This window comes from Cupriavidus sp. H19C3 (genome assembly GCF_049393815.1).
Classification (GTDB): domain Bacteria; phylum Pseudomonadota; class Gammaproteobacteria; order Burkholderiales; family Burkholderiaceae; genus Cupriavidus.
This window is the reverse complement of the sequence record NZ_CP184986.1, coordinates 171,869-226,885: the sequence shown is the minus strand read 5'-3', so window position 1 is coordinate 226,885 and position 55,017 is coordinate 171,869. Positions and strand designations below refer to the sequence as shown.

55 protein-coding genes and 1 pseudogene (2 of these 56 only partly in view) are annotated in these 55,017 nt (G+C 68.1%); 28 read left to right on the top strand and 28 right to left on the bottom strand.

What is annotated here, in order from left to right; genetic code table 11:
• Both DFLDMN_RS20540 and DFLDMN_RS20535 read left to right on the top strand, forming a co-directional pair.
• Positions 1–715 carry the 3' portion of an FAD-dependent oxidoreductase gene (locus DFLDMN_RS20540; protein ID WP_423199720.1) on the top strand. Its footprint begins 482 nt before the window's first position, so the window shows 715 of its 1,197 coding nt (coding positions 483–1,197); its start codon lies beyond the left edge, outside the window; the stop codon is at positions 713–715.
• A 179-nt stretch (positions 716–894) separates the two neighbouring features.
• Positions 895–1,914 (top strand): helix-turn-helix transcriptional regulator, encoded by a 1,020-nt coding sequence (locus DFLDMN_RS20535; protein WP_423199719.1) that lies wholly within the window; start codon positions 895–897, stop codon positions 1,912–1,914.
• Between the two features lie 81 nt (positions 1,915–1,995).
• Here the strand turns inward: DFLDMN_RS20535 and boxA are convergent, their stop codons facing one another.
• The 4 genes from boxA to DFLDMN_RS20515 all read right to left on the bottom strand — a co-directional run bounded on the left by boxA (position 1,996) and on the right by DFLDMN_RS20515 (position 7,293).
• Positions 1,996–3,291 carry a benzoyl-CoA 2,3-epoxidase subunit BoxA gene (boxA, locus tag DFLDMN_RS20530; protein ID WP_423199718.1) on the bottom strand — a complete coding sequence of 432 codons (1,296 nt, stop codon included), beginning with the start codon at positions 3,289–3,291 and terminating at the stop codon, positions 1,996–1,998.
• A 102-nt stretch (positions 3,292–3,393) separates the two neighbouring features.
• Entirely contained in the window at positions 3,394–4,821 is a 1,428-nt protein-coding gene (gene boxB, locus DFLDMN_RS20525) for a benzoyl-CoA 2,3-epoxidase subunit BoxB (RefSeq protein WP_423199717.1), read from the bottom strand.
• 38 nt (positions 4,822–4,859) lie between these two features.
• Positions 4,860–6,518 carry a 2,3-epoxybenzoyl-CoA dihydrolase gene (gene boxC, locus DFLDMN_RS20520; protein WP_423199716.1) on the bottom strand — a complete coding sequence of 553 codons (1,659 nt, stop codon included), beginning with the start codon at positions 6,516–6,518 and terminating at the stop codon, positions 4,860–4,862.
• Positions 6,519–6,870: 352 nt separating this feature from the next.
• Complete coding sequence (locus DFLDMN_RS20515) at positions 6,871–7,293, bottom strand: helix-turn-helix domain-containing protein (protein ID WP_423199715.1); 423 nt, start codon at positions 7,291–7,293, stop codon at positions 6,871–6,873.
• A gap of 88 nt (positions 7,294–7,381) precedes the next feature.
• On the opposite strand from DFLDMN_RS20515, the gene DFLDMN_RS20510 reads away from it, so the two are divergent.
• The 3 genes from DFLDMN_RS20510 to DFLDMN_RS20500 all read left to right on the top strand — a co-directional run bounded on the left by DFLDMN_RS20510 (position 7,382) and on the right by DFLDMN_RS20500 (position 8,795).
• Complete coding sequence (locus DFLDMN_RS20510) at positions 7,382–7,879, top strand: DUF2938 domain-containing protein (RefSeq protein ID WP_423199714.1); 498 nt, start codon at positions 7,382–7,384, stop codon at positions 7,877–7,879.
• Positions 7,880–7,953: 74 nt separating this feature from the next.
• Positions 7,954–8,562, top strand: a complete 609-nt coding sequence (locus DFLDMN_RS20505) for a flavodoxin family protein (protein ID WP_423199713.1) — start codon at positions 7,954–7,956, stop codon at positions 8,560–8,562.
• 2 nt (positions 8,563–8,564) lie between these two features.
• Positions 8,565–8,795, top strand: a complete 231-nt coding sequence (locus DFLDMN_RS20500) for a DUF2798 domain-containing protein (RefSeq protein ID WP_423199712.1) — start codon at positions 8,565–8,567, stop codon at positions 8,793–8,795.
• Positions 8,796–8,822: 27 nt separating this feature from the next.
• Here DFLDMN_RS20500 and DFLDMN_RS20495 read toward each other — a convergent pair whose 3' ends face one another.
• Positions 8,823–9,476, bottom strand: coding sequence for a phosphoribosyltransferase (locus DFLDMN_RS20495; protein WP_423199711.1), 654 nt, complete (start codon positions 9,474–9,476; stop codon positions 8,823–8,825).
• Positions 9,477–9,548: 72 nt separating this feature from the next.
• Positions 9,549–10,067, bottom strand: a complete 519-nt coding sequence (locus DFLDMN_RS20490) for a hypothetical protein (RefSeq protein ID WP_423199710.1) — start codon at positions 10,065–10,067, stop codon at positions 9,549–9,551.
• Positions 10,068–10,455: 388 nt separating this feature from the next.
• Here DFLDMN_RS20490 and DFLDMN_RS20485 point away from each other — a divergent pair, with 388 nt between their 5' ends.
• The 7 genes from DFLDMN_RS20485 (at position 10,456) to DFLDMN_RS20455 (ending at position 20,028) form a co-directional block, all read left to right on the top strand.
• Positions 10,456–13,278, top strand: a complete 2,823-nt coding sequence (locus DFLDMN_RS20485) for a magnesium-translocating P-type ATPase (RefSeq protein ID WP_423199709.1) — start codon at positions 10,456–10,458, stop codon at positions 13,276–13,278.
• Positions 13,279–13,297: 19 nt separating this feature from the next.
• Positions 13,298–13,942 (top strand): BON domain-containing protein, encoded by a 645-nt coding sequence (locus DFLDMN_RS20480; RefSeq protein ID WP_423199708.1) that lies wholly within the window; start codon positions 13,298–13,300, stop codon positions 13,940–13,942.
• Between the two features lie 6 nt (positions 13,943–13,948).
• The gene (locus tag DFLDMN_RS20475) at positions 13,949–14,770 is read left to right on the top strand and encodes a universal stress protein (RefSeq protein WP_423199707.1); all 822 of its coding nucleotides are present in this window, start codon (positions 13,949–13,951) and stop codon (positions 14,768–14,770) included.
• A 533-nt stretch (positions 14,771–15,303) separates the two neighbouring features.
• Positions 15,304–15,816, top strand: a complete 513-nt coding sequence (locus DFLDMN_RS20470) for a lecithin retinol acyltransferase family protein (protein WP_423199706.1) — start codon at positions 15,304–15,306, stop codon at positions 15,814–15,816.
• A gap of 100 nt (positions 15,817–15,916) precedes the next feature.
• Entirely contained in the window at positions 15,917–17,806 is a 1,890-nt protein-coding gene (gene ftsH, locus DFLDMN_RS20465; RefSeq protein ID WP_423199705.1) for an ATP-dependent zinc metalloprotease FtsH, read from the top strand.
• 89 nt (positions 17,807–17,895) lie between these two features.
• Complete coding sequence (locus DFLDMN_RS20460; protein WP_423199704.1) at positions 17,896–18,450, top strand: hypothetical protein; 555 nt, start codon at positions 17,896–17,898, stop codon at positions 18,448–18,450.
• A gap of 36 nt (positions 18,451–18,486) precedes the next feature.
• Complete coding sequence (locus tag DFLDMN_RS20455; RefSeq protein WP_423199703.1) at positions 18,487–20,028, top strand: thymidine phosphorylase family protein; 1,542 nt, start codon at positions 18,487–18,489, stop codon at positions 20,026–20,028.
• A 98-nt stretch (positions 20,029–20,126) separates the two neighbouring features.
• Here DFLDMN_RS20455 and DFLDMN_RS20450 read toward each other — a convergent pair whose 3' ends face one another.
• From DFLDMN_RS20450 to DFLDMN_RS20425, 6 genes are all read right to left on the bottom strand, one after another.
• The gene (locus DFLDMN_RS20450; protein WP_423199702.1) at positions 20,127–21,494 is read right to left on the bottom strand and encodes an MBL fold metallo-hydrolase RNA specificity domain-containing protein; all 1,368 of its coding nucleotides are present in this window, start codon (positions 21,492–21,494) and stop codon (positions 20,127–20,129) included.
• A gap of 35 nt (positions 21,495–21,529) precedes the next feature.
• The gene (locus tag DFLDMN_RS20445; protein WP_423199701.1) at positions 21,530–22,183 is read right to left on the bottom strand and encodes a BON domain-containing protein; all 654 of its coding nucleotides are present in this window, start codon (positions 22,181–22,183) and stop codon (positions 21,530–21,532) included.
• 55 nt (positions 22,184–22,238) lie between these two features.
• Complete coding sequence (locus DFLDMN_RS20440) at positions 22,239–22,703, bottom strand: cyclic nucleotide-binding/CBS domain-containing protein (protein WP_423199700.1); 465 nt, start codon at positions 22,701–22,703, stop codon at positions 22,239–22,241.
• Positions 22,704–22,828: 125 nt separating this feature from the next.
• Positions 22,829–23,338: a universal stress protein gene (locus DFLDMN_RS20435; protein WP_423199699.1), complete on the bottom strand. Its 510-nt coding sequence runs from the start codon at positions 23,336–23,338 to the stop codon at positions 22,829–22,831.
• A 16-nt stretch (positions 23,339–23,354) separates the two neighbouring features.
• Complete coding sequence (locus DFLDMN_RS20430; RefSeq protein ID WP_423199698.1) at positions 23,355–23,633, bottom strand: DUF1488 domain-containing protein; 279 nt, start codon at positions 23,631–23,633, stop codon at positions 23,355–23,357.
• A 122-nt stretch (positions 23,634–23,755) separates the two neighbouring features.
• Positions 23,756–24,214 (bottom strand): universal stress protein, encoded by a 459-nt coding sequence (locus DFLDMN_RS20425; protein ID WP_423199697.1) that lies wholly within the window; start codon positions 24,212–24,214, stop codon positions 23,756–23,758.
• Between the two features lie 154 nt (positions 24,215–24,368).
• Between DFLDMN_RS20425 and DFLDMN_RS20420 the strand changes: the two genes are divergently transcribed.
• The gene (locus DFLDMN_RS20420) at positions 24,369–24,668 is read left to right on the top strand and encodes a hypothetical protein (RefSeq protein WP_423199696.1); all 300 of its coding nucleotides are present in this window, start codon (positions 24,369–24,371) and stop codon (positions 24,666–24,668) included.
• 98 nt (positions 24,669–24,766) lie between these two features.
• Here DFLDMN_RS20420 and DFLDMN_RS20415 read toward each other — a convergent pair whose 3' ends face one another.
• The 3 genes from DFLDMN_RS20415 to DFLDMN_RS20405 all read right to left on the bottom strand — a co-directional run bounded on the left by DFLDMN_RS20415 (position 24,767) and on the right by DFLDMN_RS20405 (position 27,198).
• Positions 24,767–25,603 carry a universal stress protein gene (locus DFLDMN_RS20415; RefSeq protein WP_423199695.1) on the bottom strand — a complete coding sequence of 279 codons (837 nt, stop codon included), beginning with the start codon at positions 25,601–25,603 and terminating at the stop codon, positions 24,767–24,769.
• Between the two features lie 69 nt (positions 25,604–25,672).
• Positions 25,673–26,746, bottom strand: a complete 1,074-nt coding sequence (locus DFLDMN_RS20410; protein WP_423199694.1) for an NAD(P)-dependent alcohol dehydrogenase — start codon at positions 26,744–26,746, stop codon at positions 25,673–25,675.
• Entirely contained in the window at positions 26,743–27,198 is a 456-nt protein-coding gene (locus DFLDMN_RS20405) for a universal stress protein (RefSeq protein WP_423199693.1), read from the bottom strand. The genes DFLDMN_RS20410 and DFLDMN_RS20405 overlap by 4 nt, the downstream gene beginning before the upstream one ends.
• A 117-nt stretch (positions 27,199–27,315) precedes the next feature.
• On the opposite strand from DFLDMN_RS20405, the pseudogene DFLDMN_RS20400 reads away from it, so the two are divergent.
• Positions 27,316–28,614, top strand: a pseudogene (locus DFLDMN_RS20400) (hypothetical protein); the annotation flags it as partial.
• Between the two features lie 62 nt (positions 28,615–28,676).
• On the opposite strand, the gene DFLDMN_RS20395 reads toward DFLDMN_RS20400, so the two are convergent.
• The 3 genes from DFLDMN_RS20395 to DFLDMN_RS20385 form a co-directional block, all read right to left on the bottom strand.
• Positions 28,677–30,413, bottom strand: coding sequence for a PHA/PHB synthase family protein (locus DFLDMN_RS20395; RefSeq protein ID WP_423199692.1), 1,737 nt, complete (start codon positions 30,411–30,413; stop codon positions 28,677–28,679).
• Positions 30,410–31,156, bottom strand: coding sequence for an acetoacetyl-CoA reductase (phbB, locus tag DFLDMN_RS20390; RefSeq protein WP_423199691.1), 747 nt, complete (start codon positions 31,154–31,156; stop codon positions 30,410–30,412). Before phbB ends, DFLDMN_RS20395 begins: the two co-directional genes overlap by 4 nt.
• 67 nt (positions 31,157–31,223) lie before the next feature.
• On the bottom strand, positions 31,224–33,875 hold the full coding sequence (locus tag DFLDMN_RS20385; protein WP_423199690.1) for a bifunctional acetate--CoA ligase family protein/GNAT family N-acetyltransferase: 2,652 nt from the start codon (positions 33,873–33,875) through the stop codon (positions 31,224–31,226).
• Between the two features lie 163 nt (positions 33,876–34,038).
• On the opposite strand from DFLDMN_RS20385, the gene DFLDMN_RS20380 reads away from it, so the two are divergent.
• Positions 34,039–34,461, top strand: coding sequence for an Hsp20/alpha crystallin family protein (locus DFLDMN_RS20380; protein WP_423199689.1), 423 nt, complete (start codon positions 34,039–34,041; stop codon positions 34,459–34,461).
• Positions 34,462–34,654: 193 nt separating this feature from the next.
• On the opposite strand, the gene DFLDMN_RS20375 is transcribed toward DFLDMN_RS20380, so the two are convergent.
• Together DFLDMN_RS20375 and DFLDMN_RS20370 are read right to left on the bottom strand one after the other, a co-directional pair.
• Positions 34,655–35,404 (bottom strand): helix-turn-helix domain-containing protein, encoded by a 750-nt coding sequence (locus DFLDMN_RS20375; RefSeq protein ID WP_423199688.1) that lies wholly within the window; start codon positions 35,402–35,404, stop codon positions 34,655–34,657.
• Positions 35,405–35,749: 345 nt separating this feature from the next.
• The gene (locus tag DFLDMN_RS20370; protein WP_423200521.1) at positions 35,750–36,742 is read right to left on the bottom strand and encodes a zinc-dependent alcohol dehydrogenase family protein; all 993 of its coding nucleotides are present in this window, start codon (positions 36,740–36,742) and stop codon (positions 35,750–35,752) included.
• Positions 36,743–36,935: 193 nt separating this feature from the next.
• Between DFLDMN_RS20370 and DFLDMN_RS20365 the strand changes: the two genes are divergently transcribed.
• Together DFLDMN_RS20365 and DFLDMN_RS20360 are read left to right on the top strand one after the other, a co-directional pair.
• Positions 36,936–37,877: a universal stress protein gene (locus DFLDMN_RS20365; RefSeq protein ID WP_423199687.1), complete on the top strand. Its 942-nt coding sequence runs from the start codon at positions 36,936–36,938 to the stop codon at positions 37,875–37,877.
• An 18-nt stretch (positions 37,878–37,895) separates the two neighbouring features.
• Positions 37,896–38,780 carry a universal stress protein gene (locus DFLDMN_RS20360; RefSeq protein ID WP_423199686.1) on the top strand — a complete coding sequence of 295 codons (885 nt, stop codon included), beginning with the start codon at positions 37,896–37,898 and terminating at the stop codon, positions 38,778–38,780.
• A gap of 161 nt (positions 38,781–38,941) precedes the next feature.
• Here the strand turns inward: DFLDMN_RS20360 and DFLDMN_RS20355 are convergent, their stop codons facing one another.
• Positions 38,942–39,793, bottom strand: a complete 852-nt coding sequence (locus tag DFLDMN_RS20355) for a universal stress protein (RefSeq protein ID WP_423199685.1) — start codon at positions 39,791–39,793, stop codon at positions 38,942–38,944.
• A gap of 308 nt (positions 39,794–40,101) precedes the next feature.
• Here DFLDMN_RS20355 and DFLDMN_RS20350 point away from each other — a divergent pair, with 308 nt between their 5' ends.
• Positions 40,102–40,566 (top strand): universal stress protein, encoded by a 465-nt coding sequence (locus DFLDMN_RS20350; protein WP_423199684.1) that lies wholly within the window; start codon positions 40,102–40,104, stop codon positions 40,564–40,566.
• 7 nt (positions 40,567–40,573) lie between these two features.
• Here the strand turns inward: DFLDMN_RS20350 and DFLDMN_RS20345 are convergent, their stop codons facing one another.
• Entirely contained in the window at positions 40,574–41,221 is a 648-nt protein-coding gene (locus DFLDMN_RS20345; RefSeq protein ID WP_423199683.1) for a response regulator, read from the bottom strand.
• Complete coding sequence (locus DFLDMN_RS20340) at positions 41,218–42,354, bottom strand: PAS domain-containing sensor histidine kinase (protein ID WP_423199682.1); 1,137 nt, start codon at positions 42,352–42,354, stop codon at positions 41,218–41,220. The genes DFLDMN_RS20345 and DFLDMN_RS20340 overlap by 4 nt, the downstream gene beginning before the upstream one ends.
• A 182-nt stretch (positions 42,355–42,536) precedes the next feature.
• Here DFLDMN_RS20340 and DFLDMN_RS20335 point away from each other — a divergent pair, with 182 nt between their 5' ends.
• From DFLDMN_RS20335 to DFLDMN_RS20305, 7 genes are all read left to right on the top strand, one after another.
• The gene (locus tag DFLDMN_RS20335; protein WP_423199681.1) at positions 42,537–43,061 is read left to right on the top strand and encodes a hypothetical protein; all 525 of its coding nucleotides are present in this window, start codon (positions 42,537–42,539) and stop codon (positions 43,059–43,061) included.
• A gap of 859 nt (positions 43,062–43,920) precedes the next feature.
• Complete coding sequence (locus tag DFLDMN_RS20330) at positions 43,921–44,889, top strand: CobW family GTP-binding protein (RefSeq protein WP_423199680.1); 969 nt, start codon at positions 43,921–43,923, stop codon at positions 44,887–44,889.
• A gap of 105 nt (positions 44,890–44,994) precedes the next feature.
• Entirely contained in the window at positions 44,995–45,744 is a 750-nt protein-coding gene (gene nthB, locus DFLDMN_RS20325) for a nitrile hydratase subunit beta (RefSeq protein WP_423199679.1), read from the top strand.
• 8 nt (positions 45,745–45,752) lie between these two features.
• Positions 45,753–46,421 carry a nitrile hydratase subunit alpha gene (nthA, locus tag DFLDMN_RS20320; protein ID WP_423199678.1) on the top strand — a complete coding sequence of 223 codons (669 nt, stop codon included), beginning with the start codon at positions 45,753–45,755 and terminating at the stop codon, positions 46,419–46,421.
• An 18-nt stretch (positions 46,422–46,439) separates the two neighbouring features.
• Positions 46,440–46,811 carry a nitrile hydratase accessory protein gene (locus DFLDMN_RS20315; protein WP_423199677.1) on the top strand — a complete coding sequence of 124 codons (372 nt, stop codon included), beginning with the start codon at positions 46,440–46,442 and terminating at the stop codon, positions 46,809–46,811.
• A 266-nt stretch (positions 46,812–47,077) separates the two neighbouring features.
• Positions 47,078–48,205: a HoxN/HupN/NixA family nickel/cobalt transporter gene (locus DFLDMN_RS20310; RefSeq protein ID WP_423199676.1), complete on the top strand. Its 1,128-nt coding sequence runs from the start codon at positions 47,078–47,080 to the stop codon at positions 48,203–48,205.
• Positions 48,206–48,207: 2 nt separating this feature from the next.
• The gene (locus tag DFLDMN_RS20305) at positions 48,208–49,200 is read left to right on the top strand and encodes a GlxA family transcriptional regulator (RefSeq protein WP_423199675.1); all 993 of its coding nucleotides are present in this window, start codon (positions 48,208–48,210) and stop codon (positions 49,198–49,200) included.
• 134 nt (positions 49,201–49,334) lie between these two features.
• Here DFLDMN_RS20305 and DFLDMN_RS20300 read toward each other — a convergent pair whose 3' ends face one another.
• Complete coding sequence (locus tag DFLDMN_RS20300) at positions 49,335–49,838, bottom strand: GFA family protein (protein WP_423199674.1); 504 nt, start codon at positions 49,836–49,838, stop codon at positions 49,335–49,337.
• A 64-nt stretch (positions 49,839–49,902) separates the two neighbouring features.
• The gene (locus DFLDMN_RS20295) at positions 49,903–50,766 is read right to left on the bottom strand and encodes an EamA family transporter (RefSeq protein ID WP_423199673.1); all 864 of its coding nucleotides are present in this window, start codon (positions 50,764–50,766) and stop codon (positions 49,903–49,905) included.
• 116 nt (positions 50,767–50,882) lie between these two features.
• Here DFLDMN_RS20295 and gcvA point away from each other — a divergent pair, with 116 nt between their 5' ends.
• Positions 50,883–51,821 carry a transcriptional regulator GcvA gene (gene gcvA, locus DFLDMN_RS20290; protein ID WP_423199672.1) on the top strand — a complete coding sequence of 313 codons (939 nt, stop codon included), beginning with the start codon at positions 50,883–50,885 and terminating at the stop codon, positions 51,819–51,821.
• Positions 51,818–52,405, top strand: a complete 588-nt coding sequence (locus DFLDMN_RS20285; protein WP_423199671.1) for a J domain-containing protein — start codon at positions 51,818–51,820, stop codon at positions 52,403–52,405. Before gcvA ends, DFLDMN_RS20285 begins: the two co-directional genes overlap by 4 nt.
• Here DFLDMN_RS20285 and DFLDMN_RS20280 read toward each other — a convergent pair.
• Complete coding sequence (locus tag DFLDMN_RS20280) at positions 52,402–53,190, bottom strand: glycine betaine ABC transporter substrate-binding protein (protein WP_423199670.1); 789 nt, start codon at positions 53,188–53,190, stop codon at positions 52,402–52,404. The genes DFLDMN_RS20285 and DFLDMN_RS20280 overlap by 4 nt on opposite strands.
• 277 nt (positions 53,191–53,467) lie before the next feature.
• Here DFLDMN_RS20280 and DFLDMN_RS20275 point away from each other — a divergent pair, with 277 nt between their 5' ends.
• A complete protein-coding gene (locus tag DFLDMN_RS20275; protein ID WP_423199669.1) occupies positions 53,468–53,944 on the top strand; it encodes a hypothetical protein in 477 nt (158 codons plus the stop codon).
• Between the two features lie 6 nt (positions 53,945–53,950).
• Here DFLDMN_RS20275 and DFLDMN_RS20270 read toward each other — a convergent pair whose 3' ends face one another.
• Positions 53,951–54,835, bottom strand: coding sequence for an SMP-30/gluconolactonase/LRE family protein (locus tag DFLDMN_RS20270; protein WP_423199668.1), 885 nt, complete (start codon positions 54,833–54,835; stop codon positions 53,951–53,953).
• A 6-nt stretch (positions 54,836–54,841) separates the two neighbouring features.
• Positions 54,842–55,017, bottom strand: the 3' end of a protein-coding gene (locus tag DFLDMN_RS20265; RefSeq protein ID WP_423199667.1) for a tripartite tricarboxylate transporter substrate binding protein. The gene runs 796 nt beyond the window's last position; 176 of the gene's 972 nt are visible here — the last part of the coding sequence; its start codon lies off the right edge, out of view; its stop codon occupies positions 54,842–54,844.

Below are 55,017 nucleotides of genomic sequence, written 5' to 3'. Positions count from 1 at the left end.
GCTGCATGGCCACGGCGGCATCGCGCCGGTGGTGGTCGATCCCGCGCCGCTGCCGCTCGCGAGCCTGGTCCCGCCCGCCCTTGGCGGGCGCCTGCGCGATGCGCTCGCGCGCGCGGGCGTGACGTGGAAACTGGGCACCGTGGTGCAACGCATCGATCGACTCGCGCCGGGCTATCGGGTCACGCTCGCGGACGGCAGCCACGAGGACGTCGACGTGGTGCTGTCGGCCGTCGGCCTGCGCCCCCGCACCGAACTTGCGGCGGCGGCCGGGATCGAGATCGGGCGTGGCATCCTGGTGGACGCCCACGGCCAGACCAGTGCGCCCAACGTCTACGCGGTGGGCGACTGCGCGCAGTATGCGCAGGGCGGATGGCTGCCCTATATCCGGCCGATCCTGGTGGCCGCGCGCAGCATTGCCGCCACCGTGGCCGGCACGCGGACCCCGATCGAGTTCCCGGCCATGCCGATCCTGGTCAAGACGCCGGCGTGTCCGATCGCCATCGTGCGCCCGCCTGTGTCCGTTGCCGGCCAGTGGCAGCCGGACGAGGCGGTGGGCGGGACGGCAGGAGGCGCGGGCGGTGCGTGCCACCTGTTCCGTGATGAGGCTGGCATCCTGCACGGATTCGCCCTCAGCGAGCAGGCCGTCGCCGGCCAGCAGGCATTGCTGAAGGCGCTCGGCACGCCTTATCCGGACAAGCCCGAGACCGCGGGCTAGTGGTGCTGGCGGCCGGCGCCGCTGGCATCGGTCAGGCACCAGCGCGAGCGCGGGCCCGGCTGGTCGCAAGATCGTGCACTATCGCGCCATTCCTTATAGAATCCGCGGCAGCGTGCGGCGTGGATTCGCACCATATTGCATGCCTGGTGTTGCCACGGGCCCTGACAAAAGGACGGTGAATGGACGTGAAGCGGGCCACGGACTCCGGATCTGGCGAGGATGCACGCGACACGGATCGCGCCGGGTCGGAAAGCGGCGGTGGAAACAGCGCGGAGGGAGCGAGCACCGAGGTCGGCAGTAGCGACGGCGCACGCCATCACGCACGGTCCACCACCGATTCCCCGCTGCTGGTGGCCATCGGCGAGCGCGCGCGCAGCCTGCGCGCCCGGCGCGGCCTCACGCGCAAGGCGGTGGCACAGACCGCCGGCGTCTCCGAGCGCCATATGGCCAACCTTGAACACGGTACCGGCAACGCCTCCATTCTGGTCCTGCAGCAGGTAGCCACGGCCTTGCAGTGCTCGCTCAGCGAGCTGATCGGCGACGTCACGACGCGCTCGCCGGAATGGCTGCTGCTGCGCGAACTGCTGGAAAACCGTTCCGAGGCCGACCTGCGCCGCGTGCGCATCGCCATTGGCCAGTTGCTCGGCACCGATACCGCGGACCCGTCGCGCGGCAGCCGCTTTGCGCTGATCGGTCTGCGTGGCGCCGGCAAGTCCACGCTGGGCCAGATGCTGGCCGACGAGCTCGCGGTACCGTTTATCGAGCTGAACCGCGAGATCGAGAAGATCGCCAGCTGCAGCGTGTCCGAGATCTACAGCCTGTACGGCACCACGGCCTACCGGCGCTACGAGCGCCGCGCGCTGGAAGAAGTGATCCAGCTCTACGGCGACGTGGTCATCGCCACGCCCGGCGGCATCGTGTCCGATCCGGCCACCTTCAACGAACTGCTGACCCATTGCACGACCGTCTGGCTGCAGGCCCGGCCCGAGGAACACATGGCGCGCGTGGTGGCCCAGGGCGATACGCGCCCGATGGCCGACAGCGGTGCCGCGATGGAAGACCTGCGGCACATCCTCGACGGCCGCGCGCCCTTCTACGCGCGCGCCGATATCGCCATCGATACCAGCGGCAAGTCCGTGGCGCAGGCCTACGCCTTGCTGCGCCAGGCCACCCTCGCACCGGCGCTTCCGCCGCGCTGACCGGCCTGGCCGCCTTGACCATTGCCCACGCCGGCCCCGGCCACCCGGGCCAGGCAGGCCCAGGGGGCATACGCGCCCCGGTCAGTAGGTTTCGAGGTGAAGGCGCCCCTGCTGTTTGAGGTCGGCGGCAATACGCGGCCAGTCGAGCCCTGCCTGCACCGCGATATCGCGCAGTGCCAGCACCACGCCCTCTTCCATGCTCTTGAGCCCGCACACGTAGAAATACGCGTGGTCGTCGGCGAGCAGCGCGGCAAGGTCGGCGGCGCGCTCGCGCATCGCATCCTGGACATAACGCCGCGGCTGGCCCGGCGTGCGCGAGAACGCCAGGTTCACGTCGATAAAGTCCTTCGGCAGGCTCACCAGCGGACCGAAATACGGCAGCTCCTCCTTGCTGCGCGCGCCGAAGAACAGCAGCAGCTTGCCGCCCTCGAAGCGGCCGGACTTGCGCATGCGGCGGCGCCATTCGGTCATCGCGCGCATCGGCGCGCTCCCCGTGCCGGTGCAGATCATGACGATATGCGAGCGCGGATGATTGGGCATCAGGAAGCTGCTGCCGAACGGGCCGATCACCTCGACGGTGTCGCCTACCTGCAGGTCGCACATGTAGTTGGAGGCCACGCCGCGCACCGGCCGGCCCTGGTGATCCTCCAGCACGCGCTTGATGGTGAGCGAGAGATTGTTGTAGCCGGCACGCTCGCCGTTGCGCGCGCTCGCGATGGAATACTGGCGCGCATGATGGGGCCGGCCGCTGGCGTCGGTACCGGGCGGAATGATGCCGATGGACTGGCCTTCCAGCACGGGAAACGGCACCGTGCCGAAGTCGAGCACGATGTGATGGGTATCGTAGTCGCGGCCGATTTCGGTGGCGCGCAGGTTGCCGGTGACGGTCGCGCGCACGGGCTTGCCGGACTTGCCGCCGTACAGGTTGGTATAGGCATGCGCCGCGGACCACGGCGGCACGGTAGCACCGAACTGCGCGCTGTTGAACGGTTCCTCACCGCTGAACGCGGCCGGCAGGGCGACCGGCTCGGGGCTGGCCTGCGCTGCGCTGGCGAGTTCGGCCACATTGCCGGTCTCGCCGGCTGCGGCGTCCGCTGCCGCCGGGGACAGCTCCGGCGGCAGCGCGTCCCAGCCCAGTTGCTCCTCGACGCTGTAGGCGCGGGCGCGCGGCATGATGCGCCAGTTGTCGATCGAGCCGGTGGGGCATGGCGAAATGCATGCCATGCAGCCATTGCACGTGTCGGCGTCCACGACGTAGTTGCGCGCATCGTGGGTGATGGCATTGACGGGGCAGGTCGCTTCGCACGTATTGCAGCGAATGCAGATCTCGGGGTCGATCAGGTGTTGCCTGATCACCTGGATGTCGGACATGTCCATGGCTATCTCCGGGTTGACGCGACCGCCCTCGGGCGTGGCGTCGGGTCCCGATATCGGTCGATGCCGGGCCGTGCGCGGCCCGGTGCCAATGCGTTCGGTGGATCAGTTGAAGCGAACGTATTCGAAGTCGGCCGGCTGGCGGTTGATGCCCATGACCGGCGGCGCAATCCAGTTGGCGAACTTGCCGGGCTCGACCACGCGGCCCATGAGGCTGGCCACGAAGGCGCGGTCGCCCGCCGAAGGCAGCCACGTGTCGACGCGGTCGCGCCATTCCGCGTCGGATACCAAGCGGCCGTCGGGTGCCACCTTGACGCCCGCGAGCGCGCCGATATTGCGATGGAACGCCTTGTGCGGCACCTTGAGCCGGAACGGAACGCCCGCTTTCTCGATGACCTTGTTCCAGCGCTCGACGCCCGCCATGCTGTCCTTGATGTAGTCGTCGCGCAGCACTTCATTGAGCGCGTTCAGCATCGGCACCTCCTTCTCGGTCAGCTTGCCGTCCACCACCTGCAGCACCTTGTAGGTCTGGTTCTTGAGCACGTGGTCGTCGCCGCGCTTGCCTTCCTCGAAGCGTCCCTTGAGGCCGGTGCTGTAGAACGTGGCAGCATTGCTGGATTCATCGGCGCCGAAGAGGTCGATCGTCACGCTGTAGTGGAAGTTCAGGTAACGCTGAAGCGTCGGCAGGTCGATCACACCCGCGGCGCGCAGCCGGGCCGGATCGTCCGTCTTCAGCTCGTTCATGACCTGGCACGTGCGCTGGATCACGCGCGACACGCCGCTCTCGCCCACGAACATGTGGTGCGCTTCCTCGGTCAGCATGAATCTGGTGGTGCGCGCCAGCGGGTCGAACGAGCTTTCGGCGAGCGCGCACAGCTGGAACTTGCCGTCGCGGTCGGTGAAGTACGTGAACATGAAGAACGACAGCCAGTCCGGTGTCTGCTCGTTGAAGGCCTGCAGGATGCGCGGGTTGTCTTCCTGGCCGCTGCGGCGCTCCAGCAGCGCCTCGCCCTCCTCGCGGCCATCACGACCGAAGTACTTGTGCAGCAGGTACACCATCGCCCACAGGTGGCGGCCCTCCTCCACGTTGACCTGAAACAGGTTGCGCAGGTCGTACATGCTCGGCGCGGTCAGGCCGAGGTGACGCTGCTGCTCCACCGAGGCGGGCTCGGTATCGCCCTGCGTGACGATGATGCGGCGCAGGTTGGCGCGGTATTCGCCGGGCACTTCCTGCCACACGTCCTCGCCCTTGTGGTCGCCGAAATGGATCTTGCGGTTGGCTTCGGCCGGATTCAGGAAGATGCCCCAGCGATAGTCGGGCATCTTGACGTGGCCAAAGTGCGCCCAGCCCTGCGGATCGACGCTGATGGCCGTGCGCAGATAGATATCGTAGTTGTGCGAGCCCTCGGGTCCCATGTCGTTCCACCAGCTCAGGTAGTTAGGCTGCCACTGTTCGAGCGCGCGCTGCAAGGTACGGTCTTCGCTGAGGTTGACGTTGTTGGGAATCTTCTCGCTGTAATCGATGCCTGACATCTTGGTCTCCGGTTTGCGGTCGCGTGGTGGGTGCCGGCTCAGACGCGGTTCCAGTCGAAGGCGGCCCTGTCGCCCTTGCCGTAGACCTTGAGCGCGCCCTTCTCGCCCACGGCATTGGGCCGCTGGAAAATCCAGTTCTGCCACGCGGTAAGGCGGCCGAAGATGCGCGTCACCATGTTCTCCTTGCCGTTGAAGCGCAGGTTCGCTTCCATCCCCGTCAACGCATCGGGCGACATCGCGGCGCGCTCTTCGAGCGCGATGCGCACTTCGTCGGCCCAGTCGATATCGTCCGGATTCGCGGTCACCAGGCCAAGCGCGAAGGCGGCATCGGCATCGAGCGGCACCCCGGCCCTGGCGCGCACCGCCTCCATGGCGGGTGGCTCGTCGTAGAAGCGACGGCCCAGACGGCTCTGTTCCGTTGCCATCGGATAGAGACCGAAATTGGTATCGGCCACCACGATGCGCGGCGCACGTGCCTCGTCGTCGGGCAATGCCAGGTGATAAATGCGGTCGCAGGCCAGCGCGAGTTCGAGGAACGTGCCCGCAAAGCACGAACCCGGTTCCACCAGCGCGAACAGGCTGCGCGAGGACACGTCCAGCCGTGAGAACGTGCGGCGCAGCAGGCCGATGGTCTCGCGCACGAACCAGTGATCGCGGTTGGCCAGCAGCAGTGCGTCCATGGCGAGCACGGCGTCGGCGTCGCCCTCCGTCTTGATCAGCCAGGTGCCGATGTCGAGCTCGTTGGTACGCATCGACAGGATGGCGTCTTCCAGCTCGCGCGCGAGCTGCAGCGGATACCACGCGGCACCGGCCTCGAGCATGCCGGCCACGGAGGCGGGCTGGGGACCGGTGGGCGCCTTGACCATAAAGGTGGCACGCCGTGCCTGACGATCGATCTCGACCGCCACGTAGCGGTAGCGCAGCGCGTCCGCCTCGATGGTGCGTTCGAGCGGCGCCAGGCTGATGCCTGTGGCGTCGGCGGGACGGTCGCTCGTGGCAGCGAGCGCGCGCGCCTGCTCACGGACCACCTGGGCGAAGACGGCCGGTTTGGCGATCTCGTCGACCAGCCGCCAGTCCTTGGCGCGCTGGCCCCGCACGCCCTCGTTAGTGGTGCAGAAGATATCGGCCAGGTCGTGGCGCACGTGGCGCTTGTCGGTGACGCGCGTGAGCCCGCCGGTGCCGGGCAGCACGCCGAGCAGCGGCACCTCGGGCAGGCTGACCGCCGACGAGCGGTCGTCGACCAGGATGATTTTGTCGCACGCCAGCGCGAGTTCGTAGCCGCCGCCCGCGCAGGCGCCATTGACCGCGGCAAGGAACTTGAGGCCGCTGTAGCGCGACGAGTCTTCAAGCCCGTTGCGCGTCTCGTTGGTGAACTTGCAGAAGTTGACCTTCCACGCGTGGCTGCTCACGCCGAGCATGAAGATATTGGCGCCCGAGCAGAACACCTTGTCGCGCCCGCTCGTCACGACCACCGTACGCACCTCGGGATGCTCGAAGCGGATCCGGTTGACGGCATCGTTGAGCTCGATATCCACGCCGAGATCGTAGCTGTTGAGCTTGAGCTTGTAGCCGGGGCGCAGGCCGGCCTCCTCATTGATATTCAGCGTCAGCGTGGCGATCTCGCCATCGAATGCCATCTGGAAATGTCGGTACTGCGAGGGGTCGGTCTGGTAATCGACACGGGGCGCGGCGGTCATGTTGTCTCCGGTTCGGGATAGCACGGCAGTGCGTCTTATCTCGACGATGCATGAACTATAGTTCCGAGAGATCAACAGGGTCAAGCATTATCTTGCATACTGCGCGCGACGCGTCTCATGGACGGCGTTGCGTCGTTCAGGCGTCGGACCTGGCGCCCATCAGGACCATGCGCAGCCGCCCCGCCGACCCGTTACATGCAATATAGTGCCTTCCTTGCACCAGCACGACCCTGTGCTTCGACCGGCATCGGGGTGGGCCTGCGGCGTGAGCCGGAGCGGCGGGAAGCCGCCTGCGGCACGCTGCACCCCTCCCGCTGGCGCGTGGAGCGGCCGTAAGCGCGGGCCGCCAGCCTTACCGTCGCCCACCGGCTGCGCCGGGCGGCGCGCTCAGTGCGCCCGCGGCGGCAGCTTTCAGCAAGCGCCGGAAGGTCGGGCATTCCGCATGGCTGGGCGCGCGGCACGCGGCGGCGTGGCGCAGGCCATCGCTCATGGCCTGCAGGCGCTTGATGGTCCGCTCGATCTCGTCCGCCTTGGCGAGCAGTTGCTTGCGATCGATCTGCGCCTTGCCACCGGGCGCGAACATGGCACCGATCTCGTCGAGCGAGAAGCCCGCCGCCTGCCCCAGGGCGATCAGCGCCAGCTGATCCAGCACGGCTGGCGCAAACCGGCGCCGGCCGCCCTCGCGCGCGAGCGAGCGGATCAGCCCCTTGCGTTCGTAGTACCGCAACGCGGATGCCGCCACGCCCGAGGCCTTAGCTACTTCGGAAATGTCCATGACTCGCTTGACTTGAAGTTGACTTCAACTTCTATAGTCCCCTCATCGTCATCGACGGTCAACCGTCCTGAGTCTTGAGGAGCAATTCATGGCCACCCTGCCGCACATCATCTTCGACATTCTCGTCATCGGGGCCGGCGCCACCATCGTGATGGATGCGTGGCTGCTGCTGCTGAAGCGGCTTGGCGTACCGGTCGGCAACTTCGCCATGATCGGCCGCTGGGTCGGCCATCTCGTGCAAGGCCGCTTCCGTCACGCCGCCATTGCCAGGTCAAGTCCGATCCCTGCCGAGTTGCCCCTCGGCTGGCTGATTCACTACGGCGTCGGCATTGCCTACGCAGCGCTACTGGTCGCCATGCAGGGATCGCGCTGGCCGCAGCAGCCGTCGCTCGCGCCAGCGCTTGCGGTGGGCATCGGCACGGTCGTGGTGCCGCTGTTCGTCATGCAACCCGCGATGGGAGCCGGCATGGCCGGGGCGAAGACGCCCAGCCCGTGGCGGAACTGCCTGCGCAGCGTGGCGAATCACACCGTGTTCGGCCTCGGCCTGTATCTCGCCGCAGTCGCACTGGCCGCGCTCTCGCGCTGATGCCGGTACGAGCCCGTACGCAACCCGATACCGCTGCCACCGGCAGCACTCCACCTCCCTTCACTGCATCCGTCATGAAAAAGATTGCCATCATCTATCACAGCGCCCACGGCCACACCCAGTACATTGCCCGACATATCTGCTCCGGCGTGATGGAAGTGGAAGGCATCGAGGCACACCTGGCACGCGCCGAGGATCTTGCCGGCCAGCCCGACCGCCTGCGCGCCTACGACGGCCTGATCCTGGGCTCGCCGACCTACCTCGGCGGCGTATCGGGACAGTTCAAGACCTTCATGGACGCCACCGGGCCGCTCTGGCGCACCCAGGGCCTCAAGGGTCGGCTTGCCGCGGCCTTCACGGTCTCGTCCCTGCCGGCTGGCGACAAGCAGTCCACATTGATGTCGCTGTTCACCTTCTGCATGCAGCACGGCATGATCTGGATCGGCAATCCCATCCTGCCCGAGCAGCGCGGCGGCGTGCCCGAGGCGGAAGCCGCCAACCGGCTCGGCTCGTGGACCGGGCTGATGGCGCAAGCCGGGCATGCGTCACCGCCCGCGGCCTTCCCGCCCGGCGATCTCAAGACGGCGCGCATGTTCGGCGCGCATTTCGCCCGCAGCGTGCATCGCTTCGCCGAGCCGGCACCGGGTGCCGATGTGGCCGGCGCCGCAAGCCTGGAGGCATGAACATGTACCGCAAAGCCATCGTCCCGCTGCTGTTCGGCCTGATCCTCTCGGGCTTGATGTCACTGGTGGTATCCGGGGTCTCGACCTACCGCGCGGTCGGCTTCGGCGAGCCGTTTGCACGGCTCTGGCTGGGCGCGTGGCTGACCGCATGGCTGGTCGCCTATCCGCTGGTGCTGGTGATTGCGCCGCTGGCCCGGCGCATGGTGCTGGCCCTGGTCGGAGAGCGCCCCTGAGCAGGCCCTTGCCCAGGCGATCGCCGGTCAGGCCTGGCGCGGCGTCATCGCCGGACCGCCGCTGGCGCGCAACCGGGCCGCGATTTCCGCATCGCTGATGGCATGGCGCTCGCGATAGGCCTGCCTCAGATCGCGGAAGCCCGGCGGCGCGGCCAGGCAGACCATCTCGTCCGCATACTCGCGTACCGCACCCAGCGCGGTCGGCGCCGCCACCGGGACGGCACACACCAGCCGTGCCGGCGCTTCGCGACGCAGGGCGCGCAGCGCGGCGATCATCGACATGCCGGTGAGAATGCCATCGTCCACCACGATCACCACGCGACAGGTCGCGGTCAGCCGCGCGCGATGCGGCGTGTACAGATGCCGGCGCTCCCGCAGGTGCCGCAGCAGGCTCGATCGCTCTCGTTCGAGATAGGCGTTGCCGGCGTCGCCCACGGCGGAGGTCGGCGGCAGGTAGGACATGCCCGACTCGTCGATGGCGCCGACCGCGTATGCCACGTTGTATTGCGCACCGACCCTGCCCACCAGCGCGACATCGAAGTCGCCCTCGAGCGCGCGCGCGACGAACTCCCCGATGGGTACCGCGCCGCGTGCAATGGCCAGCACCAGCGGATGGCTGCCATGGTAGGCGGCAAGGGCTTCCGCCATCTGGACGGCGGCTTCCTCCGGATCTTGATACATGTTGGTCCCCGTAAATGGCGCGGCGCGGGGCCGTGCCCTGGCGTCGTCGTCGGGTCGGCGTCGGCCCGATCCTCAGGCGGACGTCCGCTGCCGCGCAGTGCCGTTGCCGCCCCCGGCTGGCGGCACGGACGCGGCCAACATGGACGACATGCGTCCCATCTGCTCATAGAAATTGCCGAGCGCCTTCGACAAGCCGTCCATCCCCATGCCCATCGGCATACCGCTCGCCGGCTTGCCGCTCTCCTCGCCCGGCACCGCCCACGGCGCACCCGTGGTCCGGCACCCCTCCAGCCACGCCGACCAGCCGTCCGCGAAGGCGCGGCCATATTCGCGCGCGAGCGCGCTCTGGTGTTCGAGCCGATCCGACATCAGCTGCGCAAAGATGCCCTGCAACGCGGCCTGATCGGTTGCCGTGGTCACGCGGCTCAGCATCGTCTTGCCGCTACGCACTTCGTCGTCCAGCGCCTTGAGGTGCGCTCTCATCAGGGCGCGCCGAATATCCTGCGCCGCGACAAAGGCGCGGCATCCTTCGGTCAGGGCCGCACGCATCATCGTAAAGGACAGGTCGGCAGGCACGGTGGCATCGTTCATCACGGTCTCCTGGTGTCGTCCGGCACCGGCCCGGGCCGGATTGCCAGTCGGACGGTTGTTCATGGCTACACCATAGTCGGCGGACCATGCCAACGGTTGTCACGGATCAAACTTCGGGCAGATGGGTCGCGCGCCTCGCCGTTGATGCAGGTCAAGTGCCGCCGCCGCACCACGCCTACCCTTCGCTAGGGCCACGCCACGTCGGCGCTGCCCTTTGCCCGCGCCGCGTTGCGCTGCTGCCCGTTGCGCTGCTGCCCGTTGTGCTGCTGTCCGATGTGCAGCTGCCCGATGTGCGGCTGCCCGTTGTCCTGCTACCCATTGGCGGTGCTATCCATGTGCTACCCGTTGCCCGTGCCAACCATTGACCGCCGTGCGCGAGGAGAGGACATTGGACGCTAACGTCGTCGCCGACCAGGCATCGCACGAGCGTGGCCGGAAGCATCCCGCGACAGTGCCGCAGCCGCTGCACGATGCCGCCGCCGCGGGCGCGGCCGCGTTGCTCGACAGCCTGCACACCGGTGAAGCCGGCCTGACCGAGGAGGACGCCGCCGCGCGGCTGCGGCAAACCGGCCCCAACGACGTGCTGCCGGTCCGGCGCACGCATCTTGCCCTCGACATCGCGCGCCGGCTGCTGAGCCCCTTGAGCCTGATGCTGCTGGTACTGTCCGGCATCTCGCTCGCCATCGGCGAATTCAGTTCCGCCGGCATTACGGCCTCGATGGTCCTGCTGAGCGTAGGCCTGGCCACCTGGCAGGAGCGCCGGTCGGTCGCGGCCGCCACGGCACTGCGCGCGCTGGTCCACAACACCGCCACGGTCCAGCGCCGCGCCGACGCCCACGCCGCGCCCACCCACCGCGAGATTCCGCTGGCGGAACTGGTGCCCGGCGATATCGTCCATATCGGCGCGGGCGATATCGTGCCCGCCGACTTGCGGCTGCTGTTCACCAAGGACCTGTTCCTCAACCAGTCCGCCATGACCGGCGAATCGGTGCCGGTGGAAAAGCATGCCGGCGACGCCCCCGGCACGCCGCCCGCGCTGCTGCCGGGGGACCTGCGTAACGTCGCGCTGATGGGTACCACCGTGCTCAGCGGCACCGGCAGCGCGGTGGTGGTATTGACCGGACCGCATACCGTGCTCGGCACGATCTCGCGCCTTGCCACCCAGACCGCGCCGCCGACCGCCTTCGAGACCGGCATCCGGCGCGTGGCCAACCTGATGCTGACCCTGATCGGCGTGATGACGCCACTGGTGTTCCTCATCAACTACCTGACCAAGGACGATCCGTTCGAGGCGTTGCTGTTCGCGCTTGCGGTAGCGGTGGGCCTGACACCGGAACTGCTGCCGATGCTGACCACCGTCACCTTGTCCAAGGGGGCGCTGGCGATGGCCCGACGCAAGGTGATCGTCAAGCAGCTCGCCGCGATCCAGCAGCTTGGCGCCATGGACGTGCTCTGCACCGACAAGACCGGCACGCTCACGCAGGACTCCGTCATCCTGCACCGGCACGTCGATATCGCCGGCAAGGAGTCCGAGCGCGTATTCGCGCTGACCTACCTGAACAGCCATTTCCAGACCGGCCTGCGCAACCTGCTCGATACCGCCGTCCTCCATCACGATGAAGCGGCCACGCGCGCGGCGCGGCTCGACGAGGGCTACCGGCTGGTCGACGAGATTCCGTTCGACTTCGAACGGCGCCGCATGTCCGTCATCGTCCAGAGCGAAGCCGGGCACCTGCTGGTCTGCAAGGGAGCGGTGGAGGAAGTGCTGGCGGCGTGCGAGACCTGCGAGTGCGACGGCGCCGTCGCGCCGCTCACGCCGGCGCGCCGACGCGACGCGATGGCGCTGGCCCGCAGGTTCAACCATGAAGGCTTTCGCCTGCTGGCCGTGGCCTTCCGCCAGCACGCGGCGCCGCGCGCCGCCCATGGCGAGGCGAACGGGGACGCAAACGGTGGCGGCCCCCACGGCACGATGGCTGAGGGCACCGCCACTCCGCACAGCGCCACCTATGGCGTGGCCGACGAGCAGGCGCTGACGCTGGCCGGCTTTGTGGCCTTTATCGATCCGCCCAAGGAAAGCGCCGCCGGCGCGTTGCGCGCGATCCGGGCCAGCGGTATCGCCGTCAAGGTCCTGACCGGGGACAGCCCCGAGATCGCCCGGCATGTGTGCAGGCTGGTCGGCATCGATGCCGGCGAAATCGTCCTCGGCCGGCAACTGGAGGGCATGGACCTCCCAGCCATGGGCGAGCTTGCCGATGCGGCCACGGTATTCGCCAAGCTCACGCCGGAACACAAGGCGGCGCTGGTACGCGCGCTGCGTGCGCGCGGCCATGTGGTGGGCGTGCTGGGCGATGGCATCAACGACAGCCCGGCCCTGCACGCCGCCGACGTCGGTATCTCGGTCGACACCGGTACCGATATCGCCAGGGAAACCGCCGATGTCATCCTGCTGGAAAAGAGCCTGCTGGTGCTGCACGAAGGCGTGATCGAAGGCCGCCGGGTCTTTGCCAACCTGATCAAGTACATCCGCATGGCGGCCAGCTCGAACTTCGGCAATGTGTTCAGCGTCCTGGGGGCCAGCCTGTGGCTGCCGTTCCTGCCGATGGCGCCGATCCAGTTGCTGACCTGCAACCTGCTTTACGACCTCTCGCAGACCAGCATCCCGACCGACCGCGTCGACGACGATGCCCTGGCGCAGCCGAGCAACTGGGATATCCGCGTGCTGTGGCGCTATATCGCCGTCATGGGACCGTTGAGCTCGTGCTTCGACTACCTCACGTTTGCACTGCTCTACGGCCTCCTGCACCTGAATACCCCCGCGCAGGCGGGCGCGTTCCAGTCCGCATGGTTCGTGGAATCGATCCTGTCGCAGATGCTTGTGATCTACATCATCCGCACGCGGCGATTGCCATTCATCGAGAGCCAGCCGAGCGCGACCGTGGTGGCCACCACCATTGCCCTGGCCGCCGTCGCCATGTGGCTGCCCTTCTCGCCGTTGGCCCAGGCGCTGCAACTGGTGCCGCCGGTGCCCGCGTTCTGGCTGTACCTGCCGGGCATTCTCGTGCTGTACCTGACCGGCGCGTTCCTGGTGCGCGGCTGGCTGCACCCCCCGGTGGCGGCGCCCGTGCCGCCGCCGCCGGACGGTCCGGCCGCAAAGCCGAAACGCTTGCGCCATATCAAGGGGCCCGTGGCGCGACGCCCTAGAGTGGAGTGACGCAATGCAGGAGACAGCCATGAGAACCGACGACGAACTGAAGACCCTGGTCCGCGACGAACTGAACTGGGACCCGCGCATCACCTCCACCGCCATCGACACCGAGGTCAGGCACGGCATCGTGACCCTTTCCGGCCACGTTGGCTCCTACGCGGAAAAGCTGGCCGCCGAGCGCGCGGCCGAACGCGTCAGCGGGGTCAAGGGCGTCGTGATCAAGATGGAAGTTCGCGAGGACACCGCGCAGAAGGATGAGCAGATTGCCCTCGCGGCCCGTGCCGCGCTGCAGTGGTATGTGCATGTGCCGGCCGACGCGCTGCAACTGGAAGTGGAAAACGGCCGCGTCACCTTGCGCGGCGACGTGCAATGGGGTTTCCAGCGGCGCAGCGCCGAGAGCGTGGTCAGCCATCTGCGCGGCGTCCGCGGCGTGCATAACGAGATCCGCGTGATACCGAAGCTCGTCCCGGAGGAAGTCGAGGGCAAGATCGAAAGCGCCCTGCGGCGGCACGCGCAGCGCGAGGCCCACCATATTTCCGTCAAGGCGTCGGCCGGGGTGGTCACCCTGGAAGGCACGGTCGATTCGCTCGCCGAACGGCGTGCCGCGGTCGGTGCGGCATGGTCGGCACCGGGTGTGTCGGAAGTCATCAACCGCCTGCGCGTGGGTTGATCGGTCATGCCCGCAGAGACGGCTGCCGCGCCCGAAGCCTTGCTGGCCCGCGCCCGCATGTTCTGGTTCGACCTGTATCTGCACGCACCGGTATTCCCTCTGTCCCAGGGCCTTTTTCCGATGGAGCCCGGCCTGCGCCAGGCATTCATCGACCAGCATCGGCAATGCCGCGCGCGCTGGACCGGGCGCGTGCGCGTGCTGGGCTTCGACCGCGACGCATTCGACCGCGCGTGTATTGCCGTGCGTGCGTCATGGTTTGGCCATGACGACATCTTGATGCGCATCCGCGGCATGGCGCACGCGGCTTGTCTTTACCCACAGGAGAACGCGATGTCCCGCAGAATCATGATCCCGATCGACAACAGCCACTGCGCCGCACGCGCGCTCGACGTGGCCATTCGGGAAGCCGCCCTCAACGGGGCGCAACTCGAAATCGTCCACGTGATCGACTACGGCTTCCTCAAGTACGAGCAGAGCGCAAACGACCTGCTGGAAGCGCGGCGCGAACGCACTGCCGCGGGCATGGCACTGCTCGACAAGGCCTCCCAGCGCGCCGAGCAGGCCGGCGTTCGCCATACCGAACGACTCATCAACGATACCGCCACGCTCGGGGACGTCACCGGCCGGCTGCTCGACCATATCCGCGAAACCGCTCCGGACCTCGTGATCGCCGGCACGCATGGCATCAGCGGGTTGTCGCGCGCGGTGCTGGGCAGCGTAGCGGAAAGCCTGGTGCGGCAAGGCACGGTACCGGTCATGCTGGTGCGGGCCGATATGGCGATTGCCGGCGTGCCGCCGGCCACCGCGCTGCATCAGACAGGCGCGTAAGCCCGTGCGGCACCGGGCGTGGCCTGCCACGCCCACACGCGCTCCGGTGCACGCGCCTTTGCCGCGAGCGCTCACGCGCGGGTGCCGCTCGCGGCGCCGTCATAGCACCATCAGCGCACCATCAGCGCACCATCGGCGTTTCCCCGCGCCCGCCAGCTTCGCTACGGTCCCCCGCTTGCCACGGCACACCTGCCGGCGTGTGTCATCACCGCTCCCCTGCTTCCGTCGTACCGCGTCCATCCGGCATGCCACCCATGGGTGCCGTTATGGGTCCCAACATGGGTGCCGTCAATGCGTGGCGCCCTCACCGCGCGTACGGCATGTCTCCAGCGCTCCGCGCACCTGTAAGGCGTTCCTGACATCGCGTGGCCAATGCCGGTCCGGTGTGGCCGCGTCATCCGGACACGCGCCATGGCAAGCGCCGGACAGCTTTCGCAGCAATGGATGATGTCGCGAGGCAGCCGCGCCGCCGATACTTCAGACGTACCGCCCGCGATGGCGGAGGCCGCATCGCTCAGCAACCGGAGGCAGCCATGACGTACGACAGCAAGGACGGCCAGCACAGTTGCGGCGATCTGATCCGGTACGCACGGACACTGCGTCCAGGCATGCATCTGGTCACGGCGCGACGCGGTTATGTCCACCATGGCATCTATGCCGGCGACGGCAACGTTGTGCACTACGCCGGCTTCAAGGGCTGGTTGACGCGCGGGCCGGTCGAGCGCACCACGCTCGCGGCGTTCGCCGGCAGCCACGGCTTCGAGGTCAGGCCGGCGCCGCAGGCACGCTATCGCGGCGACGAGGTGGTAACGCGCGCCCTGTCGCGGCTCGGCGAAGACAGGTATCGCCTGCTGTCGAACAACTGCGAGCATTTCTGCACCTGGTGCCTGTTCGACGACAGCTACAGCGAGCAGGTGCGCGCGCTGCCGCGTCGTCCCTGGCGCGCGGCGCACGTGCTCGGCAGCCTGCTGGCCGGGGCACTGGCCGGCTTCGCGCGCCACCAGATACACGCGCTCGCGGCACTGGCCCGACCCATGGAAGCTTGACCAAACGCAACGTGCCAGCGCCCATGGCGACTACATTGGCAAGATACCCGGGCGCGACCGCGCGCCCTCCGGAGCGGCAACGCCATTGAGGATAGGCAGCATGAATGTCTCCAACCGCAGCTACTCGCTCGGCTACCTCGCGCTCGCAGTACTGGTGATGCTGGCGTTGCAGTACTACGTGGCATCGCTCACGATCGACACGCTGGCCTACAGCGAATTCAAGACGTTGCTCAAGGCGGGCAAGCTGCGCGATATCACGCTCGGAGAGAGCTCGATTGCCGGCATGCTGGACACCGCCGGACTCGACCAGGTGCTGTCCGCAGAGCGTGCCAAGGCGCTGCAGCACGGAGCCGCCGGCGGCGCGCGTCAGTTCGCGACCGTGCGCATTGCCGACGCGGGTCTCGTGACGGACCTCGATGCCGCCCATGTGCGATACGCCGGCCAGCCCGACAGCCGCTGGCTGGGCACGCTGCTGTCGTGGGTCGCGCCGGCGCTCATGGTGTTCGTGCTGTGGCTCGTGCTCGCGCGTCGCATGGGAGGGACCATGAGCGGCCTGACCGAAATCGGCAAGAGCAAGGCGCGCGTCTACTTGCAGAAGCAGACCGGCGTCACCTTCGCCGATGTCGCCGGCATCGACGAAGCGCGTGCCGAACTGATGGAAGTGGTCGACTTTCTGCGCACGCCGGAACGCTATCAACGCCTGGGAGGCAAGATTCCCAAGGGCGTGCTGCTGCTTGGCGCGCCGGGCACCGGCAAGACGCTGTTGGCGCGCGCGGTCGCGGGCGAAGCGGGCGTGCCGTTCTTCAGCATGAGCGGTTCCGAGTTCGTGGAGCTGTTCGTCGGTGTGGGCGCGGCGCGCGTACGCGACCTGTTTGCCCAGGCGGAACAGAACGCGCCCTGCATCATCTTTATCGACGAGCTCGATGCACTCGGCAAGACCCGCAGCCTCAACCTGGCCGGTGGACAGGATGAGCGCGAACAGACGCTCAACCAGTTGCTGGTGGAGATGGACGGGTTCGATCCCAACAAGGGGGTCATCCTCATGGCCGCCACCAACCGGCCCGAAATCCTCGACGCGGCGTTGCTGCGGCCCGGCAGGTTCGACCGCCATGTCGTGCTCGATCGGCCCGACCTCAAGGGCCGCGAGCAGATCCTGCGTGTGCATGTGCGCAAGGTCCGCCTGGCAGCGGCCGTCGATCTGCACGCGCTGGCCGCGCGCACGCCCGGCTTTGCCGGGGCGGACCTGGCCAACCTGGTCAACGAAGCCACGCTGCTGGCGGCGCGCCATCACAAGGACATGGTCGACATGGAGGCCTTCGATCAGGCGCTGGACCGCATCATCGGGGGACTGGAGAAGCGCAACCGGATCATGATTCCGCTGGAACGGCAGACCGTGGCCTATCACGAGGCCGGGCACACGCTGGTGGCGGAACATCGCAAGCATGCGGACCCGGTGGCGCGGGTTTCCATCATTCCGCGCGGCATCGCCGGGCTCGGCTATACGCAGCAGACGCCGGCGGAAGACCGCTATCTGCTCCGCCGCAGCGAGCTGCTCGATCGCATCGACGTACTGCTGGGCGGACGGATGGCCGAGCAGATCGTGTTTGGCGATGTTTCCACCGGCGCCGAGAACGACCTGCAGCGCGCCACCGACATGGCGCGGCAGATGATCACGCAATACGGCATGAGCCAGTCGCTGGGACTGCCGTGCTATGAACGGGCGCCCGGGCCCTTCCTGCCCGGCGGCGCGGCCAGCGCGCGCGGCGAGCGCGAGTACAGCGAATGGACCGCGCGCGCCATCGACGACGAAATCCGCGTCACGCTGGCGCAAGCCGCGGAACGCGTACGCCAGACGCTGCTGGCCGAGCGCGCGCGCCTGGACGGACTGGCCACGCTGCTGCTGGAGAAGGAGGTGCTCGACCGCGCCGCACTCGACGCGTTCCTGCACACGGACGCCACGCAGCCGGCCGCGGAGCCGGTGTTGTCGTAAGGGCCGCGGCGCCATCGTAGCCATTCATCGGGCGGCAGCGCCATCGCCGTCAGGCAGAACCTGCCCCACATTGTCGGAGGACGCATACCATGTCTCTCATCCCCATGTCTCTCATCCCCATGTCTCTCACCTCGCTTCGCCAGACCATCGCGCTGACCCTGCTTGCGCTATCCCTGTCGATCGCGCCGGTCGCGCTCACCGTGGCCCATGCCCAGTCGCCCAATGCCGACGAGGGCGCCGCGCCGCCCCGCATCCGGGAAGCGTCCGGCATCACCTACGTTTCAGGCGGCGTCGGCCTCGACGACGTGGCGCGCATGCGCGCGCTGGCCCCGCGCTTCAACGTGCGGGTACGGTTCGAAGACCGTGCCACCGGTGCCTCGCTGGCGGACGTGCGGGTGGTCGTGCTCAACGACAAGAGCCAACGGCTGCTGGTGCTCACCACGGAAGGGCCACTGCTTTACCTCAAGATGCCGCCGGGCCGCTATCTGCTGGCAACGGCCTACCAGGGCAACGTGCAGGAACGTGCCGTCACGGTGGGCCGCAAGGCGCAGGATCTTTCCATCGGCTTTCCCATCAACGACATGGAAGACGCATGGCGGTACTGCGCGGGCGGCAGCAGGTGCCGCGGTGCCCGGGACAAGTGAGCGCGCCCCACCTCCCGCCGACGACGCGCGGCCAACATGCTGACCTACAAGCCGCTGGGCATCGATACCTGGCACGAGCATGTCATCTACCTGCATCCGGACTGCCCGGTATGCCGGGCAGAGGGCTTCGCCGCGCAGGCGCGCGTGCAGGTGCGGATTGGCGAGCGCCAGCTGATCGCCACCCTGAACCTGGCCGGGGCACCGCTGCTGCGCACCCATGAAGCCGCGTTATCGACCAGCGCCGCGCTCGAACTGGCGGCGCGCGCCGGCGACCATGTGACGGTGACCCACGCTCCCACGCTCGCGTCCCTGCGCGCCGTACGCGCCAAGATCCATGGCCGGCGCCTCGACGCGGCCCAGATCGGCGACATCATCGCCGACGTGGCCGGCGAGCGCTACACGGACATGCAGATCGCCGCGTTCCTGACCGCCTGCGCGGGCAACCGCATGAGCGAGCCGGAGATCGTCGGGCTGACCCGGGCCATGCTGCGGACCGGCGAGCAATTGCACTGGCCCGTCCCCGTCGTCGCCGACAAGCACTGCGTGGGCGGTCTGCCCGGCAATCGCACCACGCCTGTCGTGGTCGCCATCGCGGCGGCAGCCGGGCTCCTCATGCCCAAGACCTCATCGCGCGCGATCACCTCTCCGGCGGGCACGGCCGATACGATGGAAACCCTCACGCGCGTCACGCTCGACAGCACCGAACTCCGGCAGGTGGTGGAGCAGACCGGCGCCGCCATGGTCTGGGGTGGCGCGCTGAACCTGAGCCCCGCCGACGACATCCTGATCCGCGTGGAGCGCGCGCTGGACCTTGACAGCGACGCCCAGCTGGTGGCCTCGATCCTGTCGAAGAAGGTGGCGGCCGGTGCCACCCATGTGCTGATCGACGTGCCGGTGGGCCCCACCGCCAAGGTTCGCGACGAAGACCATCTGCAGCACCTGGAAGCGTGCATCCAGCGTGTGGCGGCCGCCTTCGGCCTGCGCGTCATGCTGGTGCGCACCGATGGCAGCCAGCCGGTGGGCCGCGGCATCGGGCCCGCGCTCGAGGCGCACGATGTGCTCGCGGTACTGCGGCGCGAACCCGACGCACCGGCAGACCTGCGCGCGCGTGCATTGCAGCTGGCCGCGGCCCTGCTCGAATTCTGCGGCACGGCCGCGGCCGGGCAAGGTGCGGCGATGGCCGCGGCGCTGCTGGACAGCGGCGCGGCGTGGAGCAGGTTCCAGGCCATCTGCGAGGCGCAGGGCGGATTGACGTTGCCCGGCACTGCGCTGTTCCGCAGGGACGTCGTCGCCGCGCGCGCCGGCATGGTGACCGCGATCGACAACCGGCTGCTGGCACGCACGGCAAAGCTCGCTGGCGCCCCGACCCATCAGGTGGCGGGCATCGCCATGCAGACAAGACTGCACGACCGCGTCGAGGCCGGGCAGCCGCTCTTCACCATCCATGCGCAGGCCTCCGGGGAACTCGACTATGCCTATGCGTATGCGATGGCGAATCCGGCCATCACCCTCGCACCCATCACCCTCGATGACGGGACCGCAACCACGCCGGGCGAACATGGGTGGGCTGGGGATTGAAGGCGGGCTGGGGATTGAGGCCGGATTGAGGGCGCGGATCGGGTGCGGATCGGGCGCGCATAGAGGGCAGCGGCGCCCGGCGGACGGAGCGGCCCGGTTCAGGCCGCCCCGTCGAGCGTATAGGACTCGCGATACTCAGGCATCGTGACAGGCCAGCCAAGCTCGCGTTCGATGCGCTGGCGCAACGCGTCGCTGGCCTGCGGCTCGCCATGCACGATAAAGGTCCGGTGCGGGGCCTGCCGAAAGCCCCCGAGCCAGGTCATCAGCTCATCCACATCGGCATGCGCCGACAGGTTCTCGATATGGTCGACATCGGCGTGGATCGGAATGTCCTTGCCGTGCAGCCGGATCATGCGCCCGCCGGCAGCGAGCGTGGCACCACGCGTGCCACCGGCCTGGAAGCCGGACAGCAGAATCGTGTTGCGCGGATCCGGGCCGAAACGTTCGAGGTGATGCACGACCCGTCCACCGGTAGCCATGCCGCTGCCGGCCAGGATGATCTTGGGACGGTCGTCCTGATTGAGGCGCACGGAGTCCTCCATGCTCTGCACGGGCCGGGCCATTTCGCATGCCGCGGCACACGTCGCGCTGTCGATGCGCAGTTCCTCCGGGTGCAAGGCAAAGATGCGTGTGGCCTGGATCGCCATCGGGCTGTTCAGGTAGACCGGGACATCGGGCAGGCGCCCCAGCTGCCGCAAGCGGTACAGGCAGTACAGCAGCGACTGTGCGCGTCCCACCGCAAAGGTCGGAATGACCAGCGTGCCGCCGCGCCCGATGGTGCGGTCGACGATCGCGCCCAGCGTGTCGACCGGATCGGTGGACGGATGACGGCGATCGCCGTAGGTCGATTCGACCACCAGCCAGTCGGCCTCCGACAGCAACTCGGGGGCGCGCATGACCGGATCGACCTGGCGCCCCAGATCGCCCGAGAACACCAGGCGCCGTCCACCCACATGCAACGTAACGCTGGCGGCGCCGATGATATGCCCGGCGTGGCGGAACTCGGCCTCGACCCCGCGCGCCACCACGTGCCGCGTGGCAAACGGAACCATCTCCATGCGCCGCAGGGCGTGCGTCGCATCCCCGGCGGTAAACAGCGGCAGTGCCGGATGATGGCGCGAAAAGCCCTTGCGGTTGGCGTAGACGGCGTCCTCTTCCGCCAGCGCGGCGCTGTCGGGCAACAGCACATTGCATAACTGCACCGTGCCGGGCGTGCAGAACACCGGCCCGCGAAAACCGTTGCGTACCAGCACCGGCAGGTAGCCGCTATGGTCGATATGCGCGTGCGTCAGCACTACCGCATCGAGGGTGGCCGGGTCCACCGGCAGCACATCCCAGTTGCGCAGCCGCAGGTTCTTGAACCCCTGGAACTGGCCGCAGTCGACCATGATCCGCGCATGGCCGGTGTCGACGACGAACTTCGATCCGGTAACGGTGTCGGTCGCGCCGAGACACTGCAGTTTCATGACGGTCCTCCCGGTAGATGCCGCTCACGTATGCGTCAGAGATTCACGCGGATATTGTTGACCACCGAGCTCACTCCCGGCGCCGACCAGGCCGCGTTCATCGCCGCCTCGCGCTCGGCCCACGTGCGCAGGCTGCCGCCCAGGACCACGGCGCCACCGGCGACGGACACCGTGACCTGCGCGGCATCGTCCACCGCCTGGCGCTCGATCGCGGCCTTGATGCGCGTGCCGAGGTCCTCGCGGCTCGCCTGGGGCCGGATGCCGATGGCGTTGATCACGCTCTTCACGCCCAGCAACGACGCCACCGCACGCTCCGCGGCCATGCGCTGGTAGTTCCAGTCGACGGTGCCCGTCAGCCGCACCACGCCATGCTCCACGGTCACCTGCACGCGCTCGACCGGCACAAAGGTATTCCATGCCAGGACGTTGGCCGCCGCCCGCGCGATATCGCCATCGGTACGTTCGGCATCGGCGGGCAGCCGCACGTCGATCTCCACCGCCAGCGCCTTGACGCCGGGGATGCGCCGCACCGCGTCTTCCGCCGCGTTCTTCTCGGCGAAGCTCGCCAGGTGGCCGGTCAACGTCACCACCCCATCGCTCACCTGCACGCCGACACCGGAGGCATCGACCGTGGGTTCCCATTCCAGCTCCTCCAGGACACTCTGCCTGAGCTGCGTATCGTCTTTCATGCCTGTCTCCATGCCATCATCGTCGAAACCGGGGCCGGCACGCGCCGGCGCCGCATTACATGCGCAGCGGCGCTTGCACTTGCCCCGTGCGCTCGCGCTGCTGTTCATTGCGCACCAGCGCGGCCAGCATGCTCCAGTCGGAGGCGATCGCGCCCAGCAGGTCGTCAAGCGAGACCACACCGGTCAATGCTTCGCCATCGAGCACGCCAAGCCGGCGCACGCCATGCGAGAGCATCAGTTGCATCGCATCCTGGATCGTCGCCTGGCCGCGCACCGTGACCAGCCCCGGCGTCATCGCGTCGATCACACGGGCCTGACACGGGTCCGCCCCCATCGCGTCCCCAGCCAGCACGATGTCGCGGTCGGTCAGAATGCCCACCACGCGCTCGCCGGCATCGGTGTGCTCGGTGACGACGAGGCTGCCCACATGCTTGTCGCGCATCTGCACAGCGGCCTCCTGCAGGCTGCGGTCCGACGGAATATGCACGGCATCGTGCGAACAGATTTCCTGGATATTCATGATTCACTCCTGTGATCGCGAGAGGTGTGTATAGAGCGGTGTCTAGAGAACGGGATGAACTCGGTGCGGGCCTGCGGGGGAAAATGGACCACGCGTGCCGCGCTGCCGGCGCGCGCGAGCCTCCCTCAGGCCGGGCTGGCCCCCGCACCGGGCGAGGCAGCCGTTGCCGCCGCGGCAGCCGCTTGCTGCGGCACCTCGCGCACCAGCAGTACCGGCACCGTGCTGTGGCGCGCGAGCGTTTCCGCCACGCTGCCCAGCAGGACGCGCTTGAGGCCGTGCCGGCCATGCGTGCCGACCACCACCACATCGGCGCCCGACGTCCGCACGTATTTCTCCACCAGCCCGGCCACGTCGCCCATGCTGAGGATTTCGTCGATCAGCGTCTCGACGTGGCGCACACCGGCCTTCTCCGCCACGCCGGCGGCGTCCCGCAACAGGTCCTTGCCGGCTTCGACCAGCGCCGGGCTGATATCCGCGCGCAGGCCGTAGCCGGTCTCGTATTGCAGGTACGCATAGTTGATGACGTGGAGAATCTCCAGCCGCGCCTCGCAACAGAGCGCGAGCTGGATCGCCTCGTCGAGCGCGCGGCGCGCGCATTGGCTTTCGTCGATTGCCACCAGAACATGTCGGTACATGGCCGCCACTCCTCCCTTAAGCCTGAAACCTGAAATGCCCGCTGTGGAGCACGATATTGCGGGCACCGGTCATCTCGAAGAGGCTGCGCGCCATCGCCTGGATGGCATCGCGATGATGGACATACGCCTCCGACAGGTCCTCGTAGCGGTACGAGCGCGCGCCGAAATGGTCCTCGAGCGCTTCCGCGGTAATGTCGTAGCAGGCCGGCGCGCCATCGACCCTGGCTTCGCACTGGAGGCTCGGCCCGGCCGGGCAATAGGACGGCACGCCGTCCGGGAATTCGATCTGTTTCATGACTTGTGCAAACGGTGCGGGCGAGATTGCGTCGCGTTTCACTCAGCGTAGGCGCCAGTGCCGGCCGCGCATTGACATGTGTCAACCGTGGCGGCGCGGTCGGCAAGGCCGGCGTCGGCCCGCTACCGATTGCCGTCCGCATCGTGCACCAGCAGCACCGGTACCCGGCTGGCAGACACCACGGCCTGGCTCACGCTGCCCATGAAGAGCCGGTAGAAGCTGCGGCGGCCATGCGTGCCCATCACGATGAGGTCGGCATGGCTGCGCTCCGCCTGGTCCACCAGCGTGGGACCGATCTCTCCCTTGCGGATTGGCGTTCGAATCAGCAGCGTGTCATGCGCAACCCCCTTGCGATCGAGCATGTGACTCGCCTCGGCGAGGACCCCGCGGCCGTAGTCCGCGATGCTGCGCAGCAGGTCGTCGCGACGGATGAACGCCACATCGAGAAGCGGCTCGCTGTCGTCCACCACATACACGGCGTCGACATGCGAGCCGTGAACGAGCGCGAGGTCAATCGCCGTGCGGAGGGCGTTGCGCGCACAGTGGCTGCCATCGAGCGCCACCAGAATCTTGCCGAACATGTCGTGCCTCCCCCGGGATCGCGGGAGCGCGCGATTGCGGTCCCTGGTTCAGCGTAGGTGGCGGCCACCACCTCACCTTGATCCAGCGCATGCATATGTGACGCCGCTGATTTGATCGAACGCAAGCGGTGGGCAGACGGCCTTTGACCGACCTTTGACTGGCGTCGTATTTTTCCTATTGTGCAAGGCAGAGGCCCTGCCCGATCCGTGCCTGACAGAGGAGACAACCATCATGCTGAGCGCGCATGAAATCGCAGCCTTGCTCATCCTGGATGCGCCCACATCACACGCGTATCTCAATCCCGGCGACATCACCGCATTGGCCAGCCGCAAGCTGATCGAGCACGACGAGAGTGGGTCCGCCATCGGCCATATGCGCATCCAGATCACGCCGGCCGGCAGAAAGATGCTGCGCGCCTTCCACGGCGATACACCGGCGCAGCCGCGGGCGTGATGCCCCGGCATGCTCACCGTTTTCCGTGACGGGCTCGGTGCCCTGTTGATGCCCCGTTCGCGCCGGCCCGGCGCGCTCCTGGTGCCGTCCTGGTGCCCTTAGTGTCCGAGCAGTACCGGCACCGTCATCGACGACAGGATGGTGCGCGTGACCCCACCCAGCGTGATCTCGCGGAAGCGGCTATGTCCGTACGCCCCCATCACGATCAGGTCCGCGCCGGTATCGGCCGCGCGTGACAGGATCATCTCGCCGATGGCGAGGTCGTTGGCGGCGGGCACGTACTCGGTCTCGACCTCCGCACCCACATCGCGCAGCAGCCGCACCGCGTGCGCGGCTGGCGTCGCGTCCACGCGCAGGCTGCGCATGGCGGAGTTGGCGTGCAGCAGGTGCACGCGACTGCCGGCCAGCAGCGGCAAGGCATCGTGCAGCGCACGCGCGCATTCGCGGCCGCCATCCCACGCCAGCAGCACGCGCGTACCGATGCTGTGAAACTCGCCCGCATAGGGCACCACCAGCAGTGGGCGACCCGCCTCGAGCATCATCGATTCCAGGAATTGCGGCGCCACAAAGCTGTCGTTATCGTTCTCGTCGGTCTGGCCCATCACCAGCAACCCGGCTTCGCGGACTTCCTTGAGCATGTTGGCCACCGGCTCGCCTTCCAGCATGCGCCACTCGGCCGTGACCGAGCGCTCCCAGATGGCGGATTCAAAGCGCTGGCGCATCCTTTCGTGCTCGCGCTGGCGCCGGTCGCGATCTTCCTGCACGCACTCGGCCGCGTGATGCATGCGATAGAACCAGGGTTGGGGCGTATAGGTCGCGCATACGCCGACCATGCGGCATTGCTGGGCGGATGCGATGCGCGCGGCCAATGCCACGCGCGTCATCGAGCGCGTGCTGGCATCCACATAAACGAAGATGTTGGGGTAGGCAAGCATGAAGGCCTCCGGTAAAGACTGTGTGCCAGGCGGGCGCCAACGGTGTCATGACACCAAGGTGTCAGGGAGTCATGGCGTGATCGCCACCTTGAGCACGCCGTCGCGCTGTTGTGCGAAGAGTTCGTAGGCATCCACGATGCGGCCCAGCGGATACCGGTGCGTGACCAGAGGCCCCAGGTCGACGCGCCCGCCCTCGATCATGGACATGAGCCGGCGCATGCGCGCCTTGCCGCCGGGACACAGCGAGGTGACGATACGATGATCGCCAAGACCCGCCACGAACGCATCGAGCGGAATCCGCAGGTCCTGCGAATAAACGCCCAGACTGGACAGGGTGCCGCCGGGGCGCAGCACGCGCAGCGCGGCCTCGAAGGTGCCCTGCGTGCCGAGCGCCTCGATGGCCGCGTCCACGCCACGGCCCCCCGTCAGGCGCAGGATCTCGGCCACCACATCGGTCTGGTGAAAATCGAGTGTGACATCGGCGCCAAGCTGGCGCGACACCGCGAGCCGGCCCGCGATGCCATCGACCGCGATCACCATGGCGGCCCCGCGCAGCCGTGCGCCGGCCGTCGCGCACAGGCCGATCGGGCCCTGCGCGAAGACGGCGACGGTATCGCCGATGCGGATATCGGCGTGCTCGGCACCCGCGAAGCCCGTGGACATGATGTCGGGGCACATCAGCACCTGCTCGTCGGTCAGTGCGTCGGGCACCGGCGCGAGGTTGGCCTGGGCGTCCGGCACCAGCAGGTACTGCGCCTGCGCGCCGTCGATGGTATTGCCAAAGCGCCAGCCGCCGGCGGGCTTGTAGCCATGTGCCGTGCATCCACCGTCCTGTGCCGGCCAGCCGTCCTGGCAGGCATACGAATGAAAACCGGGGCAGATCGCCCCGGCAATCACACGCTGCCCTTCCGCGTAACCGCGCACGCTGCTGCCGAGCTTCTCGATCACGCCTACCGGTTCGTGGCCGATGGTCAGCCCCGACTGCACCGGATACTCGCCCTTGAGGATATGGACATCGGTGCCGCAGATGGTGGTGGTGGTGATGCGCAGCAACGCATCGTTGGGGCCCACGTCCGGAATCGGCTTCTCGCGCAGCTCGATCCGGCCCGGCGCGACAAATACGGCAGCCTGCATGGTGCTCATGACGTACTCCTTGCCTGTGCGACCGGCGGGCCCTTGACCAGCAGCACCGGGCACGGCGCGTGCGCCAGTACGCGTCCCGCCACCGAACCGATCACCGCGTCAAGGAAGGCGCCGCGGCCGTGCGTGCCAAGCACGATCGCCGCCGCCTGCAGGTCCCTGGCCAGGGCGACGATGCGTTCGGGCGCAAATCCCACCAGCACATGCTTTTCCACCGGAATATGCGCGTCCTCCAGAATGGCCACCGTCGCATGCATGGCGCGCTCGCCTTCGTCGGCGATCCAGTCCGCAATGGACTCGCGTCCCACCAGGCGCCTGACTTCGCCGCTCAGTTCGGGCATGCAATGCACGACATGTACCTTGAAGTCGTCGCGCAGCAACGATTTCGCGGCAACGCAGCGTGCCGCTGCCTCGGCGTACACCGAGCCGTCCGTGGCCAATACAACATTTCGCAATCCAACCCCTGGCATAACAAGCTCCTGTCCGTTTTCTCGCGCGTCCGCATGCACCTTGCAGGGGACGCCTGATATACAGTCTAGAAAGCGCTGGCGCCGCCCTTTTGACGCAGGTCAATGGCGGAGGGGCGGTTGTGCGATGTCCGCGCAACGGATACGTCCCGAGCCCTTCGGTGCCGGGCGTCATTCCCCATGTGCGTTGCGTTGCCGCAAGGAAAATGCGCGCAGGCATCCTATGCTCGCCAGTGTCCCCACCCGTGCACGCCTCCCCCGCTTGCAGCCATGGCCCCGGCTTCCGACTCGCCTTCGTCTCCCGCCTCACTTGCGGCGGGTTCGCTGGTGTCCGCCTTCGCGCAGTGCTATGCATGGCATCAGGCCGCGACCGCACCGTTTCGCACGCTTGGCTTTGGCATCGACACCTGCCGGCGTGACGGCAAACTGCAGCCGGTCAGCGAGCACACCGTGGCGGCCACACCGTTCTGCCGCCTGGTGGCATTTCGCGCCGCCACGCCCGGGCCCGCGCGCCGGCTGCTGTGCGCGCCGCTGGCCGGCCATCGCGCGCTGCAGTTGCGCGGCATGATCGAGACCTTGCTCGAGGACGGCGACGTCTATGTCACCGACTGGATCGATGCCCGCGATATTCCGGTCTCCGCCGGACCGTTCTCGTTCGATCGCAACGTACTGACGCTGGCCGGCTTCATGACCATGCTCGGTACGGCAGGCCTCGACGTGATCGCGGTGTGCCAGGCCGCGGTACCTGCCTTGGGGGCTTGCGCCCGGCTGGCCGCGCAAGGCATGGCGGAACCGGCGACGTTGGCGCTAATCGCGGGGCCCATCGACGCGCGCATCCATCCCACCCGCATCGACCGGATGGCCGCGGCCATGACCCCGGCGGCGTTTCGCAGGCGCTGGACTGGTCCGGTGCCGGCCGGCTACGCGGGCGCGGGCCGCATGGTCTACCCCGGCTTTCTGCAGGCCGCGGCCCTGAGTGGCGAGGCCGCCGGCCATCATGTGGTGCTGGCCTCCGAACTGGCGACGGCGCTGTGGTGCAGGCCCGCCCACGCCCCCGGCGCCCTGCATGCGGTAGCGGTCCACTATGGGGCGATGCTCGACCTGCCAGCGGAGTTCGTTGCCGATACCCTGCGGGTAGTGTTCCGCGCGTTCCAGTTGCCGCGCGGCCGCTGGAAGGTGGCGGGCGAAGCGGTGCGTCCCCGCGTGCTGCGCACGATGCGGCTGCTCACGGTGGAAGGCGGACGCGACAGCGTGACCGGTGCCGGGCAGACGCACGCCGCGCACGCGCTATGCACCGGCTTGCCGGCTGCGCACCATGCCAGCCTGACGTTCCCGGACTGCGCGCACTACGATCTGCTCGGCGGCGAGCGCTGGCGCGTCCAGGTGTGGCCGGCCATCCAGGCCTGGCTGGCGCGTGCCCAGCCCGCCCCTCAGGGCGGCACCGCGCGCACCGCTCCTCGTGCCGCTCAGGACTCCAGCACGTACGTACCGGGTGCGTCGACAAGCGCCCCCGGGGCCGGATCGCGTGCCGGCACGCGCCCGCTATCGCGCGCCGCCAGCCACTCGAACCAGCACGGCCACCACGAGCCCTCGTGACGCGCGGCTTCGGCAAGAAAACGATCGGGGTCCCGATAGCGCTGCCCGGGCGCACGGCTTGCCACGCGATAGCGGCGATTCGGGTGCCCCGGTTCAGCCACGATGCCGGCGTTGTGTCCGCCCGACGTCAGCACGAACGTCAGCTCGCCGCGCGTAAGCAGATGCAGCTTGTACGCCGAACGCCACGGCGTAACGTGGTCGTGCTCGGTGCCCACCATGAAGATCGGCGCCGCGATATCGGTCAGCGCCACCGGCTCGCCGCCCACGCAATAGCGCCCTTCCGCGAGGTCGTTGCGCAGGAACAGCGAGCGCAGCGTGTCGGCATGCAGGCGGTATGGCAGCCGCGTGGTATCGCGGTTCCAGGCGATCAGGTCATTGGGTCGGGCACGGCGGCCGAGCAGGTATTCGCCGAGATTGCGCGACCACACCAGATCGCGCGCATGCAGCATCTGGAAGGCCAGGGTCATTTGCGGACCGTCCAGATAGCCCTGGTGCCGCATCAGCGCATCGAGCGTGGACAGCGCGCTGTCGTCGATAAACAGACCCAGTTCGCCCGGCAGCTCGAAGTCGGTGCCGGTGGCAAACAGCGTCACGCTGCGCAGCGCGTCCTCATGCTCGCGCGCCAGCCAGGCGGCGGCGATGGTCAGCAAGGTACCGCCAAGGCAGTAACCCGCCGCATGCACGCGCGCGCCGCCGCAGCGTTCGCGCACCACCCGCAGGGCCTCCAGCAGACCATCGCGCAGGTAGTCGTTGAGACCCACGTCGCGCGCCTCTTTGCCCGGGTTCTTCCACGAGACCATGAACACCGTATGGCCGGCCGCTACCGCATGGCGCACCAGGGAATCGACCGGCTGCAGGTCCAGGATGTAGTACTTCATGATCCACGACGGCACCACCAGCAGCGGCTCCGCGGCGACGGTATCGGTAGTGGGCGCATACTGGATCAGTTCGAGGCGCGCATTGCGGAACACCACCTTGCCGGGCGTGATGGCGACATCGCGGCCCACGCTGAAGGCCGGATGGAGCTCCTGCGTGGGCAGGTGCCACCAGCGCGCGGCCAGGTCCTGCATATCCTCGAGCCAGTGGCTCGCACCTTGCACGAAATTCCCGCCGAAGGTAGCCGCCGCAGCCTCCAGCGCGGCCGGATTCATCCACCATAGATTGCTCGGCGAAGCGAGGTCGAGCCACTGGCGCGCGCAGAATGCGGTCAGGCGCAGGTGATGCGGCGACACTCCGTCGAGTTCGCTCGTGATGGTCTCCCAGGCAGCTTCCTGGCGCAGGAAGGCGTCGCGCCAGGTACACCAGGGCCAGCGCTGCCACGCGGCGCCCGCAAAACGCGGATCGCCCGCCACGGGCGCGCGCCCGGCAAACTGCGGCGTGGCGGCATCGGCCAGCGTGGCCGCCAGCCATTGCTCGCCCGCCTGCAGGCATCGCCCCGGCGAGACCGCCAGGTGCATGCTCCAGTCGAGCCACGCCAGCGAGAGCGAGGCAATCGAGATACCGCCGGTCGCGGTGGCGAGCGCGGCACGAATGTCCTTGTCCCACGCGGCATGCGCGTCGAGCGGCGCGACCTCGGGACAGGCTGCGGGGAGAAGATCGCGTTTCATTGCATGTGCTGCCCACCGTTGATGGCCAGGTTCGCGCCGGTCACGAAGTCTGCCTCATCGGAACAAAGGAAGGAAATCAGCGCGGCCACTTCGGCTGGCCGGCCCAGCCTGCCCACCGGAATCTGCGGCAGGATCTTCTGCTCCAGAATCTCGGCCGGCACCGCGCGCACCATGCTCGTATCCAGATAGCCGGGCGAGACGGTATTGACGGTCACCCCGCGCGCGGCCATCTCCAGCGCGAGGGCCTTGGTGAAGCCGTGCATGCCGGCCTTTGCCGCGGCGTAGTTGGCCTGGCCGAACGCACCGCGCGAGCCGTTGACGGAAGAGATGTTGATAATGCGTCCCCAGCCCAGGCCCGCCATGCGCTCGCACAGCGGCCGCGTCATGTTGAACACCGAGTCGAGGTTGGTACCGATCACGGCGTCCCAGTCCTCGCGCCGCATCTTGCGCAACTGCGCGTCCCGCGTGATGCCGGCATTGTTGATCAGCACCGACACCGGGCCAACCTCCGCCAGCACGCGCGTGGCGCATTGCTGGCAGGCGTCGAAGTCGGCCACATCGACGGGATATGTGGCAAATTCCCGCCCCGCCGTACGCTGCGCGGCCAGCCACGATGCCACATGATCGTTGTGGAGCGAATGGGTCACGGCCACACGAAAGCCATCGTCGTGCAGACGCGTCGCGATCGCTTCGCCCAAGCCCCCCATACCGCCCGTTACCAGCGCAATTCGTCCTGAACCCATGGTCGACCTCCTTCAGTGTGTGCGGCGCAAGCAGCGGGCGCGCCAGGGCCCGGGGCCTGGCACGGCATCATGGCCGGTCCAGCCGCAATGTCAGGCATACGCCGTCGGCGTCCACATGTGCATCAAAACCGGTCTGCCGCGCCAGCGCCAGCATGGCGCCGTTCTCGCGCAACGCCACGCCATGCAGTTCGCGCGTGCCGTGCGCGCGGCGATACGCCACCATCGCGTCGAGCATGATGGAGCCGAGTCCGTGGCCCTTGCAATCCGAGCGCACGCATACCGCGAATTCCGCGCACTGGTTGTCCGGATCGGCAATGGTGCGGCATTCGCCAAGCAGTTCGGCGGCGCGCCCGTCCTGGGCCGGCCGCTCGATCACGAAACACATTTCGCGCGCGTAGTCGATCTGGGTCATGCGCGCGAGCTGGCTGTGCGGCGGGTTGCGCATCATGCAAAAGTAGCGCGTGTGCATGTCCTCGGGCGTGAGCGCCGCGAGGAACGCGCGATAGGCTTCCTCGTCGTCGGGACGCACCGGTCGCAGCCACAGCGTCTCGCCCTGCCATGCCACGGACCGCACCAGTTCCGACGGATACGGCAGGATCGCCAGGCGGTCTTGCGCGTCCTGGCCGGCGCGGCGGATCACGATGCGCGCATCGAGCGCGATCGCGCCGCTGGCGGTCATCAGCAGCGGGTTGATATCGAGTTCGGCAATGCCATCGAGCTCGCACGCCATGCGCGAGACCGCCAGCAGCACACCTTCGAGCGCGGCCATGTCGACCGGCGGCACCTCGCGATAGCCGCCGAGCAGCCGCGCGATACGCGTGCGCGACACCAGTTCCGCGGCAAGCAGCCGGTTCAGCGGCGGCAGCGCGACGGCCCGATCGGCGATACGTTCCACCGCGGTGCCGCCCTGCCCGAACAGCACGACGGGGCCGAACACGGGATCGGTGGCAATGCCGACGATCAGCTCGAAGGCATGCGGGCCACCGGCCATCCGCTGCACCGTAAAGCCGTCGAGGCGCGCGTGTGGCATCTGCTGGCTCACGCGGGCGCGCATCGCCAGCGCGGCCTCACGCACCTGTTCCGCCGATGACAGACCCAGTACCACGCCGCCGACATCCGACTTGTGCGAGATGGCGCGCGAGGCAATCTTGAGGGCCACCGGAAAGCCGAGCGCCGCCGCCAGCACGGCGGCCTCCTGCGCGTCCCGCGCGATGCGGGTGGTGGCGACCGGTATGCCGTACGCCTCGAGAACGCGTGCCGCGGCATCGGCCGGCAGTTGCGTATGCCCCGCCGCCAGCGCGGACTCGATCAGCGCGACCGCCGTGGCGCGGTCGGCGGCCAGTTGCGGCGCGGCCGGCGGGGTCTGCATCAGCAGACGCCGGTTACGTGCCTGCGTTACCGTCTGCAGGAAGCCGCGCACCGCCTGCTCGGGCGTGTCGTAGGTGGGCACGCCGGCCTCGCGGCAGATGCGCCGGGCCGCCTGCACGGCATCGCCGCCCAGCCAGCTGCTGAAGACGGGACGCGGTCCGCGCGCCTGCGCGACGAGGGCCGGCGCGATCTCGCGGCTATCGACGATCGCCGTGGGCGCATGCAGCAACAGGATCGCATCGACCTCCGGCGCGGCCTGCAGGATGCGCAGCGTATCGACATAACGCGCGATCGGCGCATCGCCGATGATGTCCACCGGATTGGCGCGCGGCCAGGTGGCCGGCAGCACGGCATCGAGCTGCGCGATGGTCTGGGCGGACAGGGTGGCCAGCGTACCGCCCGCGCGTACGAGCGCGTCGGCGGCCATCACGCCTGCCCCGCCGCCATTGGTGACGATGGCCAGCCGTTCGCCCAGCGGCCGGCCCGCGCGCGCGAGCGTCTCCACCGCATCGAACAGTTCTTCGGTGGTATCCACACGCAGCATGCCGGCGCGGCGGATAACCGCGTCGTACACGTCGTCGGCGCCCGCCATGGCACCGGTATGCGACGCCGCGGCCTGCGCCGATGCGGGGGTACGCCCCGCCTTGACCACGATCACCGGCTTGTTGCGCGCCGCGGCGCGGGCCGCCGACATGAACTTGCGGCCGCCGCGAATTGCCTCCACGTACAGCAGGATGGCGCTGGTGGCGGCATCCGCGGCGAGGTAGTCGATGACGTCACCCACGTCGACGTCGGCACTGTCGCCGAGCGAGACGAAATGGGAAAAACCGATGCCGCGCGCATTGGCCCAGTCGAGCACCGCCGTCGCGAGCGCCCCCGATTGCGAAACGAACGCGAGCTTGCCGGCCTGCGCGCTGGCATGCGCAAAGCTTGCATTAAGTCCGATGCCGGGTACCAGCAGCCCCACGCAGTTGGGGCCGAGCACACGCAACAGCGCCGGCCGCGCCGCTTCCAGCATGGCCTGACGGGTGGCGGCGTCGAGCCCCGCGGTCAGCACGATGGCCGCCTTGCAGCCGGCGCTGGCGAGTTCCGCGATCAACCCGGGTACGGTGGACGGCGGCGTGCAGATGACGGCCAGCTCCGGCGCCATGGGCAAATCGCCCACGCGCGCATGGCATGGCAGCCCGTCGACCACCTCGTGGCGCGGGTTGACGGCATGGATCGCGCCGGCAAAGCCGCCTTGACGCAGGTTCCTCAGCACGGTGGTGCCGACCCGGCCGGGCCGCATGCTGGCGCCGATCACCGCGATGGACGCCGGATGGAAAAGATGCTCGAGGTTGCGGATGGTCATGGGCGGCAGGGGAGCGCACGTGAGCGCGGTGTCGACCTCGCAACTATAGAAAGATGAGGCTCGCGCTCATTGATCCAGCGCAACGCCTGCGGCGCGTGGACTGCCAGTATGGAAGCGCGGGACGGGCAGCCATGTTCCCCGCGTTTTCATACAGGAGATCACCATGAGCAATATTCGTCTGTACGATCCATTCTCGATCGAGCCGATCGGCGACATGTTCCAGGGCATGATGCGCGCCTTGCGTGGCAACGGCGACGCCGGCCTGGCCTTCAAGGTCGACGTGACCGAGTCCGACAAGGACTACACCGTGGTCGCCGAGATTCCGGGCGCCAAGAAGGAAGACATCCAGGTGTCGGTGGAACGCGGCACCGTCATGATCGCGGCCAAGGTGGAAAAGGCCAGCGAGGAGAAACAGGGCGAACGCGTGATCCGCCGCGAACGCTACAGTGGCAGCATGCAGCGTGCATTCACGCTCGATACCCCGATCGACGAAGCGCACGTGGACGCCAGCTACGAAAATGGCGTCCTGCGCCTGACGCTGCCCAAGAGCCAGGCGACGCCACAACGCAAGATCGAGATTCACTGACTCCGGCGACTCCATCCGTGCTCCGCGCGGCAAGACGGTGTCGCGCGGAGACGCGGGGGCGTATTACAGGTATCGCTTGCACGTGTGGGGTGCAGGTATGGGGTGCAGGTATGGAGTGCAGGTATGGGGGTGCACGTATCCTGAGCCCATCGATAAGCGTATCGATCGCTTCGGCCGGCAAATCGACAAGCGGTCAGATCGCGGCCAGCGCCTCGACGTCGAACAGCTCGACATGCTTGCCATCGACGCGCAGGAAGCCTTCGCGCTGAAAGCGCGAGAACGCGCGGCTGACGGTTTCCAGCTTGATGCCGAGGTAGTTGCCGATCTCGTCGCGGGTCATGCGCAGGGTGAAATTGCGCGGCGAGTAACCCCGCTGCTGCAGCCGCCGGGACAGGTTGACCAGGAAGGCGGCGACGCGCTGTTCCGAGTTCATGCCGGACAGCAACGCCATCTGGCGGGCCTCGCGCACGATCTCGGTGCTGAGCATGCGATGGAAATGTTGCTGCAGCGGCTTGAGGTCGCGGCAGAGCGCTTCCATCGGCGCGAACGGAATCACGCACACGGCGCTGTCTTCGAGCGCGATCGCATCGCAGTCGTATTCGCCGTTGCTGATGGCGCCCAGGCCAAGCGTTTCGCCAACCATGTAGAAGCCGGTGACATGCTCGCAGCCGCTGGCATCGCCGGTGACGGTCTTGATGCTGCCCGAACGCAACGCGTAGAGGCTCTGGAACGGATCGCCGGCGCGGAACAGCGCCTCGCCGCGATGAACCATGCGCCAGTGGCTGACCACGGTTTCCAGCCGGCCGATACTGTCGTCACCGAGGCACGACGCCATGCACAGGTGCCGCAGCGCACAGGCCGAGCAACGCGCCTGGTGCCGGCACGTGGCCGCTTCGCTTTCCGGCGCCCGCATCGGTACCACCTTCATCCGTGGGGCAGGCATCTGCCCCCGCACTTCCGCTTCCTGATACATTTGCCCACCCCTATTTATGAAGGACCAGGGCTACCTGGACCTCCGGCGCATCGCCGCATTGAGTATGGGTGGAGTATGGTGGCCGGACGCCAGGAGATAAATCAGCCGTCGCTGAGCCCGATGTCGGCGCAGCGCTGGAAATTGTCAGTAAAGCCTGACAGGCACACGGGAGTTTGTCGGCGCCCGTACATGCCTCGGAGGCCACTCGGAGGGCACCTCGCGGTCCCCCGCAGGTCGCCCGACGGCGCTGCCGGCGCTACATTGGGGCCAGGCGCCACCAGCCGCCCGGCCTCGCCGACCCTCACGCGCCGACCCTCACGCGCCGGCAATCCGCAGCACGGCGGCACCGGCCAGGCGGCCGGCCCGCAGGTCGTCGAGCGCCGTATTGGCGTCGGCCAGCGCATAGGGCGTGACATGGACCTGCAGCGGAATGGCCTCGGCCGCCCGCATCAGCTCGTGCCCGTCGGCGCGCGTCAGGTTGGCCACGGAAACCAGGCGGCGCTCTTCCCATAGCAGGCGATATGGAAAGGACGGGATATCGCTCATATGGATGCCGCCGCAGACCACGATACCGCCCTTCTCGACCGCGGCCAGCGCGCGCGGCACCAGCCCGCCGGCGGGCGCGAAGATGAGGGCCGCGTCGAGCCGGTCCGGCGCATCGTGATCGCTATCGCCGGCCCAGGCCGCGCCGACGGCACGCGCCAGCTGCTGCGCGCCGTCGTCGCCGGCGCGGGTGAAGGCGTAGACCGTGCGCCCCTGCGCCACCGCGATCTGCGTCACGAGGTGGGCGGCGGCGCCAAACCCATAGATACCGAGCCGCCGCGCCGCGCCCGCCATGCGCAGGGTGCGGAAGCCGATCAGGCCCGCGCACAGCAGCGGCGCGGCCTCCGTGTCGCCGTAGCGGTCGGGAATGCGGAAGCAATAGTCACTGTCGGCCACCACGTACTCGGCATAGCCGCCATCGCGCGTATAGCCGTGGAACGCCGGCGCATCGCACAGGTTCTCGCGACCATCGCGGCAAAAGCGGCATTGCCCGCAGGTATGCCCGAGCCACGGTACGCCGACGCGCTCGCCGACGCGCAACGACGTGACACCGGCGCCGAGCGCGTCGACCCGCCCGACGATCTCGTGGCCCGGTATCAAGGCCGGCTTGGGCGCTGGCAGTTCGCCGTCGACCACGTGCAGGTCGGTGCGGCACACGCCGCATGCGGAAACCGCAACGCGTACTTCGCCTGGCCCCGGTTGCGGGACCGGGCGCTCCTGCGCATGCAGATGCGGGTTGGCGCCATCGAACACCATCGCCCGCATCGTCGCCGCCACTGTTCTGCCCATTGTCCTGACCATTGCCTGCTCCCGCGGATGGAACCGGTCTGGTTATCCCACGTGGCCGCGGCCACCGTCAATCGCGGCGGGCACTCCGATCTCGCCACGGCTTGACGTGCCTCAACGAGCGGCGTGCCGGCCCGGCTAGATTGGACATGTTTCTTACCGACGGACCGACATGGACCTCGCCAGCATCCTCGTCTACCTGGACAGCAGTCGTCGCAGCCACCAGCATATTGCCGCGAGCGTGGTGCTTGCGAGTGCGTTCGACGCGCATGTGCACGCGCTGCATGCGGATCCGGCCACACCGCACGACGGCCCGTCGAGCGACGCCGAGGTTGTGCGGCGCGCCTTTCTCGGCGTCATCGAGGATGCCCCGGTCGAAGGCAGCTGGCATGCGACTCACGGCGATCCGGCGCAACGGCTGGTGCACGAGAGCCGCGCGGTGGACCTGCTGGTGCTCGGCCAGCACACCTTTCTGGGCAAGGAAGGCGACAATCTGGCGGCGCTGGGCTCGTGCATTCTGGCGGCCGGCCGGCCCGTACTGGTGATTCCCGCGCATGGCTGGATTCGCGAACGACCCGGTCGCGCGGTACTGGTGGCGTGGAACGGCAGCCGCGAATCGACGCGGGCGCTGCGCGACAGCCTGCCCCTGCTGCGCCGTGCCGGTTCGGTCCAACTGGTCCACTTCCGCGAGCACAGCGCGCGCAACCGGTATGCGGATCACCAACCGGCGCATCACGAGACCCATCCAACGACCCACTACGAGACGCATACCGAGGCGCACACCGAGGCGCACCGACCGGCGGGCCACGAGCGTGGCTTCGCTGACCCCGCGCCGGGCCCTGCGGACAACGGCACGCGCGTCACTCAGGGTACATCGGTGCAATACGCGCTCGCGTGGCTGGCGCGGCACGGCGTCACCGCACGTGCGCTGACCTGTGCGCTCGGCGCCGGTCAGGACGCCGGCGATGCCATCCTGTCGCATGCCTCGGACACCGGAGCGGACCTGATCGTCAGCGGTGCCTACGGTCATGGCCCGTGGCGGGAAGCCGTGTTCGGCGGCGTGACGCGCACGCTGCTGCGCGCGATGACGGTGCCGGTCCTGTTCTCTCACTAGCCGGAGCGGCCTGCAAGCATGGACTACAAATCGATCCTCGTGGAAATCGGCGCCGACGATGGCTGCCGCGACCGGTTGCGTGCCGCCGCCGTGCTCGCCTTCCGCTTTGGTGCCCACCTCACCGGCGTGACCACCACCGGCGTGCGCGTCGGCCATGTCCGCGGCGTGGAAGACGGTGCCCGGCGTGCCGTGCTCGTGCACGAGCAACTGCGCGCCCAGGCGTTTGGCCATGCCAACCTCATGCGCGACATCATGGCCGAAACCGGGCATGCCGTGAGCTGGTCGCACGAGATGGTGGAAGACGATCCGGCCCGCGCGCTGACACAGCTGGCGTGCTCGGCGGACCTGCTGTTGCTGGCGCGCCGGCCGCCATGGTCGGGCATGCCGCCGCTCGTGGCGGACCCCGCGGAAGCCGTGCTGCTGGACTGCGGGCGCCCCGTGATGGTGGTGCCCGCCAACGCCCCGCCGCTGCTCGGCGGGCACGTGCTGATTGCCTGGAACGACAGTCCGGAAGCCGCGCGTGCGGTAGCGGACGCGCTACCGCTGCTGGGCCACGCCGCCATGGTCACGGTGGTGTGCGCCAGCGACGCCGGTGGTGCCGGGCCGATCGTCAGATACCTGGCCAGCCACGGTATCGAAGCCACCGTGCGGCCGGTGCCCGGCGCCGAGTCCGAGCCGCGTATGCAAGCCGCACACGCCTGCCGTGCCGCCCATGCCGCCCACGCCGCGCATGCCCGGCATGCGGAGCCCGGCGAGGCCCTGCTGCGCACGGCGCGCGCGCTCTCGGCCGACATGATCGTGGCGGGATGCTATGGGCATTCGCGCATGCGCGAACTCGCGTTTGGTGGCGTATCGCGGACGCTGCTGCAGCGGGCGACGCTGCCACTGGTGATGTCGCACTGAGGTCGCACTGGGGTCGCACCGGGGTCGCACTGGGGTCGCACTGGGGTCGCACTGGGTCGCACTGGGTCGCACCACCGAGGTCGCACCCCGAGGTCGCACCCCGAGGTCGCACCCTGAAACCAGTCAGCAGTCAGTGGCAAACCTGGTCAGCGGAAAGCGGCTCAGTGACACAGCAGGGTCGCCGCCGGCATCTCCCGCAACAGCGTATCGGTCACGCCGCCCAGCACTTCCTCACGCACGTGGCCCTTGCCATATGCGCCGCAGACGATCAGGTCCACCCCCCTGCGCCGGGCGAAGTCCAGCAGCAGATGACCGATATCCGCCGACGGCTCGGTCAGCAGCTCGGTCAGCGAGGCATGGATGCCACGCCGCGCCAGCCAGCTCACTGCGTAGGCACCAGGCGAGCTATGCAGGTCGCGATGTCCATCGGACCGCACGCAGTGCACCACATCGACCGATTGCGCGCGCTCGAGCCAGGGCAGCGCGTCCAGGATCGCCCGCGCCGACTCGCGCGAGCCGTTCCAGCCGATCATCACGCGCGTGCCGATGTTGGGAGTGGGCACATCGGGCGGAATCACGAGCACGGGCCGCCCCACGCCGATGATGGTGGAGGCCACGAGGCGGCGCGCCTGCCGGAAGGTCATCCGGTCACCGGGCCCCGGCTCGCGCGGCTGCCCGACAATGACGAGGTCCGCCAGGCGGCCCTCGCATTGCAAGGCCTCCTCCGGGGTGCCTTCGCCGACGCGCCAGTCCACCGGAAAGGTGGCAGCCTCGGTCGCCGCGTCGAAGGACTGGCGCGACTGTTCGCAATCGTCTGCAAGGCTGGAGGCGAAGGACTGGTACTCACGCGTGCCGTCGGCATGCCGGAGCACCCAGCCGGACTCGTTTGTACTGATGGAGAGTAGCCCGATCAGGGACGAGTGGAAGCTTTCCGCCAGCGCCACGGCACGCGCCAGGCGCACGGCGGTGGCCGTCCCCGCATCCACATGAACGAGCATTGCAGCAAAACGCATACTGTCGACCCCCGCATCCGGATTTGTAGTCATGCCATGGACTGTAGTAGGCCGCCGGCGATCGGACTTGAGAGAAATCAACCATATCGAACACCGGCATAAGGGCGCGTCGGGGCAGACGTCAATGACCACGTCGGCGGCCACCTCTTGCGACCACCTCGGCGGCATGGACGGCGGCGGATGTCCCTGCCGATGGCGCCGGTTTGACACATGTCAAGCTACGACGCGGGCATGACTCTATGCTGATCTACAAGCGCGGCCGGGACCGTCCCGTCGATACGCGGTCATCCACTCAGAGGGAGCACATCATGTACGAACGGATTCTGGTAGCAATCGACGGCGGCCCGTCGTCCGCGCTTGCGATCGGGCAGGCGACGACGCTGGCAAAAGCCTGCAACGCCGAAGTGAAGGTACTGTTCGTGGTCGACGACAGCGATCTGTTCTTCGAATCGAGCTACATCAACCCGGACGACGTCATGCGCGAGCTGTCCAACGCGGGTAACACCGCGCTGGCGGCCGCCGCGCTGCGGCTGGAGAATGCCGGAGTGCGCTTTCTGACCGAACTGGCGGAGCGGCCGGTCTCGCCGGGGCAGATCTCGGCGACCATCGTCGAGCGCGCGGAACGCTGGCCCGCCGACCTCATCGTGATGGGCACGCACGGCCGGCGCGGCTTCCGCCGCATGGTCATGGGCAGCGTATCGGAAGGCGTGGTGGCCAAGACCAACAAGCCGGTGCTGCTGATCCGCGGCGAGCCGTCGCCCACCGCGGGCTGACGCGCCTTTACAGCCCTTCCTCGTCGTTGAAGAGCTTGGCCTCGATGGCGTAGCGCACCAGGGCGGCGTCGCTACGCAACTGGAGCTTTTCCAGCAGGCGCATCTTGTAGGTACTCACGGTCTTGGCGCTGACGCATAGCGCCGCTGCGATTTCGGTCAACGACTCGCCCGCGACGATGCGCCGGAACACTTCCAGTTCGCGGTCAGACAGGCTTGCGTGCGGGGCATCGCCGGGCTGGGCCTGCAAACCCAGTGCAAGCTTTTCCGCCAGCGCGGGGCTGACGTAGGTACCCCCGGCCGCGACTTTCCGCAGCGCCTCGACCAGTTCCGTACCGGCGCTCTCCTTGGTCAGGTAGCCCGCGGCCCCGGCCCGGAAGGCGCGCACGATGTACTGTTCCTCGGCGTGCATGGTCAGGACCAGCACGCGCAGCGACTGGTGTTCTCCACGCAGCAGCCGGATCAGTTCCAGGCCATTGCGTCCGGGCATCGACAGATCGAGCAGGATGACATGGGCGGGGTGCTCGCGCGCCATCTGCGGCACCTCGGCACCGTTGGACGCCTCGCCCACCACCTCGAATCCCGAGGCGCGCTCCAGGATATGCCGCAAACCATTACGCATGACCGCGTGATCGTCGGCAATCAATACCCGAATCATGCGTGCGACTCCTTCTTGCCATAGTGATCGGGAAAACGGACCGACAACTCGAATCCATCTCCCGGTGCATGCCGTACCGCGACCGTGCCGCTGAGCAGCCGTACCCGCTCGCGGACACCGAGCAGGCCAAACGAGCGGCGTTCGGACGGGCGCGGCTGCCCGTCCCAGCCACGGCCGTCGTCGCGGACCGAGAGCAGGTATTCGTCGCCCGCCCGTGTCAGTGCAACCCAGGCGCGGCCCGCGCCGGCGTGCTGCACGACGTTGTTGAGCGCCTCCTGGACGATGCGGAACACCGCCGTTGCGGCCTGCTCGCTCACCTCGATATCGTCCGGCGCACTCGCCGTCACCGTAATCGCATAGCGCTGGCTGAAGTCCTTGGCCAGCCAGTCCAGCGCCGCGGCGAGGCCCAGTTCGTCGAGCAGTGCCGGCCGCAGGTCGGCGGCAATGCGGCGTACCGAGCCAACCGTGGCATCGATCACGCCGTGCATGGCGGTCACCTGGTCGAGAATGCGGTCCTGCAGGCCGACGTCGCGCAGGTCTGCCTCGAGCATGACGAGGTCCATCTTGAGCGCGCTGAGCCGCTGGCCGAGGTCGTCATGGAGTTCGCGCGCGATGCGGCGCTTTTCTTCCTCGCGCCCTGCCAGGATGCTGTCCGACAACTGCTGGAGTTCTTCCCGCGAGCGGCGCAAGGCCGCTTCCGCCTGGACGCGCTCGGTGGTATCGCGCAGCATGACCGTAAACAGCTTGCGTCCGCCGTCCAGCGTCTGCGAAATGGAGGCTTCGATCGGAAACTCGGTACCGTCCTGACGGAGCGCATACAGCGTGCGCTGCTGTCCCATCTGGCGATCCGACACCCCGGTCACGCCAAAACGGGCCACGTGCGTGGCATGGGCGGCGCGGAACCGTTGCGGGATGAAATCGCCCAGCGGGCGGCCGATCGCCAGTTCGGCGGAGCAGCCGAACAGGCGCTCGGCCATCGGATTGAAGAGCACGATGCGCTGCTCCTCGTCCACGGAAATAATGGCTTCCATCGCCGACCGGATAATGCCGGCCAGCCGGACCTCGCTCTGCGCCAACGATCGGGCGTCGTTTCGCTCTGGCGGGATGGCGCCAGTGAGGACATCCGCGGTCATCGCATGGCTCCCAGGTCATACTTCATGTTCGTAGAATTGTGATGTTTTGCCATGTCTCAGATGTTGTCAATTGTAATATCGTCGGGTGTCATCCTTCCCTGACAGCCGCCGGCTTGTCCCTGACATCGTTTCGCAGCCGCCCCGGACATCTATCGCGCGGCAAATCCGGGACACTGGCGGGTATGGCATCCCGTTCCTCCGACTTACCGCTCGCCATCGTTGCCGGCGACCTGGTGCTGATCCAGGCAAGATTGATACGTGTGTTGACACCGTACGTTCGAGTGCTGGCTGGCGCCCACGATACGGCGGCCTATTTGCCGCCCTACATGGATATGCCGGCCGATGTGCGGCCCCATATGGCGCCCCATATGGCGCCCCATATGGCACCCCGTATGGCACCCCGTATGGCACCCTATACCGCGCCCCGGACGCCCCCCACCGTGCCGCTTGCGGTCGACTTTATCTTTCTGGTCATCCGCAGCGGCGCGGCCGATGGCGTACAGCGTGTCCGCGCGGTCGCCGCCTCGAAGGCCAGCGCCGTGCTGGTGGTGGTCATGGCCCATACCGACGAATCGCTGCGCCGCACCTTTCGCAATGCCGGCGCCGATCATTGCTTCGATGCGGCCTTCGAATTCAATGACCTGTATGCGGCATTGCCAGCCCTGATGGGGCGCAGAGCGGCGCCACCCGACGGGGTCGCGGGCTAGGCGCCGCAGCGCGCGGCATTTTCGGAAAGGTCTCATTTTCCAGCTGCGCCGGACGGGCCAGAATGGGGCGTCGCCAATGCTTTTCGGTCCTGTCGCCATGTCCTCTTCTTCCCGGCCATCCCCTTCCCGGCCATCCCCTTCCCGGCCATCCCCTTCCCGGCAATCCCCTTCCCGGCAATCCCCTTCCCGGCCAGCCCCTTCCCGGCGATCCCCTTCCCGGCCATCGCCCTTCCAGCAATCCCCCTCCCCGGAGTCCTCTCCTTCGCCCCTTCCCTCGCCCCCCTCACCGTCCCCCTCACCGTCCCCTTCTCCGTCCTCCTCACCGTCCCCTTCTCCGTCCCCACCCAAGGCGCGGACTGGCCGCGGGCCCAGAAAGCCTACCGCCGCCGCGCGCCTGGTCGCGCTGTACGAGGACACGTTCAACGACCTGCTCAACCTCGGCACCGGTTGCCGGGCGCTGCTGGCCGACCCGGCCCACCGCGACGATGCCGACGGTACACGCGCCCGACTGCAGCAGATCGTTGAAAAGCTGGACCGCGCGGCAGAAGTGCTTCAGCGCTGAGCGCGCCGGTCCGCGCGCCGCCGGCGACGCGGCCGGTCCGGGCACCCAGGCCGCGCGGCCGCTGGTGCACCGAGGCGGCGCGGCCAGACCGCCGGTCCCGCCCGCGCCTCGCGCAGATCCGTGCGCCTGGCGTCCGGGCCCGGCTCGCTGGCCGTGTCCTGAATCTCCGACTTCGACCATTTACGCCATCCAGCGGGCGAACACCGCCAAAGCTGGCGCCATCGCGGACAACGCCGTGCAACCGGTCCGGCGGCTGCTCTATGCTGCCCATTCGAACAGTGCAACCGGGGAGATTCCATGCGAATCGCGAAGATACCGACGACGGTGGTAACGGGCTTTCTCGGCGCCGGCAAGACCACGCTCGTCAATCATCTGCTCAGGCACGCCGATGCCGGCGCGATCGGCATCATCGTCAACGAATTCGGCGAGGTCGGCATCGACGGCGGACTGATCGTCGCCAACGAGGAAGCGGTGGTCGAGATCAACAACGGCTGCGTCTGCTGCACGGTACGCGGCGATCTGGTTGCCAGCGCGGAAGCATTGCTGAACCGGCCGGGATGGACACCGGAGCGGTTGATCGTGGAAACCTCCGGGCTGGCCGACCCCGCGCCGGTACTGCAGACCTTCCTGGCGGATCCCACCATACGCGAACGCTTTGCGCTGGAGTCCGTGGTGACGGTGGTCGACGCGCATCATTTCGCCGAGCAGGTCGAGGACGACATCGCGCGCGAGCAGGTCGTGTTTGCCGATCGCATCGTCATCAACAAGGCGGATCTGGTCGACGCGGGCACGCTCGCGGCGCTCGACCGGCATGTCCATGCGCTGAACCCGGCGGCGGCGGTCGAGCGGGCCCGCCATGCGGAAGTTCCGGCCGAACGCCTGCTTGGCACGCGCAGCTTTTCCCTCGACCACCTGCTCGCCCTCGAGCCGGACCTGCTCGACGACGGCGCCCACGACCACGTGCATGACCGTTCGATCGACTCGTGCGCGTTCGTGGTGCCGGGCGACCTCGACCCGGCACGCTTCCAGCGCTGGGCCAACCAGCTCGTGCAGGCGCAAGGCCGCGACCTGATGCGCACCAAGGGCATCCTCAGCATCCGCGGCGAAGCGCGCCGCCTGCATTTCCACAGCGTGCACATGCTGATGGACACCGCCTTCGGCAAGCCATGGCAGGCCCAGGGCCCGCGCGAGACACGCTTCGTGGCGATCGGCCGCCATCTCGATCCCGCAGCCCTGCGCGCCGGGCTGGCGAGCTGCGTGGCCTGACGAATCCCGCCGCGGGCCAGGGCGGCTCGCCAATGTCGGACCATCCATCGCGGATTACCAATAAACGGGCGGCATGCACGCTCGCTTGTCGAGGAAGGAGAAGCCATGAGATTGCAACACCATCTGGGCGGACTGGAGAACCTCGGTCCCGTCAATGTCGAACCTCGCGTGTTCGTGGCGCCGTGGGAGCGGCGCATCTTCGGCATCCACACGGTCATGATGGCCGAGAGCGACCATCTGGCGGACGCCGTGCCCAGGTATCCGGTCAAGGAACTGCCGACGACGTTCCGCAATACGTGGACCTGGGCATCGCTGCGGACCGGTGCCGAAGGCATGCAGCCCTTCGCATACTTCAAGTACCGGTATTACGAGAAATGGCTGATGGGGATTGCACAGTTCTTTGTGGACCAGGGCTATATCACCGCCGCCGAGCTGGACACACGCACCGCGTTCTATGCCGCGCAGCCGGATGCGCCGTTGCCCGAGCGCCCCAATCCCGCCGTCCGGCAGCAGGTGCAGGCCTATCTGGCGCACGGCGATTCGCCCCATCACGCACGGCCGGGTCCGGCACGCTTCGCGGCCGGCCAGCGGGTGCGCGTGGCCGATCCCGCCGCGGTCGACCATACCCGCCTGCCGGGCTACCTGCGCAACAAGGCGGGCGTCATCGACGTGGTCTACCCCGGCGCCTACGCCTACTTCGTCTCGACCGGTGCCGACGGTATCGGCACGCCGATGCCCGTCTATCGCGTCGCCTTCCCCGCCGAGGCGATCTGGGGAACCGCCAAAAGCGAACCCGACACGATCGTCTACGCCGACCTCTTCGAGGCCTACCTGTGCGACAGCACGAACCAGTGAGATCTCCCATGAGCCAGCTCTTCCAATACCCCGATGACGAGGAACGCGAAGCCGCCAGCGCCGCCAAGGTGCGGGCCCTGGAGGCACTGCTGATCGAGAAAGGCGTGATCGGCAGCGATTCGGTCGATAGCGTGCTTGCCCACTTCGAGACCGTGGCCGGGCCGTTCAACGGCGCGCAGATCGTTGCGCGCGCCTGGGTCGACCCTGCCTTCAAGGCGCGCCTGCTTGCCGATACGCCGGCGGCGATCGCGGAACTGGACCTGCCGGCCGGCATGGCCGGGGCCGAAGGCGAGCATATGGCCGCGGTCGCCAACGCGCCCGGCGTGCACAACCTCGTCATCTGCACCTTGTGCTCGTGCTATCCGTGGCCGGTGCTCGGCCTGCCGCCCTACTGGTACAAGGATCCGGTCTTCCGCGCGCGGGGTGTGCGCGAACCGCGCGCCGTGCTGCGCGAGTTCGGCGTCGAGGTGCCGGCGCAGACCCGGGTCCAGGTGTGGGACAGCAGCGCGCAGATCCGCTGGTTCGTGATACCCGAGCGGCCCGCCGGCACGGCGCACCTCGACGAGGCGCAGCTGGCGGCGCTGGTCACGCCCGAAGCGATGATGGGGGTCGCGCTGGTCGCGCCGCCAGTCGCGGCACCAGCGGCTTCAGCGGCGGCGTCCATGTCATCCACGTAAGCCACGCAGGGGCGCGTCATGTTTACACGCTTCGAGGAGTACGCCGCCGCATCGATGCTCGGCGATACCGATTCGCCGCCACGGCTCGACGGCAAGCTGCTGTTTGCCAACCGCTGGGAGCGCGACGTGTTTGGCCTGGCATTGTCGTTGTCGAAGGCGGGCTGCTTCGAGTGGGAAGACTTCCGCCAGGCGCTGATCGGTGCCATTGGAAGGTGGGAAGCGCAGGCGGCCGTCGCGGGCGCAGCAGCATGCGCGGACCAGCCGCGCTGGGACTACTACGAGCGCTTTCTCGAAGCCCTGCTGGAGGTGGTCGCCGCCAGCCAGACGCTGACGTCCGACGAGTTGAGGTCGGTTCTGCGCACGCGGCGGTCGGCGCCAGCGGACGCCTAGCGCCGGCACGCTGCGGTTATGCTACGCGTCTGTCGCCGGTGCCGCCGCGGCCATGCCGGGGCGGCGGTCCGCGGCACCCGGCTGTGGTCGCCGGGCCGTACGGGGGCGGCGGCGAGGCGGGCCATATGTGCGGTCATATGTGCGGTCATATGTGCGGTCATATGTGCGGTCATATGTGCGGCCACATGGTCGACCCCACGCTCGACCCCATGCTCGGCCGCGTGTGCGGCGACGGCATCGGTCAACTACCACTTTCTGAAACGAGTATGCGCCTATCCGCGCCAGATTCCGCTTCTACCCCTGCCCTCGCCGCCGGCCGGCGCGCCCTGATCGCACGAATCTTCGACGACGTCGACGCCGACGTACGCCAGAAGACCACCGCGCTATTCGTCCTGGTGATGGTGGCCAATGCCGGCGCCTGGCTGTGGGCGTGGACCATGTTTCGTGATGCGCCGTCGCTGCTGGCCTCGGCCCTGCTGGCCTATACCCTTGGTCTGCGCCATGCGGTGGACGCCGACCATATCGCCGCCATCGACAATGTCACGCGCAAGCTCATGCAGGAGGGGCGCCGGCCGATCTCGGTCGGGTTCTTCTTCTCGCTCGGCCATTCGACGGTGGTGGTATGGATGTCGCTCGGCATCGCCCTGGCGGTTTCCGCGCTGCAATCGCGCGTGATGGCATGGAAGGAGGTCGGCAGCCTGATCAGCACGAGCGTATCGGTGCTGTTCCTGCTGGGCCTGGCGTGGCTCAACTTCCGCATCTTCCTCTCCGCGTGGCGGCAATTCCGTGCCGCCCGGCGCACGGCGCCGCAGGTGCCGGACAGGCCCGACGGGCCCGCCCCGTCAGCCATGGTTGCCGGCGGCCTGATGACGCGGCTGCTGGCGCCGCTGCTACGCCTGACGCGGCGCAGCTGGCACCTGTATCCGGTGGGCCTGCTGTTCGGCCTCGGTTTCGACACCGCGACGGAAGTGGCGCTGTTCGGCATGTCCGCCGCGGAAACCACGCGCGGCGTGCCGTTCTGGGCGGTCATGGTGTTCCCCGCGCTGTTCGCGGCCGGCATGTCGCTGGTCGATACGGTCGACGGCTTCCTGATGATTCGCGCCTACGGCTGGGCGTTCCAGGACCCCGCGCGCAAGCTCTGGTACAACATGCTGATCACATCGGTGTCGGTGATCGTTGCAGTCGCGATCGCCGGCATCGAGTCCGCCGGCCTGCTGGCGGACAAGCTCGACATGCATGGCGGACTGTGGGATGCGATCGGCTCGCTGAACGCGCGGCTCGGCACCCTCGGTTACGGCATCGTGGGCGTGTTTGCCGTCGGCTGGGGCGCCTCGGTGGTGATCTATCGCATGCGCCAGAAGCGCATTGTCCAGCCGGAAACCGGCACCCCCTGACGATGAAGCAGATCAAGATCGGCATGATCGTATTCCCCGGATTCCAGTTGCTGGATATCGCGGGACCGCGCGACGCCTTTTCGGAGGTGGCCGTACTGAGCGGCGGCGCGCAGCAGTACGAGATCCTCACGGTCGGCACCACGCGCGGCAGCGTCCAGTCGTCGAGCGGGTTGACGGTGGTACCCGATCGCACCATCTTCGACCCATGCCCCGACTTCGATACGGTCATCGTGCCGGGCGGGCCGGGCATCTTCCAGGCCTACGACGATCCCGCCCTGTCGTCGTGGCTGCGTACGCACCACCGGCAAGCGCGACGCATTGCCGCCATCTGCAACGGCGTCTTCGCGCTGGGCGCGGCCGGCCTGATCGACCGCCGCACCGTCACCACGCACTGGATGGATGTGCCGCGGCTGGCCGAGACCTTTCCGTGCACGCGCATCGAGCCGGATTTCATCTACGCGAAGGACGGCAAGATCTACACCACCGCGGGCGTTACCGCCGGCATCGATCTTGCGCTGGTGCTGATCGAGGAGGACTTCGGCCGGCAGCGCGCGCTCGACGTTGCCAAGTACCTGGTGGTGTACCTGCGCCGCGCCGGTGGCCAGTCGCAGTTCAGCCCCCTGCTGGAATCGCTGGCGTTGCCGGAATCGCAGTCGGCCAGGATCCAGCAGCACCTGCTCGACAATATTCATCTGCCGCATTCGGTCGCCACGCTGGCCGCGCGCGTCAACATGAGCCCGCGCAATCTTACGCGGGTCTTCACGCGTGACTGCGGCATCGGCCCGATGGCGTTCCTCACCCACGCACGTCTCGACGCCGCGCGCCGCTTGCTGGAAACCACCGATATGCCGATCCGCGAAGTGGCGCGCCGTTGCGGCTTCGAGAGCGTGGACGCCATGCGGCGAGTGTTTCAGAAGCGCCTCCAGATCCATCCCGCGGAATATCGCGACCGCTTCCTGTCGATCAATTCGCTTGGCACGCGCAAGCGGGCCTAGCGGGAAGGGGCCGGCACGGTGGGCGCCGCGGCCAGCCTCCTCAGCCGGCCTCCTCAGCCGGCCTCCTCCGCCGGACGCCGCACGCCGCCGCACGCCGCCGCGCTTCGGTCGGTCACGCTTCAGTCGGTCACGCTTCAGTCGGTCACACTTCGGTCGCTCACACTTCGGTCGCTCACACTTCGGTCGCTCACACTTCCGCCGGCCGCAATAAAGCGCAGCACGCCGGCCTGGCGCGCCGTGCCGCCGGTGTCGTTCGGATGATGGATGCCATCCGCGACCGGCACCTCGGCAAAATCGAACGGACTGACGCCGTCGAGGCAGGCCACGTTCACGCCGTACAGGTTGGGGTCCGAGCGCCGGCGCAAATGGGTGGCGATACCGCAGCGCGAGCAGAAGAAGTGCTGCGCCGCGCCGGTATGGAAGCGGTAGCAGGACAGCAGTGCCTCGCCCTGCAGGATCTCGATACCGCCCGCTTCCACTGCGACCACCACGGCACCGCGCATACGGCAGTAGGAGCAGTTGCAACGGCGGATCGAGCGAAAGCCATCGCGCAGAGTCACCGCAAAGCGCACCGCGCCGCAATGGCACTGGCCGTTCCAATGCGTCTTGTCTTCCAGGGTCCGGTCTTCCATCATCATGCGATGTCTCCTCGTTGCATCCAGCCTGCCATGGCGGCGGTGTGACCCGCGGCACCCGCGCCGCTCACCAGCCCAGGCACACCGCGCCGGCCACGACCACCATGCAGGCGATCCAGCGCGCTACGCTGACCCGCTCGCGCAGGCAGACCCGGCCAATCAGCACCGCGAACACCACGCTGGTCTCGCGCAGGGCCGACACCGCGCCCATCGCCCCCGACGCCAGCGCCCAGATCACGATGCCGTACGCGGCAATCGAGACCAGCCCGCCGACCAGCGAGACGCCAATCGACAGGGGTGCGGTCCGCACCGGCAGCCACAGCGCCGGCAAGCCGCGCCGCGCCACAAACAGGACCGGCATCAGCCAGTAGAACAGGAACATCGACGCGGTATAGGCCAGCGACTGTCCGCCCGACAAGCGCACGCCGATGCCGTCGATCACGGTGTAGAGCGCAATGGTCGCGCCGGTCGTCAGCGCCGCGAACGCGCCGGCGCGCGACACCTGCCGCCCCTGCAGCGCGATGGCGAGAATGCCCGCCGATACCAGCACCACGCCGAGTGCGCGCAACGGCCCGATCGCCTCGTGCGCGAACAGTGCGGCCCCCAGCGTCACGAGCAGCGGCGACGACCCGCGCGCGATCGGATAGGCCAGCGCCAGGTCATTGCGCCGATACGACTGCACCAGGCTCACGTTGTAGGCGATATGGACGAGCCCGGACGCCACGATATAGGGCCATGACGCGCGGGCCGGCAGCGGGCCGGCCACGACCACCAGCGTGGCCACGGCCGCGATGGCGATGCTCATCCATGTCATCGAGAGAAAGCGGTCGCGATGGCCGTGCAGCATCGCGTTCCAGCCCGCATGGAGCAACGCCGCCAGCAGCACGGCGAATAGCGCAAGACGAACCAGACCGCCGGTGTCACTGAACATTGAGGGCGCTGCGCGCGGAAAAGGCCGATAAATGAACTAACGGCGAGGATATCTAACTTGTAGCGGCGGGACAAACCAGATAAATTGCCGCTTTTACGTTAGAAAATCTAACCCACGTGAAACGAGCGTTACCCCCGCTCAACGCCTTGCGCGCGTTCGAGGCTGCCGGCCGGCTCGGCAGCTTCAAGGACGCTGCCGCCGCATTGCACGTCACGCATGGCGCCGTGAGCCAGCAGGTGCGTCTGCTGGAGGCGTGGCTGGGCGCCGCGCTGTTCGAACGGCATCACCGGCGCGTTACCCTCACGCCAGCGGCCAGGGCCTATCTGCAGGAAATCGGGCCGCTGTTCGAGCAGCTGGCGCAAGCCACGGCGCGCTATGGTGTGCCGGCGCCGGTCTCGCGCACCTTGTCCGTCAATGCACCGGCAACCTTTACCTTGCGCTGGCTGGTACCGCGGCTGGCGAACTTCCGGGCCGCGCATCCCGATATCGAGGTCACGGTCGACACCTCGAACGAGCCGCTGGACAGCCTGAAAGACGACTACGACGTGATCATCCGCGGCGGACCCGATACGTTCTACGGCTTCACGATGCGGCCGTTCCTGTCGGAGGAGCGCTTGCCGGTGTGCAGTCCCGCGCTGTTGCAACGCCTGCCGCTGCGCGCGCCGGGCGATTTGCGCCAGCACACGCTGCTGCATACCTCGAGCCTGCCGCGGCTGTGGCCCGACTGGCTGGCCAGCGCGCAAGTACCGGAACTCAGACCGGCTGCCACCCTGACCTTCGACCACTTCTACCTGACGCTGCAGGCCGCGATCGATGGCATCGGCATCGCCATGGGCCCGACCGCCCTGGTGGCCGACGATCTCGCCGGCGGGCGGCTCGTCACGCCGTTCGCGGCGCCCCGCCTGCCCTCGCGCAGTTACTGCAGCTATGTGGCGGACGGCGGCGCCAGCCATGAACTGGTGGCATTGTTCCGCGCATGGCTGGAAAGCGAAGGGGGTGTCCGTAGTGCCGTGCTAGCATCGACGCATCCGTCGATTGCCCGACCGCACCCATGACCACGCTCTACGCAACGCTGGGCGTACCGCCCGATGCCACGCTGGACGAGATCAAGCTCGCCTACCGCCGCGCCGCCATGAAATGGCATCCGGACCGCAACCCTGGCCGCGAAGCCGAGGCCCATGCGGCCTTCCAGCAGCTTCGCGATGCCTACGCGATTCTTTCGGACCCGGCGCAACGCCAGGTCTACGACGAGGTCTTCGAGCGCGAGATGCGACGCTGGGAGGCCGAGCACGCCGCACAGGAAGCGGAAGCACGCGAGGCCCAGGAAGCCGCGCGGCGCGAGGCGCAGGCGCACTACGAGCAGATGGTGGCCATCGCCATGCGTTTTGCCGACGAGGGCCATGGCCGCGACGTGCTGTTCGGCGTGCTGCTTGGCAAGGCATGCGAGCCGGCCCTCGCCGGGCGCATCGCGGACAGCGTCCGCGCCCTGCACGAATCGCGCAGGGCGATGGCCGAACCGGACGCCGATACCGCATCGCCCCCGGCTGCCACGGCCGGCGGCGACGGGGACGGCGGGCGCGCCGCCAGACCCGCCAACGCGTTCGAGACGTTCTGGCACGGTCTGTTCGGCTTCCGTTAGCCAGCCTCGCCGGAGCGGGCGCTGCGCAGCCACTCGCGCGCCGCATCGAGGGTCGAGAGGCCCTCCTTGCGGACCCGGTGGTCCAGCATGGTCACCGTGGCGTTGCCCAGCGACAGCGCCTGCAATATCGCGAGCGTGTCGGGGCGGATCAGCGGCATCGCATCGCGCCGCACGATCAGCGTGGCATCGTCCATGCCGCCGAGCAAACCCTTGGGTTCTTCCAACGCGCGAATCCGGTAGCGATGGTGCAGGTACTGCGGATGCCAGAGCGGTACGACCACCCAGCGGCCTGCCGCCACGGCGCGCTCGTAGCCATCGAAGCAGTCCGCTTCACTGCCGGTCTCGAAGTGATAGCCCGCGCGATCGAGGCCGTACTCGCGCACCATGGCGGCCGAGAAGCGGCTGATGCCGGCACCCGGGTTGATGCCCTGGATGCGGCGTTCCATGCGCGCCAGCACCGCGTCGGCAAGCAGGTCCGAGACCGTGCGTACGGCATCCTCCGGCACATAGTCCGGCACGCCCCAGATGCAGTACGGGCGGTAGAGCACGCCGAGCCGCTGCGTGATCGCTTCATGCGGCGCGAGATAGCGCGCATGACTCGCCGGCAGCCATGCCGAGGCCAGCAGGTCCACTTCGCCGCGCCCCAGCAGTTCGAACATGGCCTCGTGCGGCGCGGTGCGCAGGGTGACGGCGTGGCCGTCGCGCTCGAGAATGGCTTGCACCACGCCGGCGCTGGCGGCGTGAAAGGAAAGATCGATATAGCCCAGGCGGATGGGGCGGGACATGGCAACGGCTCCTGAGGAGTTGGGATCGGGGCCATGTTGGCGCCAACCCCACGTGCCGGAAAGCGCCGCCGCCGATAAACACTTTCCGCCAAACGCCGAAAATCGCCGTGTCACCGTGCCGGACGTGGGCCGGCAACAGGATGGAGGCGTCCGTCCGCATGCGCGATGCACGGCGACGCGCCGCGCCGTCGGCGAGCGCGGGCCGACGAAATATCAAGGGATTGAAAATCGGGGGCGGGGCGGTTGCGGGATGCGTCCCGACCCTAGAATGGTTGCAATGACCGATGCAACTTTCTCCCGCACGATCGTGCCGACCCCGTCCTCCCTGTCCTCCCTGTCCTCCCTGGCGTTGGTGTCGCCCCTGCCGCCCGCGCGCCCTCACACCGCCGCGGCAGCGTCGGTCGCCGGGTCCGTGGATCGGCTTGCCGCTTCGGTGGCGCGGCTTGAACTGCTTCATTCGGTGCGCAGCACCACGCGCGAAGCCGAGAAGCGCGCGCGCATGATGAGCCGGTCGGGAAGCGGGTCGTTCCAGCGATGCCTGGCCCGCATCTACGATCGCTGGATCGACACCTTTGCCCATCGCGAGCGCGTCATTGCCATTGCGAGCGCGGTCGAGGCGGGCGTCCTGACCGACGATCATGTGCGCATCGGCGCCGAGACCCTGGCCAGTGTCCATGATCGTCGTCTGCACGACCTCTACTGGGCCACGGTACGGCGCTGGCGCCAGTCGCGGCGCACGCGCGCGCATCCCTGATGCCTGTCACCCCGCGAACATCGGCTCCGGCATGCCTTTCACACCGAGTCCGCGGATCGCGAACAGCGCGCCCGCCAGCGGTTCGCGTGCCCGGTCGCGCGCCTCCAGGAACACTGTGCCTGACGTCACGTACATGACGTCGAGATCCGCGCCACCGAACGCGCACATGGTGGGATGCGTGACCGGTACCGGAATGAAGCGGTCGAGCCGGCCCACGGGATCGAAGCGGCCAATGGCGCCGCCGCCGATCAGCGCGCCCCAGTAGTAGCCCTCGGCATCGAAGGTTGCGCCATCCACGCGCCAGGGCAGGTACGAGGTATCGAGAAAGCGCGTTTTCTCGCGGATTTCGCCGCTGTCCATGTCGAGCTGGTAGCGCCACATGACGTCGCCGCGGCTGTCGCCGAAGATCATGGTCTCGTCGTCCGGGCTGAACGCCATGCCGTTGGCGACGATAAAGCCGGTATCCATGGTGCGGCAGGCGAGATCGGCGTCGAGCCGGAACAGGCTGCCACCGGGGTGCTCGTTGCCGGGATCGCGCGAACCGCACCAGTAGCGGCCACGCCGGTCGCAGCGGCCATCGTTGAGCCGGTTGTCCGGCCGCTCGGGCTCGGGATCGACGATCAACGCGTGCTGGCCAGCGTCCAGGTCGAGCCGGTGAAAGCCCGTCTGCAGCGCGGCGACGATGCCGCCGTCGCGTGCAAACACGAACGAGCCGATATTGGCCGGCATCCTCCACGTGGTGACCGCACCGTCGGCCTCCAGACGATTGAGCGAGGGCGCGCGCGTATCGACCCAGTACAGGCGCTGTTCCACCGGATGCCAGACCGGCGTCTCGCCCACGATGTTGCCGCACCTGGCGACCACCTCGATCTCGTGGTGATGCTTCTTCATCGCGGCTTACTCCGGTTTGATGTCCATCTTCTTCGCCTGCGCGATCTGCGCGGCAAACGAGTCCATCGCCAGCCTGGTGAACGCGGTCTGGTCGCGGTACGTGATCTGCTGCTGCAGCACACCCATCTGTGCGCGGAACGACTCGGACTTGATGGTCTTGTCGCACAGCTCGCCCAGGCGCG

Excerpts from the sequence above, each read along its gene's own strand:
- DFLDMN_RS20535 (WP_423199719.1), top strand. The coding sequence starts at position 895 with ATGGACGTGAAGCGGGCCACGGACTCCGGATCTGGCGAGGATGCACGC.
- boxA (WP_423199718.1), bottom strand. The coding sequence starts at position 3,291 with ATGGACATGTCCGACATCCAGGTGATCAGGCAACACCTGATCGACCCC.
- boxB (WP_423199717.1), bottom strand. The coding sequence starts at position 4,821 with ATGTCAGGCATCGATTACAGCGAGAAGATTCCCAACAACGTCAACCTC.
- boxC (WP_423199716.1), bottom strand. The coding sequence starts at position 6,518 with ATGACCGCCGCGCCCCGTGTCGATTACCAGACCGACCCCTCGCAGTAC.
- DFLDMN_RS20515 (WP_423199715.1), bottom strand. The coding sequence starts at position 7,293 with ATGGACATTTCCGAAGTAGCTAAGGCCTCGGGCGTGGCGGCATCCGCG.
- DFLDMN_RS20510 (WP_423199714.1), top strand. The coding sequence starts at position 7,382 with ATGGCCACCCTGCCGCACATCATCTTCGACATTCTCGTCATCGGGGCC.
- DFLDMN_RS20505 (WP_423199713.1), top strand. The coding sequence starts at position 7,954 with ATGAAAAAGATTGCCATCATCTATCACAGCGCCCACGGCCACACCCAG.
- DFLDMN_RS20500 (WP_423199712.1), top strand. The coding sequence starts at position 8,565 with ATGTACCGCAAAGCCATCGTCCCGCTGCTGTTCGGCCTGATCCTCTCG.
- DFLDMN_RS20495 (WP_423199711.1), bottom strand. The coding sequence starts at position 9,476 with ATGTATCAAGATCCGGAGGAAGCCGCCGTCCAGATGGCGGAAGCCCTT.
- DFLDMN_RS20490 (WP_423199710.1), bottom strand. The coding sequence starts at position 10,067 with ATGAACGATGCCACCGTGCCTGCCGACCTGTCCTTTACGATGATGCGT.
- DFLDMN_RS20480 (WP_423199708.1), top strand. The coding sequence starts at position 13,298 with ATGAGAACCGACGACGAACTGAAGACCCTGGTCCGCGACGAACTGAAC.
- DFLDMN_RS20475 (WP_423199707.1), top strand. The coding sequence starts at position 13,949 with ATGCCCGCAGAGACGGCTGCCGCGCCCGAAGCCTTGCTGGCCCGCGCC.
- DFLDMN_RS20470 (WP_423199706.1), top strand. The coding sequence starts at position 15,304 with ATGACGTACGACAGCAAGGACGGCCAGCACAGTTGCGGCGATCTGATC.
- ftsH (WP_423199705.1), top strand. The coding sequence starts at position 15,917 with ATGAATGTCTCCAACCGCAGCTACTCGCTCGGCTACCTCGCGCTCGCA.
- DFLDMN_RS20460 (WP_423199704.1), top strand. The coding sequence starts at position 17,896 with ATGTCTCTCATCCCCATGTCTCTCATCCCCATGTCTCTCACCTCGCTT.
- DFLDMN_RS20455 (WP_423199703.1), top strand. The coding sequence starts at position 18,487 with ATGCTGACCTACAAGCCGCTGGGCATCGATACCTGGCACGAGCATGTC.
- DFLDMN_RS20450 (WP_423199702.1), bottom strand. The coding sequence starts at position 21,494 with ATGAAACTGCAGTGTCTCGGCGCGACCGACACCGTTACCGGATCGAAG.
- DFLDMN_RS20445 (WP_423199701.1), bottom strand. The coding sequence starts at position 22,183 with ATGAAAGACGATACGCAGCTCAGGCAGAGTGTCCTGGAGGAGCTGGAA.
- DFLDMN_RS20440 (WP_423199700.1), bottom strand. The coding sequence starts at position 22,703 with ATGAATATCCAGGAAATCTGTTCGCACGATGCCGTGCATATTCCGTCG.
- DFLDMN_RS20435 (WP_423199699.1), bottom strand. The coding sequence starts at position 23,338 with ATGTACCGACATGTTCTGGTGGCAATCGACGAAAGCCAATGCGCGCGC.
- DFLDMN_RS20430 (WP_423199698.1), bottom strand. The coding sequence starts at position 23,633 with ATGAAACAGATCGAATTCCCGGACGGCGTGCCGTCCTATTGCCCGGCC.
- DFLDMN_RS20425 (WP_423199697.1), bottom strand. The coding sequence starts at position 24,214 with ATGTTCGGCAAGATTCTGGTGGCGCTCGATGGCAGCCACTGTGCGCGC.
- DFLDMN_RS20415 (WP_423199695.1), bottom strand. The coding sequence starts at position 25,603 with ATGCTTGCCTACCCCAACATCTTCGTTTATGTGGATGCCAGCACGCGC.
- DFLDMN_RS20410 (WP_423199694.1), bottom strand. The coding sequence starts at position 26,746 with ATGAGCACCATGCAGGCTGCCGTATTTGTCGCGCCGGGCCGGATCGAG.
- DFLDMN_RS20395 (WP_423199692.1), bottom strand. The coding sequence starts at position 30,413 with ATGAAACGCGATCTTCTCCCCGCAGCCTGTCCCGAGGTCGCGCCGCTC.
- phbB (WP_423199691.1), bottom strand. The coding sequence starts at position 31,156 with ATGGGTTCAGGACGAATTGCGCTGGTAACGGGCGGTATGGGGGGCTTG.
- DFLDMN_RS20385 (WP_423199690.1), bottom strand. The coding sequence starts at position 33,875 with ATGACCATCCGCAACCTCGAGCATCTTTTCCATCCGGCGTCCATCGCG.
- DFLDMN_RS20380 (WP_423199689.1), top strand. The coding sequence starts at position 34,039 with ATGAGCAATATTCGTCTGTACGATCCATTCTCGATCGAGCCGATCGGC.
- DFLDMN_RS20375 (WP_423199688.1), bottom strand. The coding sequence starts at position 35,404 with ATGCCTGCCCCACGGATGAAGGTGGTACCGATGCGGGCGCCGGAAAGC.
- DFLDMN_RS20370 (WP_423200521.1), bottom strand. The coding sequence starts at position 36,742 with ATGCGGGCGATGGTGTTCGATGGCGCCAACCCGCATCTGCATGCGCAG.
- DFLDMN_RS20365 (WP_423199687.1), top strand. The coding sequence starts at position 36,936 with ATGGACCTCGCCAGCATCCTCGTCTACCTGGACAGCAGTCGTCGCAGC.
- DFLDMN_RS20360 (WP_423199686.1), top strand. The coding sequence starts at position 37,896 with ATGGACTACAAATCGATCCTCGTGGAAATCGGCGCCGACGATGGCTGC.
- DFLDMN_RS20355 (WP_423199685.1), bottom strand. The coding sequence starts at position 39,793 with ATGCGTTTTGCTGCAATGCTCGTTCATGTGGATGCGGGGACGGCCACC.
- DFLDMN_RS20350 (WP_423199684.1), top strand. The coding sequence starts at position 40,102 with ATGTACGAACGGATTCTGGTAGCAATCGACGGCGGCCCGTCGTCCGCG.
- DFLDMN_RS20345 (WP_423199683.1), bottom strand. The coding sequence starts at position 41,221 with ATGATTCGGGTATTGATTGCCGACGATCACGCGGTCATGCGTAATGGT.
- DFLDMN_RS20340 (WP_423199682.1), bottom strand. The coding sequence starts at position 42,354 with ATGACCGCGGATGTCCTCACTGGCGCCATCCCGCCAGAGCGAAACGAC.
- DFLDMN_RS20335 (WP_423199681.1), top strand. The coding sequence starts at position 42,537 with ATGGCATCCCGTTCCTCCGACTTACCGCTCGCCATCGTTGCCGGCGAC.
- DFLDMN_RS20330 (WP_423199680.1), top strand. The coding sequence starts at position 43,921 with ATGCGAATCGCGAAGATACCGACGACGGTGGTAACGGGCTTTCTCGGC.
- nthB (WP_423199679.1), top strand. The coding sequence starts at position 44,995 with ATGAGATTGCAACACCATCTGGGCGGACTGGAGAACCTCGGTCCCGTC.
- nthA (WP_423199678.1), top strand. The coding sequence starts at position 45,753 with ATGAGCCAGCTCTTCCAATACCCCGATGACGAGGAACGCGAAGCCGCC.
- DFLDMN_RS20315 (WP_423199677.1), top strand. The coding sequence starts at position 46,440 with ATGTTTACACGCTTCGAGGAGTACGCCGCCGCATCGATGCTCGGCGAT.
- DFLDMN_RS20310 (WP_423199676.1), top strand. The coding sequence starts at position 47,078 with ATGCGCCTATCCGCGCCAGATTCCGCTTCTACCCCTGCCCTCGCCGCC.
- DFLDMN_RS20305 (WP_423199675.1), top strand. The coding sequence starts at position 48,208 with ATGAAGCAGATCAAGATCGGCATGATCGTATTCCCCGGATTCCAGTTG.
- DFLDMN_RS20300 (WP_423199674.1), bottom strand. The coding sequence starts at position 49,838 with ATGATGATGGAAGACCGGACCCTGGAAGACAAGACGCATTGGAACGGC.
- DFLDMN_RS20295 (WP_423199673.1), bottom strand. The coding sequence starts at position 50,766 with ATGTTCAGTGACACCGGCGGTCTGGTTCGTCTTGCGCTATTCGCCGTG.
- DFLDMN_RS20285 (WP_423199671.1), top strand. The coding sequence starts at position 51,818 with ATGACCACGCTCTACGCAACGCTGGGCGTACCGCCCGATGCCACGCTG.
- DFLDMN_RS20280 (WP_423199670.1), bottom strand. The coding sequence starts at position 53,190 with ATGTCCCGCCCCATCCGCCTGGGCTATATCGATCTTTCCTTTCACGCC.
- DFLDMN_RS20275 (WP_423199669.1), top strand. The coding sequence starts at position 53,468 with ATGACCGATGCAACTTTCTCCCGCACGATCGTGCCGACCCCGTCCTCC.
- DFLDMN_RS20270 (WP_423199668.1), bottom strand. The coding sequence starts at position 54,835 with ATGAAGAAGCATCACCACGAGATCGAGGTGGTCGCCAGGTGCGGCAAC.